Source organism: Pseudomonas sp. NFX98 (genome assembly GCF_047784845.1).
Taxonomy (GTDB): domain Bacteria; phylum Pseudomonadota; class Gammaproteobacteria; order Pseudomonadales; family Pseudomonadaceae; genus Aquipseudomonas.
Map to the genome: position 1 here is coordinate 115,343 of NZ_JBLNNF010000001.1, position 57,671 is coordinate 173,013.

Here is a 57,671-nt window from a genome sequence, read left to right on the forward strand (position 1 = left end):
CCCTGCAGACATCGGCAGGCATGGTCGTCCCGTTCTTTGTCGGGCAGCTTATTGGGTGGAACGGAAACAGCATTTCGCTGGGCTTTGAGTGGGCGATTTCCGGATTCGGTCTCGCGACGCTGGTGTGTGCAATGGTCGGTTTGTGGGTTGTGAAACCGGAAGCGACGCGTATCGAGCTCAAAGCCTTGTCGATACCAGATCATCTGGATGGCGAGCCAAGCCAATTGATCAACGTTTAGCCTTGCCAGGAAAAACTCGCGCTACCAAAGGGTAGCGCTTATCCGTTCGGATTCAGGCCGAAGCAGCCTCATGCGTCGCCGTCAAACGATCTGCCTCGTACGCGGTCTCCTTCTCAGCTATCGCGACTTCATCACGCCCAACTCCATTGAGCAGGAAATGCGACAAGGCGGGTATCAGAATCAGCGCACCCACCGAGAACGGGTGCTGAATTGCGCAAGTCGTGGTCTTAAGAGAATAGTTTTGGCAACAGACCCAACCTTGAACGGGAAAATGTTACACTTTACTAACTGCTCAATGACATAAAACTTCGCGGCCCCAGCTTCAAAAGTATAATCATTACCCCAAAAGAACCTTGAAATTATCAATGATCTCATGGAGCGCTTTTTGAGGGATCGCCACCGCACGCTGTTAAAACAGAGTCACTGTAATCCCTCAGGTAGTTGGCCGCTCGCCGCAATTTAACTTGTCCAAAGTCAGCCTCTTTCTTAACGGCCTCAGTACGGCACCGTACTCAATATTACCATCATTATACAATCCGGAAAGAAATTCAGAATACTCCTGAAAACGCTTAAATATTTTTCTCCGAATCAGGCTCTTCGAGTTAACCATTTCCCGCGCCTTCATAAGTCTCATCCCTGATGTACTCAAGAATTCCGAGAACGGTGAGAACTTCATTCGGCAAGCTTTGCTGAACGCGCAGACAAAGTTCAGCACCCAAAAAGTCCGCGATGGATTTAGTTTTTTAAGATCTGGATCATTGATCTTGTACTAAAAGACTCTTTTTAAGGGTACGGTTCTGGCTACGGGACGCAATAAATGGTGACGAAATGGCTCGGCCGACTTGGAATACATTAATTAAACTCGAGATTGGCGCCGGACAGCATCACCAGAACGCTTAACAACTGCTAATCTCTCTACTTGGGTTCTTCTTCGGCCATTGCCAAATCTCATCTTCGGGCCTATGAAAACAACATTCAGCACACTGCCGCGATTTAGTCGTCTACTCATATAGCCGCTCTATAAAGCATTATCAAACAAACAAAACATTGAATGTGCCAAAATAGCTCATAGAGATACCTCCATTTAGGTTTCAGGCCAAACCTGCCCTGGAATTCCGGAAGATCTTGACTTTCTATAACGCGCGCCCTAAAGCCAAAGCTGTGAGCAACATGGTTGTATTTGAAAGCACATAAGGCTCCAGTATCGGAAATAGTAACGCTCTTTGGCCCTCTACGCATATTGCTCGCCAGGCTAGCTGCCAATTGCGAGGAAGACGCCGCACGAGCAGCGTTCGCGGAACTGCTTAATGAGCAGCCAACCAATGCAGATGAAGAACCGACCTTCCGCGACTTCCTAATACGCGAGTTTCGATTCTATGAACGGCTTGGCAAGATGAGCGAAAACAGACTCTGCAGCTATTCTTGAGTATCTTGATGGACCTCGCCGCTCGTACAAGTCGAACCAACGACATCTAACGGCACCATCCAGAACGCATGGTCAGTATGCGCGCCGAGCTTGTTCGAATGGGCAAGGCCATCCTGGATCACGATGAGGAGCTGGCTTTGTTGTACGCTACCCGCCACGCCAGTATGGGTGCTGAGGGGCTGAAGGAGGACCAGAATATTCGATTGCTTCAACCCGCGAAAATAATCAAGAATGATAGTCCACCACGGCGAAAAAGCCGCACGCTCAGCCAATTTCACCGAAGTGACAAGGCCCCCTATGCCATTTGGGTCGTAGGTGGACGACTGGAGCGTCAGCCCCAGATGCTCATAAGACTGGGCCAGTACCAGGTCTCGGATCTACTTGCTCATCGCCAACGATCAGGCCATTGAGTCGTCTAATTTTCATTGAGTATTTTGCCGATGCGATGCAGGCGGCGCTCCTCAATGCTTGGTCTAAGACGACGTAGGCTCTGCGGAATTTCCAGACTGCACGCTCTGCCAACGTAGCATTAGTGGCTCGCGAGCAGCACCGCTACTGCAAAAGGGGCGTCAGTTAGCGAAAGACCTCGCCCAGCGACACGTTTGGCGCACTGCAGCTCAAGTGCATATTTTGAGCACAAGGGTCGATTCGGACGACTGGATTGGCTGCGTTATAGGAGTGATTAAGGTCTGAGCACCCGGCAAGCAGTTGCACAATTAGAGAGATACCAAAGAAGTGCGCGCGCATGATATTGCCCCTTATTATTCTTGTAGCTCTATACCTAAGGAATATGGACTGACGCCTAAAACACCTACTTATTTGTCGACATTAAGTAATCCTTTTAGCGACTGCAAGTGCATTTTGTCGCATGTTCGAACACTGATGCCGAGCTGCCTGCTGTAAGGCTGTAACGCTGTACCAGGTTTTTTTGGCAGACATAGAGTGAGCGAGAGGGCCAGTTGAAAGACGCCACTACCACCGACGCAAGGCACCGTTGAGTCAACGTACCTCGGCGATAGCCTTATCTTTGATGTAGGTCACCGTATGCACGCGCCTTGTCGATGGAATCGCATTCGGCAATGATTCGGAACAGCTGCGTCGCCTAGTCTGCGTGGCGACCGAGTCCGCGGTAATTCCGGCAGATGACTTAAGCTGCAATCGGCCAACCGTGCGCGGTGCGGAACAGGCCGAACAATTGCATTTCACCTCGCTTGCCATCGCGGCACAATCGAAACTCAGCTCAATTGAACTGGCTCTATCAACGCGAGCAAGGGCATCGGCATAGGCGACCGCCAAGTGTTCTTCGATTGCCTCGTCCGACAGAATCGAAGACGCGAACTCGAAAAAAAACACTGCTTCAACAACGGCGTGTGCACCGTGAACCGGTTTGAACATGCCTGTACTCATGGACAGGAAGCTCCGAATTCCAAGCGATATAGAGTGCAGGCCAAATGAAATCGATAAGGATGTAGACAAGGTTCGAATCCTTGCTATGCACCGAATTCCATTTGGCTGACTTCCTCATCTAAAGTTTGGCAGATCTGATGAAATTCAAGGGATGAATTGCGACATCGTACGTACTCGGATTCAGATTAGGGTTTCATCACATGTGAAAGGAAATTTCATGCGTAGGCTCGTGCTTGAGCGTAGGACCAGCCTTTTCACGATTGACGGAAAGCTCTAAAGGTCCCCTTTCAGGTCCCGCGAGCATTCTTTCGAGCCACAATCCATCCGGCAAGTTAAGATCGACGAGATCCTGCACCTAGGCGAAATGCATGCCGCCTTGAGCATCCCTCACTAGTAGCAGCCCCCCGGCCCCGACAGGTTTTTCTTTACCCAGGGTCAATCGCACCAGGTCCAAATAGGCCCTTGCATGTTCACGCGACAATGGATCAATTTCCGATACCGCTTGCCGAGCTGTCTGGTCAACCATATCCTCGATGCCGCCGGGCCTTCACGGTGGGGTTTCTCGGGACGTTTCTGACTCGCGATCTTTGGCTGTTCTACAGCTGCCTGGTACTGATCAACCTGGCTTATGCGGTCATCGATATCGCGGTCAAATCAGGATTTGGCAGCCTGCTTCCCGTCACTGATCGCAGCGAAGTTTTCTCGATCAAATACACGCTGAGCAATATCGGGTATGCCGTCGGCCCGTTTCTTGGCGCTGGCATGGCCAAGCTGGATATCAGCTTGCCATTCCTGTTATCTGCCGGGCTTGGAGCAGGATTTTTCTTCATCTATTTCGTTTGGGGCAATAGAAACCTAAACGCTACCGATGAAGCTCAGAAACCAGTACCGTTTCTGGCCGTTGGAAAACTGTTACTCCAGGATTATCGGTTGGTGTGTTTTACCCTTGGTGGGCTGCTCAGTGCGGTGGTCTTTGGCCAGTTCACCGCTTATCTCTCGCAGTATCTGGTGGTCACTACGACACCAGAATCCACCTACCAGATCATCAGTACCGTGGTGGCGACCAATGCGTTGATGGTGATCAGCTTGCAATACTCCATAGGCAGGAAGATCTCTCACAGACATCTGAATCTGTGGCTGGCCGCGGGACTGAGTATGTTCATGATGGGGTTGGCGGGTTTTGCCCTGTCGACCTCTATTCTGCTCTGGGTCATTTCCATAGCCATTTTCACAGTCGGCGAGATCATCGTATTCCCCGCCGAGTACATGTTCATCGACAAAATCGCTCCCGACAACCTGCGCGGCATGTATTACGGAGCACAAAACCTGTCTAACCTCGGCGCGGCACTGGGACCGGTGCTTTGCGGAGTCGTATTGGCGACTCAGCCTCCCCACTACATCTTCTACATGCTTGCGCTCTTCATTGTTGCAGGTGGAATGTGTTACTTCCTGGGAGCTTCCAATTTGGGCGCTACAACGGATATGGATCCTGATTGAAGGACAGCAATGAGAAAGACGGTGAGGAATTGAAAAATCACCTTATAAATGTCCTATATTGAGTCGCTTGCCGCCCTTCGCGACAGGCGACAATCGGCCAATAGCGGACATTTGAAATGGGCCTAAACGCGCTAGCGACCGAATGACGGCCGCCAGCGAGCCACATCATTTAACTTTCTTGATGACCGGTGGCTTCCAGCTACCATCGAGGATGGCTTGCTCACCCCAATACGCACGGATGTACAAAGAGATGTTCTCTTTCGGTGAAGGCAGCCAGTTGGTTTCCTTATCTTTCCCCGGGGATGCCGGACTGATGTAAAGCGTGAGAGAACCATCGGCATTGCGCTTCAGATCCTGGTTCTTGGTGCCTAAGGAGTAACGCTTGAGCGGGTTATCGCTGAACAGGTGATGCTGGTTATAGAGTGTCAGTGACCAAAACCCCTGTACCGGTGGCTCTTGTCCTTTTGCGAAGGTGACTTCGTAACTATGGCTACCATCGAGCTGAGCGCCGGTGCCATCAAGATCGCTGTAAAAGTACTGAGTTTCGGTTGGTCGATTGTCGAACATGTTCGACTTTGCCGTGCCGGTGCGATTGTAATAGTCCACGCCCCACTGGGCATTGTTGGCGGAGCGGTTCCAGCCATTTCCTGCCGGACGACCGTTATGCTTCCACTGGAAGAACGGCTTGATCACCTCCTGCTCGGTTTGCTTAGCCACCTCCACTATTGCTTGCTTGATCGCAGGGTCTTTAGCGGCAGCATCCATCAATTGCCGGAACTGAGCGTAAAGCGCTTCTTCGCCGGGTAGCGGAGGGACCGTTTTCAGTATTTGCGGGAACTCATCAAAGAACTTTTCGGGGACTACCCATTTGGTTTCTCCGGCACTGGCAGAGGAAGCGTTCGGGTTAGGGATGGTGGGTGACTTCTTCCAGTCAACGGTTTTCATTTTCCCGTCGAAATCGCTGAGTGGGTAAAAGACAACCTGGTTGAGCTTCTCTTGGATGGCTACACGATCTTCGGGTGTGTCGTCCATGAACACCCGTGGTATGACGTTCGCCAACGCTGTGGGACTGCGAACAATAGCTTCGACGCCTTCGGGTTTCTCACCTTTCCAATTGGGTCCGACCAATAGATAGAACCCTGGTTTGGTTTTGTACGGTTTACCCACTTCGCCGAACTGATCGGTACGCTGGTCGTACAGGGCATAGACCCAGAAGCGTTCACCGAAATCCGGCACTTGGGCAATGACGGGTTGCTCATCCAATGAGAAAAAACCCAAGCCATAAGCCACATCCTGGTTCGGGCAAGTGACGAATGTCTCCGACGGTACAATGTAATCATGCAACATCGAGACGTAACCGAAGGGTGCCACCGGCAATATGCCGCCCAAAAGACCAGGTTTAAGCGCCTTGGTAATAGTCTGGCTGCGGTTGAGCATGTTCACCATCGGCCAACCCCAGACGTAAGCCATACGCGCAATGGTCTTGGCGTACTCGGGGTGCATAGTCACATCACTGGTGGGCTGTGTGAGGCTCGCGGGACTGTTTTGAGCTTGCTCCGCAGCGTGGATCATGGGCGCACAGAAGACCAGAGCGGCCATGGCTGACGTAAGCGTTTTTAGGGCATGAGTCATCGTCGACTTCCTCGCATGGTTTGACATCGTTGCGGGGAAGAGTCGGATTTATGAGCTGGTGTGAAAGTTTTGTGTAACGTACAGCCAGCATCCGTGCTCCCCCGACCAACGCGTAGGAGTCTAGATATAGGTTTTCATATCGCAAGAAAGAGGTCTGGTGATGCCTTACCTAGTGTCCGCTATGGGTCGAACTCTGCCGGTCACGACAGGCAGAAAATGGCCGATTCTGTTGAAAAAGTAGATATCCTGCCTGGCCTCTTGCGCTATAAAATAAAGTCTGTCGGGAAGAAATGGAGTCTGTCGCAGGCCGCTGATTGCTTTGATCAGCGCCTGTTACAGACTTGAGGTATTCCATTGATGGCCACGGGGGTGAATGACCGCACGCTTTGGGCCTTTTCAAGGCTGAAGAGCTTGAAAGGTTGGGCCGCCTAACAGCTAGTGGAGATGGCGGGGCTGAGATTGCCATGGCGGTCGCTAGACTATTAATCGTCGGGCTCTGCGTAAGCTTCTGCCAGAAGGGCTTGGGCGTGACCTTCTAGGAAGTCGAAAACCTCCTCTTGGATATACCCGTTGTATTGCTTCCGCCGGCCCTTTGACACGACCCCATTCTGGTCTAAGCATTGCATTATCAGCTTGCTCAAGAGGCTGCCGCGCACGTCGTAGTTGTCATTAACCACCTTGAGCAACGTGTCGTATCGTTGCAGATACTCGGTTTCTTCCCTCAGTTCAATTTCTAATGCCCGCTTGGCCATTTCCAGCGTGAAGGCCACACATTCAGTCGCATTCCAATAGCGATAGAGGCTTGGGTCGCCGATGAAGTTAAGCGACATGTTGTCGGCATCGATCCAGCGAACGTCCCAGAATTGTCGGGCAGGTTTCGAAAAGCTCTGCAGAGCTTCAAGGTAGCGTTGCTCCTCTCGCTTCATGGCAACGGAGACAGGGAGTAACAAACCGTTCTCCAGCGCACCGCTGCAGCACAATGCCTGGTGTATCAAGAAGCGCGACAGTCGCCCATTCCCATCCATGAAGGGATGCAAGAACACGAACCCGAATGAGGCAATGCCGGCGGCCACCAGCGGGTCAAGCTCCAACGGTGCACGGTTCGCGAAGGCCATGAGTTCGAACATCAGATCCCGGCAAAGGTCTGGAGGTGGGGGAATATAGGTGACCCCTGCCGCTCCTCGAAAGGAGCTGGTCAGGTGGTTTTGTTCATGCCGGAAGGCCACCGCCCATTCAAGCGGTTGGGAAATTGCGTTGTTTTGCAGAGAGACCAAGTAGTCTTCGGTAAGCGGCTGGCGGTCATGTGCCTGGCGCAGCAACTGAACGAAACGCTCTGACTTCTGCTGGCTTGGTGCTTCCTTTTCAATCGCAAATGAGGAATCTGTCTCGCTCAGGTACGCCCAGTTGATGGCGCGATCCATCATTTCCTTAGGCAAGGAAGCAATGAACTCTTTCGAACGCCCTAGAATGTCGTATTCAAGCAGGGCTTGGATCTCAGGCGTGCGCTCTACCGTCGCGCAATATTGGAGTGTCCCCAGCCCATTGAAGTCCACGCGCCAGCGGTTGTTTCGCACCGATGGGCCAGTGATGTACCGCTCTGGATCAAAAAGGAGGACGCCGGGGCCCCGAGGCTTGTCCGTGTAGTCCAGTAAAGCGCCGGAGTAAACTTCCCAGAGGAAGCAGACTTTGCGCAGATAGCCACTGCTGGGAGATTGGGTTATGGCCTCGACAAGGAGTTGACCTTCAATGCGAGGCAGAGCCTGCGCCAAAATAGAGAGATCGACGCCCTCATGTTTGAGCGCAAAGATGATGTGGGCGAGAAAATCCCCAGCCTCCGGTGCAACCGCTTGCGGCACTGCAAGCGCGCCGCTGATCCGCTCAATGCGGGTGACGGGTTGAACGAGTGCGGGCTTCTTTACCCCGATAGCCTTCAGCCCCATCGCATTGATCAAATGGGCGTAACCCACTAGATTTCCCATTTTTTTCCCAGTCGTTGGCTAGATTTTTTTAACCGAGCCAAGATTTTCTTAAAATACGCGCCGAACACTTAGAAAATATTAACCGAAAATGGCCGCGTAACTACTATTTTTGGGCTTTCTGATTTTCGGCGCGCCGGGAATCTGTGTAGTGGTCATCGTGTGTTGTTCTGTTGGCTGAATTACGGCCCCGGACTCTCAGCGTGGCAGCCTGAAGGTCGGCTCATCAGCGAAACCATAGCCGGGGACGTGTCTTGTTTTGCGTCCTCCCAGGCCCAAGTCTCGGCTGCTCGGCTGAGCAACTTGCACAGGGTGGATGTGCACAACCTGAGTGTCGGAGCATTGGAGAAGTATTTTTAACCAATAGCTTGGCATGTCCCGTCAGACTTTATTTCTGATTAGCCCGCTGACTAGTCCCTGAAATCGCTGAGCACAATCCGACAGACTTTATTCCGCATGATCACCCGACCAGTTGTGGTATTCGCTCTTAACATTGATTGCATCTGACTTTGAGCGGCACGCGTTACAACGATGATCGGCGGAAAACGGCCAGAAGCGGTCATTCCGCCTGCCTACAAAACCAAGGTGATCGGGGTGCGGTATTTGGCCCCTTCTAGAGCTGCTGCGTACAGCCTTCGGTTCGTTCTTTCATTGCTGCATTTTAGGGTTTAGAAACGTCCAGAACAAACACATCAATTAGTCCCGCTAGCTCTGGCGGCATCGTTTTCTCGATACTGCTTTTCAGCTCCTGAGCTGTGTTGATATTTCGGTTTTTAATTCCTGCGACGTTCACATCTCGGCCAAACCAGATCACAAGATAAATGCCTTGGTGTTCAGCGTCGGGGTGAATGGAGTAGCGCGCATATAGTTGCGCCGCCGCGGCAGTGTATAAATCTCTATGCCACTGACCTTTTACCTCAGTCACAAGCAGCCGTCTTGTACCGCCAATCAATTTTGTCGCCGTGAAATCGCTGCGGTTTGCACTCTTCAGCTGGTGCTCCGGTGTAATTGCGATGCTTTGCGGCTTGAGTATTAGGCTGAGACGTTCAGCAATGATCTCGGTAGCTCGTACTTCATTCAAGTGCGTACCATCGTCGTAAAAGCGATACGCGGAGTTAAATTCACCACCATTTATTGCTTTCTGAAAATCTTGAAGTTCTTGGAGGACGAGTTGGCGCAAGCCCTCAACATTCACCACCATGTCGCGATCCAGGCGATCGACGATTTCCTGTGGCGTCGGTGGTTCGAAATTCCTCCGTGCTTTCTGACTGATTTTACCAGCACGTATGCTCTTAAAATCGTTGTGCATGTCTGTGAACTTTGGATCGGCTAGAAGTCGATCAATGACACGGACGGCGTCATCGGAGGCATCTAAATCGATTAACCATACGATTTCTGTCAAAAAGCGGTATGCATTTTCTTCGCTGGGGCTATCCGTACCCCAATGGCTTGGCAGGTCGACCTTCGGCCACTTGTCAATAAAGGCCTCTAGGACAGCCACGACTTTACTTAATATGAGCTTGGGCCAATGGGAGTGCTCGCCATAGTTAAATCGCCCAGAGCGCTCATTAAGCGAAAATATGGTGTTTTTGTCGGCTTTTAGCCAATCCCAATATGCTTCAGGAGGGTCCTCTAAGAAGTAAAAAGCGCGCACGAACCAAAACACACGCCTTTTTTCGAGGTCCTCATCGCCAGTCGGGCTGGGCCCCGCTGACATGAAAGTTGAGCAACGCTCTGCGATTATTTTTTGAAGGGCATTGCGATCACCGAACTCGGCCGCAATTTCAAAGAGCGTATCAAGCGATCCGACCACCAAATCAGGAAAACGGTTAAGCCATTCTATTGAGATTGCTGCCCGTAGGTGGCTGAAAGCCTCATCACCGCGTAACAACCAAATATCGGGATGCTGGCATCCCTTTTGTTCCAGTTGGGGCTCGACGTACTGCCGGAGAAAGGTTTCAGCACTTCCCTCGGTTGCAAAAATCAATCGGTTGATTTCATCTTTCAGCGCTTGGCGTTCTTCCTCGGACACCGCACTGTAGCCCATGTCGATATTAGTTCGCAGTGCGTTCAGTAACGGCAGATCGACATTTTCCAGGTTCCCGACGCTGCGCATGATTTCCAAGCAAGCTGCAAAAAGAACAGGTTCAGTGTATGCGGCCTGCGATGCACACTGTAATTCCGCAAGCCTGTGCAATTTAGGCACATCGGGAGCAATGAAACCCAGGCAGTTTCTGAGAGCTTTACGAACGAGCGCTTCATCACCGAACTCATGCTCAATTTTATCAGGAGAGTTAAGTGCCAAATCAGCAAAGCGCGCAAGACAACGCCAATGCCGACCACTTTCAACAAGTTCTCGGTTATCGCGCAAATACTGGATGTTTAACTTATGGATTTCATTTTGTTCTCGGTGGCGCCGTTTCATCCTCCGCCGGTGGGCAAACATGCTTTTTTGTTGGGTTTTCGAAAGTTGTGCGGCACATCTGTTGAACTTTATCCACTCGCGCATCAAAGAAGATTTCTCCAATGCCTGTTCGCGCATGTGTCGTCGCAATTTATTTGGACCTCGCGTTTCTTCACTTTGATAAAAGTGATGCATAGCGATGTGACTCGCCCACAAGGTTGGATTATCAATTTCAAATGCCAGATCGACTATAAAGTAGTAATCATTGGATTGAAAACGAAGGCCGGAGTGAGAGTGAAAATCAAATTTCTGTATTTTAGTTTCGAAAATATCGTCGCTATTGGCAAGGTTTCCAAGTGCTAGTCCCATGATCCCTTGGCGCAAACCATCGTCATCTTGGAGCACTTGAACTGCCTTGCTCTGACCTGCTGATTTCTGCTCATGAAAGATCAGATTTTCGATCCAATGCCAAACCCTTTTCGGGGCAAAAGGAGGCATTGCCAGGTCAAAATATCGATCCAGCATTAGGCCTACAATCTTGCTGATTCCAATTCGACAATCACATTCATAATGTTTTTTTTTGCATGTGCAAACAAGGTTTTTGGTTAAGTCATCAAGTAGCCACTCGATTGATATTAAATCAAGTTCGGCAACAAAGCGTCTTATGAAATAACGCGTACCGATAGTGGATTTGTAAGGTTCTTGATGACTAGGGTAAAGGTTTGAGCAGACTCGAAAGAAGCTGGAGAGGTAGGCTAAACCTAATGCTTCTGCGCCTATAGCCGTTAGGATGGTTACCGCAATTTTCAGAGAGGTATGACTGGCTTCAGAGACTAAGACTCCTAGATCGGCGCGATGGTCGTGGCCCGACAGGTCGAGTAGACATCTGCTAGCCAACAAGCGAGTGTGTTCGCTTTCGCTTGAGTTCAACACGAGTTGACGCAGTTCTTGTATCAGATGCGCAATCGCTGGTGACCCCGTCAACAGCTCAAGAATTAGATCACGCAAATGCCCATCACTGCCGCTCGCTAGCAGGGGTTTAATCTCTGTCATAACCTCTTGGGTGAAGAAGCCTGAAGCACTGAACCGGCGCCATGCATCCCCTCGGCGGAAATAGGGGTCCTTCGTTTCGACGTCTTTCAAGCCCTGTATAAGTAGACGTTTTGAGGAGTGTTCAAGTTGAGAGGGATCACCGTTCGCAAGCACCGCGTAGGGATCAAGCTCAATAGCAGCCTCTTGAATGGATCTGTCGCCTAGCGCTGCAAGCCAACCCAGTAATCCCCGGAGTTCATCTCGAACTAGGTTGTTCGGAGCGATGATAGGTAGGCATTTATGTAATGTCAGAGGATCAACTGGATCTGCAATTCGCTTTGCAAGGTAGTCTGCCGCACAGTATTCAGCAACGATCTTGTGAACAGGCCGATGCTGATCCGCACTGTCTCCAGGTTTGAAAAGCCGAGTTGCCAAGATGCCTTCAGCTGCTGTGTGTTTGTCAAAAAGTGATGCCAGCAATGGGTAGATACGATCTGCGGTTAACTCGCTCGTCCCTATTCCTTCTGCTCCGGACAGCAAAAGCTTGGCGAACACTTCGGACGACAGAGCAACCCTTTGTGTACTGGATAGCGTCTGCGCTACATTGACGTTAGCTTCCTTCGCCAACCGCTCGACCGCTTGTGAAAATATATTTCGTTTATCTGTGAAGTGCCTGCCACTTTCGATGTAGGCATCTGCGAACATCTTGAGAAATTGAGGATTAGGGAGTAACGCTCCTAAGTCGAATCGAGACACTTCCGCTTGGAACTTTGAAAATTCCTCGCCTCGAACATGATGATGAAAAATTTCCTGCTGTTCTCCCTCTTCAAACTCGCAAAGCCTAACCACTAGCGGTAAGCATCCTAAATAGTCTTCGAATGCGTTTGTGGCAGCTGTGCCCCACTCGCTGGATCGGCTCGAAATGATGACGCGTGTTGGCTTTGCTTTTCTGGCGTTAGCAAGAAGGCTGTGAATTCCCGTTTGATCGAGTTTGGCCAACTCATCAAACGCATCGATCACGAGCGGGTAATTCTCGGCATCAGCCCCCAAGTGTTTGAACTTGTTTGCGGTAACGGTAGAAGTTCCCAGCTGTCGGGCTAGGCTTCCCATAAGTTCAGTTTTTCCGCCTCCGGGCTCTGCTAAGACAACAACGTAATTTGAAGCCGCCAACAACGCTTCTTCAGTGTAAATGCTGTCTTTATTGGAGAGGCTGCGCGGAAGGTAGAAAGTTGAATTCATAGGATAAATTCTGCGTTTTGTATTGCACCTTGTTTTCGGTGCTATGTCGTTTCAGCCAGGTCAGTTTCACTGACTGTTCCTGCTGATGATAGTACGCCATTTCAATCTCAAATTGGGCTTTGCAAAAGTTCTGGCGCTCGGGTTTTTCGGTACGGTGCCAATTTCAACAAAAGCAATGCCTGATAATAGGTTCGTGGTGCTGATTGCGTTTACACTCTAAATTACCTCCAATTTAGTAGACACGTCTCAATGACCGCTTTTGGCCGACGGCGGTCGCTTGTGAAAGGCAGCCAATGGCCGATTTCTGTCAGTCGAACAGGCAGAGATGGGCCAGAAGAGGCCATCAGTCAGCACCGCGCTTCATCTAGCGAAGACATTTCGCGCATAATGAATCGCTCCCGCCACGACCAAAGTGTGATTAGCATCATGACCGAAGCCCAACGCTGGACAGTGAAATGCCAAGATCCTGCGGATGGAAGTGGCGACGTCATCATTGACTTGCCACCTGACTTACTCGCTAGCTTAGGACTGAGCATCGGCGACGTACTGACCATTGAAGTGATCGACGGTGCGATAGTTCTGACGCCGAAGTCGAGCGACTCAACTACACCCTGAATCGCGTCGGCGCGCTGGATCTGATCTTCAAACGGGCATAAGCGAACGGCACGTCTCATCAGAGGTGACAATCCGCTATATGGGGTCGTTTTCTGCCCTCATGACAGGCAAGAATCGGCCAATAGCGGTCGTTTTGACTTGTCAACATGAATCTGCCTCCATTTTTCTTTGAATATGCGGATAAAGCTTGCTCTAAGCGCATAATGGTCCCTAGACATCACTGCCACCCTCATAAAATCTACGAAAATATAAATGACATACGTAAAAGAAACGGATCGCTTTAAAGCCAAGTGTGCAGCGGGCAATACGTACACCATTATTGAAAACACCAAAGAAATAAAAGAATCAAGAGCTCTCAAATAACCATGCTTATGAAACCTCACGAAAATCTTATTTTTTATCAACAGGCGAAAAAGTCAACAAACTCGCAGAAGGCACTTACTTAATAACAAAAGCAAAAAGAATAATCACCCAAGAGAAACCAAGCTTCAAGAAGTCTTATATCGGCGACCTAAAAACCGTCTTTGACTACCTAAAAAATCAGGCATTACTCATTGCTATAGTACTTGCCATTCCAGAGATAGTACCGATTATAGCTAACGCCCACCTTGGTTCAGGGTAACACTGCTGGGCTTTTCGATTGCAACGAGCCTGGCAACGGTATTTAGTATTTATAACTTAATATGGTTTCATTACACCCTAGAGGAGAAACCTAAACAAAAAACAGTTCGCGTTCTCATCTTGGGATGTACGTTTACATTAGCCGCTGCAGCAATGGCAGTGGCAGTGGCAGCACTGAAGACAGTCAATGCGTTAATACTTCATCTGAATTGGCTTACCATTTATTGATCGTTCGTAAACGCCCATACAATCTATTGCACAAAAATACCCAGACGCTGTAATCGGACTTTGTAGTAGATAAAAAACGGTGACAGATTTATTTCTGGAGGCACGAGCTCGGAACGCACCATAACCCCCCTGAGCTTCACTTTAGGGATTCGATTCCATTGGTTCAGAGCTGGTTCAGGAGATTTGTTCCAGAAAACTCGCCCCCTATAAACACCGATCATGCTGATAGAATCAGGGCGTTTGCACCTAAAACCCTGCTGAGAACCTTCATGAACGACAAACTGACAGAAGAAGAGATGCGCCAAGCGCTGTTGGGCGGTGACGAGCCCCTTGCGCCGGCTAACGCCTGACCAGAGCAGGCTCCCCTCTCGGCAACCGTGACCATACCTCCGGCAAAGATTGCGGAGAAAAAGAAGATAGCGAAAGCATTCACGCCCCGGTTGAAAGTCACGCTGCGGGTCGGCAATGAATTTGAGCGCACGAGGTACGAAATGATCCACGAGGCGGATACGCTCAGCACGCTTCTCGCAGAACAGGAAGCAACCAAGCTGGCCATGAAGAAATTCCGCTTTGTAGAAGTGGTTTCTGTAAACCCGATGTAGCTTGGCTTTTTTAACACTCCATGTTGCGTCAGCACTCCCACCGCTACCTTGAAGTGCGTTCTTACAAGGCTAACCCTTCCGCAACCTGAATCAGTAGCTCCTCGACCATACGAGTACCCTGGGTAGTTGAGAGCAGTGCGATGGGCGGTTGCCACGCGAATCGCTGTTTAGGTTTGCTCAGCCAGCGCCGGGCTTTTTCAATGTCTCCGAACAGCGCCTCGGCCATTGCTGTCACATGTGCAAGACGGAACAAGCGATCACTCTCGCCCAAGCTTAAGCGCTGACCACGAGCCAATCGGGTGTAGAGGGTGCCAAGCGGAATAATCTGATCAAGGGCTACGGCGTCGTAGAGGTCCAAGTCGCTGAACATTTTGACTCGCTCGGCGGCGAATCCCGCGACGATAAGCGCATGGATCTCCTGCTCTGAAGCGTCGAGGGTGATCTGCAGTGACGCTTCCAGACGGCATCGATAGTTACGGTAAGCCGGTGGGGGCAGCAATTCAGCCAACATTGGTCGCCTCCGGATTGGCCATGGCCTGCTCAGCCCCCAGTGATGTTCGTGGGTTGAAAAGATGGGCGGAGCGAAAGACCCTGTCAACGGCCGAACCTGACACGATCAACTCCACCGTGAAGGAAAAGCCGCTTTGCAGGATTGCACTGGGCCACAAGCTTATCCGCCCTCGGCAGAACTTCGATGATGGACTACCGGCGATTACATCACCAATCGCCGCCTTTGTGCTTGTTGGAATGTACACCCTCAGTCTCCAAGGCCACCCGTGAACCGGAGGCGCATCGACGCTTTTTGCCTTCCATGCGTATCATTTGCAGCGGGCTGGAGCGTACCTCTTTGAGCAACGAACTCAAGCACTCCAATTCGCCAAGCACGCGGAATACGGCGATCAGGTTGATCAACGTGCCTTTGCCTTGATGGAGCAACAAATGCAGCGTCTATCGACTGATTGCCGCATTCGCGGCGACGGCCTCGAGGCGGATGTTCTTTTTCAATCACAACGTTTGCAGGTGCGCTCCGATGCTGGCTGCCAGGACCTGATCCGATTGTGCGCGAAGTCGCATAGTGCCTGCTTTCCTGGACATTAACTGACAACAATGCAATTTACGTCAGTAATTCTAGACAGTACCGACGCGTATTCGGTCCGTTCATCGGCGCTGCACGACCTCATGCGCATGCGCATGGCGAGGCTCACCGATTCCCCTCAAAGAGCGCTGGCGTTAAGCAACATCAGCAGCACTGGGCCCTGGCGTACCGCCAACCGGGCTGATGCGCGCCAAAAGCTCCCAAAGGTTTGAGAAACTTGCATTCTCAAACCCGTTAAAGCACCTGTTCCTACGGGCAATTTTCCATTTGTACAGTGGTAAAAACATAGGCCGTAGCGCAGTATGAAATCGTCGCTACGCAGTCATTTTGACTCATTCGGCTGCCGTCGCCAGTCGCCGAACGGCGCGTCGGCGTCTACGTAGCGCATGGCGCTGTGCACATCGCGCCAGCCGACATACTCCATCAAAGCTTTCGGGCTCCATTGATTGCTGGTGGCCCAGGTGGCAAAACCACGGCGCAACGAGTGGCCGCTGTAACGCTCGCCGGCGACCCCTCCCCGCGTCAGCGCCCGGCGTAGTACTCTCGCCACGCTGTACGGGTGCAGCGCCTCGCTGGACAGATGGCCCCAGCGATCGATGCTGCAAAATACTGGGCCTGCCTGTAATTGACTGAGCGTCAACCACTCCTCGTACGCCTGCACCGGACACAGCTGTTTCAGGGCTGGCACGCTGACGGTGCGGCCCTGATGATCGCGGTCGGTTTTGCTGCTGGAGAGAAACAGGCGCAAACCTTCACCCGGCTCTAGCTGGTTGGTTTCAATGCGCAGGCGGCACAAATCGTCGCTGCGAAACGCTCGCCAAAAGCCCAGCAACAGCAAGGCCCGATCGCGGCCGGCACGCAAACACACCGTCAAATCCGCCGAGGTTTGCTCCAGCTGCAGTGCCGCCACACACTGCTCCAGCTCGCGCAACTGCAGGGGTTCGGCCTGGCGCACTGGCCGTGGGTGCAAGGCTTGGATACCACGCAACACGTCGCGCACTTGTGGGGCTTTAGTCGGGTCGACAAACCCATGGTTCTGATGCCAGCGGGCCAAGGCCGCCAGGTTGCTGCGCAAGGTATTGATGGACAGCTCGGCATGCTCAGCCAAGTAACGCACGATGCTGTCACTGGAGGCGGGAAGAAAACCGCCCCAGCCCACCTCAAAATGCGCCAGGGCCTGCTGGTAACGTCGGGTCGTGCTTTCCCGCCTAGCCGCTTGCAGATAACGCTCTGCGGCGGTGGTCATTCCTATCCTCCTCGCCCTGCTGGCTTGTACCGGTGAGAACCAAAAAGGTTGTCTTCCTGATCGGAAACCAGGCAAGTCAAATGGTATGCGTCATACTGCAAAAGATCCGGGAATCCTAGAGGAGCTCCTGACATGGCCCGCGGTGGTGTCAACAAAGCTTTGGTGCACGCTGCGCGTGACGCCTTGATAGGTCGCGGATTGCATCCGAGCATCGACCTTGTGCGCGTTGAGCTGGGCAATACCGGCTCAAAAAGTACGATCCAGCGCTATCTGAAAGAACTCAACAGCAGTCTGGCCGTCACCCGCGCGCCGCCTTCAACTCTTAGTGAAACACTAACTACCTTGGTGAACAGTTTAGCCGAGCAGTTAAAACTGGAGGCCCAGGAGTCCGTAGCTGACGAGCAAGAGCAACTCGAGCGGCAGCAAGTCAGCTATACGCAGGAGCGCGCGCAGCTACGCGAACGGTTAGAGCAATCACTGACCACCATCACCCACCTAACCGACGAGCAGGAACAGCAGCGGCAGTGCGAACGTGAGTTGCGCGAGCAGTTACAAGACAGTGAGGGCGAACGCCAACAATTACGACAGCTAGTGGCAGGCCAGCAACAGATCCTCGAAGAGCGCGCCCAGCAGCTGCAATCACTAGAGGAAAAACATCAGCATGCTCGGGAGGGGCTCGAGCACTATCGACAGGAACAATTAAACCAGCGTGGGCAAGAGCTGCGCCGTCACGACGAGTTGACTAATCAGCTACGCCAGGACTTGCGCTCCTTGCAGGACATGCAACTGGCCAAACAGGAAGAGCTGGTCCAAGTGTACCGCGAGCACGAGCGCTTGCTTAATGAGCATCGGGCACTGCTGGCAGAGATGCGTAAACAAACCCAGACCTTGCGTGAAACTCAGCAGACCCACAACGCGTTGGCGACCAAGCTGCAACAATTGCAGACCGAGCACGCCATAATACGGGAACGGGTCAAACCTTACTTGCTGCAGCATCGCGAAGATCGTCGGCAGTTGCGCGAGCAAGCGCGACAGATTGAAACGCTGCAAACACTCTTGCGCCAATTAACGCCCGCCGCATAGGCCTACGTGTCACTTACAACGTGAACATGGCCTGACATTGCCAGGCACTGAGGTGGAGATAGCAGCTGGGGCCCCAACCACAGAAGACGGTGCAGGCGCATCGATGCCCAGTAAAGTGTGCCCATGACGATCAATTGCCTCGGTGATCCTCTCCTGAAAGCGACGGGGAATATCCGGCCTCAGTGTGTCGTGCAGCGACCGATTGATCGCCTGTAAGAGGGGCAGGTTCCGTCGTTCCACCAGCTGCCATATCCAGATGAGGCATTCTGCTCCCCACTCGCTCACGTACTCCTTGGCAATCAGGTTATCTCCCAACTCGTCAAAGGCGGCCAGGTAATCCGAGAACTCCGCGCTGTTCCGCGGCCACATCCTCGGGTTCACCGCCATGCAATTGTCCTCGATCAATTCATCCAACAGTTCGTACAGTTCGACCGCAATGCAACGACACGGCGGCCGCAGGCACGCCAGAGCAAAGAATGGGAAAAAGTTCTTGGCAGCCCAGGCCCGCTGAATTGGGAAGCGTGCTGCTCGGCACCTGAGATAACAAATTAGGTAACCCAGCTGGCTCCAATCTGGACATTCAAAAAGGCTCGACATCTCTAGCGCATGATGAGCGCTCAATGGCTCACCGTTCAATCGAAAAAGAGTAATGCCGGTGTCAAACGCCGTGTGAGTTGTTCGAAAGTTCAAGGTGAACCACAGCAGATTGTCGTAGACCTCGCGGAGATCATTAAACTCCTCGAACCATGCCTCCCGAGTTTGGGTACGCACAATTGCCCGTTCGAATCGGCGTCGCCACACTTTCTGTAAGCCCCAAGGCACAGGTTCTTTTTCAGACGCGCAGGGATTCTTTCGGTCCTGCCAAGTGGCCAACGCATACGGGCTGTGAGCGCACTTGGCGTCCATTGCCAACGCGGCGATCAGCACCTGCTCCCGCACACTCTCTAAATGTGTCGACACTTCACCGAATGGGTGCATGAGCCACCTCCTCACACTGAGTCTGCAAAGAGTGTAGTTCTACAACATGTTGCTGGTGCGTCCAGCAAGGTCGGGGAGACATTGCGGCAGGCTTGCACCAATGCTGAATTTTTTTACGCGACAACCTACATATGTGACTGATTACTAAAGGATTAATTGGATCAAAAATATTGATGCTGCATTTTAGGTAGGTTTTTCTAAGTGGCGAGTTTGGTAATAATCAATTTCAAGCTGCCTGAAGGTAGAACATCCGGCATAGGTGAGACACACCCAATGCCAAGCCTCCCTTGAGGTCAGCGCATTGCTAAACCAGCGATGAAGCCCACCGGCTTTCGGAGGTTTCCATGGAACTCAACCTGGAACGTCTGCTCCCGCCCACCGTCGTGTTGTCGCCACGCAGTCAATTGACCACGGGCAGGCGATATACGCGCGTCACCCACTTCCCGTCGCGTAAAAACCAAGCGCCAATCGGCTGCACGGCTTTGCAACACTCTGACTTCTGCGTCCACTTAGAATTCGATCCAAGAATTACGCATTACGTCAGTCGACCCTGTCGACTCACACTCAAGGAATCCGGGCAGTGCTACCGTCCGGACTTTTGCTCGATATTTACCGATGCTCGGCTCGTCTTCTACGAGTTCAGCAAACCGAGCGACGTCATCCTCCCGAGTGAAAAGCGCAGGGTGGCGGAGCAGCGTCGACAGTTTGGTGAGGCAGGAATCATGCTCGAAATCATCGCACTGTCGGCCATCTGCCAGGCACAGAAAACCCAAAACCTGAGATACCTCTACCACCATGCACTCAGAGGATCGCCAAGCGGCGCGGCGGCCGTCAGGAAAGCCGTCCTCAACGGTAAGAGCCCGCGGACTTCGGTGTGCCTTCTGCTCGCCGCGGGGCATTCTCCCGAAGACATCGCCTATGCCCTGTTTTATCAACAGATCAGCGCAGACCTGGATCGCCGCTTCAACCTTGAGACAGAGGTCGAGGTCGAGGTCGAATGATATGCACCATATCAACCTTACTCCCACCGGAGAACGGCACAGAGTCAGTGGCACGGCTCTGGGGCCGTGCAGATTACAGACAAGTGCGTTCAACTGCGTTTGGTCGAAGGTCAGCGTTAGTGCCTACCAGCATGTAGCCGCACCGCGTCGAGTATCCGCACAAGGAGCATTTTTTGATGACTCAGAAATCGGCGACCACGAGTGGTGCGAAGATGTCATCGCACGGCTAAGTAAAGAACAGGCACGTCATCTAGAAATGCGCATCTCTTATGTCAGCGCGATGCTGGTGTGGGGCAAGGGCCCGGTGACACGCAACACCCATCTTGACCTCGTCACGGACTGGATCACGCAGTTCGCACCGTATCAGGCCGCAAGCCGCGCCAAGCATAAACGTGAAGACAGGCCGATCACTGCGCGGTTGAGCAACACCTTGCATTTCAACCCCGGCACTGCGGTGGAGGATAAATCACATGCGCAGAATTGATCCTATTCGAACCGGTGAGCGATATCTCTTCTGCGGTAAGGATTACCAGGTATTGGAGGTCGACGACCAGAAAGTTCAGTTGCGCTCCGTGTATGGCCCTCCACAAGTGGTCTACCAGTATCAAACCGCGCTGTACCGCGCAGCCGCACAGGGAAAATTTCTAAAGGTCCAAGAAGCGCCGATTGAGACTGACGCGAACAAAATCATCTGCCGTCTGCCGAAAAAGGAGGCACGGCAACTGGAAGTGCGTGTCGCTTACGTCTGCGCAGTGCTGAGCGCACGCAATGGTTCAGTGACCCGCAAAACTCTCCCCGACCTCGTCGATAAAATGGTCGGACAGTTGGGCCCGCACAAAGCCCCGGCCTACACCACCCTTTGGGAATGGAAGCGTGCGTATCTATGTGCGGGGAATAATTGTGTTGCGTTGTTGCCCAACACCTTTCGGCCACTCAATAAACACATTTCGCACCAGCCGCGCGAAGTCCAAGAATTGATTAAGTTCAACATCGCCACCTTTTACTGGACGCAGACTCCATTCAGCAAGACTGGGCTGATCGGCAGCATTCGACTGATGCTCGAAGATCTGAATCGCGGCCGTGCGGCGAATGCACAATTTCGTATTCCATCCATCAGTACGGTGTATCGGATCATCTGCGAGATTGATTCGCATGCGACCACGCTCCACCAAGACGGCCCAAAGGCAGCCAAAAAACTTCACTATTGGGGAGCACCAATGCCGGAGCCTGACAGATTGTTCGAGCTGGTAGAAGCCGATAGCCGCCCAATGGACATTTTTCTCGCCGACAAGGACGGTAAATCGATCGGCAAACCGATCCTGACCGTCATCATCGAAGTCAAAACCCGCTACATCATTGCGTGGCACATGTCATTCAACCCAGCGTCGCTGGATACCACGGAAATCGCACTTAAGAACTCCATGAGCCTCGACAACCCCCACGGCGGTGTTGCCGAACTCTACGTCTTCGACAACGGCGCCGAGTGGATAGCCAACGTCCTGAGAAAGATACTGTGGCTGCTGGGTGCCGAGGTCTCGTACTGCGAACCTGGGGAACCCAATCAGAAGCCTCACGCGGAGGCTGTCTTCAAAACCTGGGCCACAGAGATCGAACACCGCATGCGGGGTACGACGTTTCAAAATCCCGGAATAAGAGCCCGCTACGACGCCGAGGGCAACGCGATCTACACGCTGGAAGAGGTACGCAAAATTTTCTCCGATTTTTTGGACATCTATCACGCAGAAGAACACTCCACGTTAGGCATGTCCCCTAACGAGGCCTGGTCTGCTGCTGTGAGTCAACAATTCCGACCGCACCGCTATTCTGAGGAAGAGCTGCGCCGCTTCTTCTGGCGGTCGGCCGAAGTCACGCCGCATCGTAGCGGTCGCGTGCGTCACGACAATCTTCATTGGTGGGGCCCAGCCGTCAGCTACTTCGCAGAACTTCGGCCCAAGGTAAAAAAACTCCTCCTTTATTTTGAGCCCGGTGACGTGGGGAATGCCTGGATATGCCACCCCCTACATCCACTGAATATCCAACCGCTACAGCCCCTGCACCCGGCCTATCAAAACGGGCTGACCCTGGACTTTCATCATAAAATCTGGAAACAACGCAACGCCGCACGCAAAGCCAGATCGCGCTACACGACCGCCGAGGCAAAAACGCACTTGCTCTGGAAAATCGCTCATACCAATGCCAAACGGCAGCCCCTCAAACAAGCGCGGGTGCTCGAACACGACGACACGAGCCTGGAACAGCTGACGGCTACTCACCCCCTGCGGTCCCCCGCAACAACGCCGCGTATGACACAGCATGAATATAACCCCAACACACCAGGGGATTTCACCATTTCCAAGGGTCATCATTGATATGGACGAGTCTACGCGGAGTCGCATTCTCGGGGAACTTGAGGACATCAGAATTAACTTCCCCGCTTACAACCAAGCGCACTCAAAATTGTTGAATGCCATCGAGGACACCTATGTTACCCACAAACCCTATGGTGCACTTTTATGCGGGTGGACCGGGGCGGGCAAGACTTCCTTATGTATGCTCATAAAGGCGAGGTACATGGCGACGTACGAAGAGGTTACTGACTCTGAAGCTCGGCGCTGTCGACCTGTTATGTATTTTGTAATTCCATCCGAGGTCACAGTCAAAGGCTTGGCCAGGGCACTGCTGCTGAAACTCGGCGTGGAGAAACCCGTTGGGAGTGGGGAGGAAATGACCGCGCAAGCGATTCGTATGCTCAAAGAGCAACGCGTCGAATTGGTTTTCCTAGATGAAATTCAGTGGCTTTGTATTGGTGCCGCTGAAAAGATCCGTGTCCATACACTTGGCTGGATAGCGTCCTTTGTCAACAACCTTGAGAAGCCGGTCATCATATCTGGAACTCAGGAATGCGTGGACATCACGTCCTACCTCGACGCATTCGCCTCGCGTTTTCCGTATCAGGCCAACCTCGAGTATTTCACGTTCACCGGAGATATGCGGTCGGACTATTCCATCATGCTACAAAATCTTGATCAAGCGATCCAAGAATTGACTAAACTTCCGAACGAAGCTCATCTGCATGACCCTTCAATTACTGCCGCATTGTTTGTTGCCACATCGGGAAGTCTCGGTTGGCTGAAGAAGATACTTAATGTTGCATTGAGAAGGTGCCTGATACGTGACGATGCAAAAGGACTAACCAGGGTAGATTTCGCCTACGCCTGCGACGAGCTAACTCTCAAGCAGTCGCTAACAAAGGCCAATCCGTTTGCCTTCAACTTGGCGGACAGCTTGCGAATTATCGAGTCACCCGAGTCTAAGGAAAAACTGGAAAGCTATCGGCTCATGCCATGAAAGAATTCATTTACATTCCTTTCCCACGAGTTGAGGAAAGTCCGACCAGCCTGATGAAACGATTGGTTGTGCACCATGGCTGCGTAAATCGAAGTCAGTTCAAAAGCCTGGGTGTACCAGATTATTTTAATAATACCTGCATGAGCGCGCAAACCGAATTACCGCAATGGGTAGCAGCCAGAGCTGGCCAACACGCCCAAATATTCCTAACTGGATTTTATCAACCGACAGGTCTGATTTGCAAGAGGATGCCCCATCAGGTCGAACAGTTAACAGTAAGATTTAAATTAGTTCGATGGAAACACACCGCTTTTTGCTCGGAATGTTGGGCGGAGGAATATGAACACTTCATCAAAGACCTTAAATTCTCAGTAAATTGCCCTTACCACAACTGTAGATATCTTACCCATTGTCCACAATGCGGTGTAGTTCTTCGATGGGATAATCCACTGATCGCTGAATGCGTTAAATGCAACGCTAAGCTGAAAAGCCCGGCCTGTTCCCTAGAAGACGCAGCTCCCGAAAGATATGTTTTATCGCTATTCAGAGATCACAAACAAGTACAACTTGATAAGTTATGCAAAATCTTACGTGCATTACAATTTGACCAAGATCAACCTGGGACACCGGAAAGCCGTTTAATATTTGAAACTGCTATCAGCTTAGTCAACGAAGATGTCGCGGGGACCAAACGTTTTCTCGAAACGATAAGACAAAAATATCCACACATACCCAATGAAGCTATTTGTGCGAAACTAGCTCTTATGCGTGGTCCTACTACAAAAAAAGCGTGCGAAGCTTTTTGTCTTGGAGAGGAAAGAGCAGTATCCTTCTTTCCCACTAACTCTGAAAAAGCGCTTAACACGAAAACTGATCTCGAAAATCCCTTCTCTTTAACTCGCTCCCAAGTGGGTGCAGGCGCTCACATGAAATCTGAGACCTTGGTTAAAATGAGAGCCCTGACACCGCATATTTGGAAAACCATTGGAAGAATTGGAATTTTGAATGAAGCGCAGGTACTGGATTTTTTTTCAAAAATTAAGGAAATTAGAGATCCCGAACGACTTTCATGGACTGAAGATCACAGCATGGCTTTGCCAACTGTGGCTTCCGTCCTCGGGATCAGCCTCAACTGCGTAAAAACTCTAATTACTGCTGGTTTTCTGAGGGTTTTCCAGCCGAAAAATAGGGAGCGTCGAATTCTCAACGCTGATCTGGACGAATTTTCCAGAAAGTATGTCACTGTAAACTCGATAATTGCAAGATCGGGTCGCCCCCGGAAAAACTTGGCATATCTCATGAGAAAGCTGGGCATATGCCCCGTCGTCGTACCAGGGGCTATTTACCCCATATTGTTTCAAAAAAGCGACGGAGAACTATTCTTCACCGCTTCACAAAACAACACACCTGTTACTAAATCGAATGTGATAGGCAAACTCGCAACTGACTCAAAAATGCCTTTCAACAAACATCGGTACGTGACCCTTAAAAAGGCTAGTGAACTTTATGAAATTGAACCGCCTGTGCTGAGAAGCTTGATCAAAGCTGGAGTCCTGCACGCCAGGAAGTATCCAGACATCAACAACGCCATCGGCCTGTTGAAAGATGATCTGGAGAACATCAAAAAGGACTATATAACTACATCTACAGCCGGTCAAATTATCGGAGTTTCAACCAAAGTAACGAGGACCATATTAAACGACTTAGGCGTACATCCAGTGGTCGGCGGACCGCTAGATTCGGCTTGCCATACACCATTATACTCACGACAAGCCGTAAACCACCTTGTCAATACACAAACAGTCAAAAATGAACAATATATAACCATTGAACAAGTTTCGAAAAAGCTGCATATCAATAATTCCATCGTGTATGAATTAATTAAAAGCGGTGATTTGGCAGCGCAATGTGATAGTCGTCCTAGCCTACTATTCGCTGATAGGGAAAAAGTGGATGAATTCTCTAACACACACGCTGACACTGTTACAGTAGCAAAGTGGTGTGGGGTACAGTGCGGAAAGGTGAAAAAACTCTTGAATGGAATGGGGGTTTATCCAGTCGGTGATGTGAAGCATATTGGGCTCACCACGTTTTACCGCGTCATTGAACTGGAAAGGGCGGGCATCATTTACCGTGAAGAAGCTAATTACTCTGAACTTTCAGCAACGGATAAGCCCCGGAAAATCTGTAAAACTTACAAACACACACACCTAGAACTTCTGAAAAGTTTGACCCCGGTAGGCGATTTTTGTAAAAAATTCAAAATTTCCCGACTCTGTTTTCTCAACACCTTCGAAAAGACCAAATTCATAACAATAATTACTGTTGGTAAAAAGAAGTTTATTACCTCAGAGAATGTTGAAAAACTGGCAAATTTTTTGAGCGAATATATTACGCCATCTATGGCGGATAAGATCATTGGAACGAGTGGAATGATATCTCGATTACAAAAAATTGAAGACATAGCTCAAGCTACCCACCTTCCAAGGGAGCTGAAAGGTCATATTTTTTTTCTTAGGTCCAGCTTTAATAAAGTCGTAAATCAGCTCTAAAGATTATAATGTTTTAGCACAGTCTTGCCAGATATCTGTGATGGGTTGATCAGGCGCACAGGGTAATTTTTAATTTTGCTCGACGGGACGAAAATACAAGCTCTAAGTTCTCCTGTAAGTCACAAGTTTTATCGTAACTTTCTACGCCGCTCATCGGCCATGCATTGCCTCACCCTACTCCACTCTACGCGACCTCACAGGTACTGCAACTGCGGGATGCTGCACTTTATCTCATCAATAATCGAAGTGCGATGTGATATTTGCCGAGGTCATGTGCAAGGATCTTCCCTTCAAACCGATAAGATTGGATGGGCTATTAGGTGTTTTTAGGCAAGTATTTTGATTAATAAATGCGTCAGTTTATTGAGGGAAGTTTTCAGACCGGGAGAGTCACATCACACAGCGCCCTATACCCAATTTCATAAAACTCAGCCTGAAAAATCCATTACACCTCCCATTTTGTATTTTGATGACAATACTGAAACACTGACTATATCTGACTCTACTCTCTATTTTTTCCTGAAAAATTCCAATCTCCAGGAATTCAGGACGCGCCTAAAAGCGCTATATGGAATTAATACATAAAGCAATTCTGGCGTGAGATTTAAGCCCCATTGGCGTGGGGCTCATTGAAACATGATTCGTTCCTCTTAATAATTATGATCCTTTCCTGCAGGTACTGCCCGTTTCTACACTAGGTCTGCGGCAAAAGAGCCTAAATTACAGTGACGCCCTGATCGATTACTTTTGGCAGTTAGTAGCCCTTCGCGAAGGGCGGCTATGGGTCGCTCTCTGTCGGTCATTTCACATGGCGGGATGGCCAAGCCGTTCCAAATGATTGGTCAGGTCGAATGCAAATGGGTGGTCAAGTCAGTGCAATTACCCATCAGTTGCGCCACTATGCCCATCGCGTAAACTGCAACAGTTTAACTCCGACCGGTTAGCCTTGTCCGCACTTGTTGGTGCTAAAAAATCCGCCCAAAATAAGCACAATGGAGTGCCAGGTATTAACCCGATCACGACCGTACGCCCCGGGAATGGGTGTTCGTTGCCATTCATTTGTACTATCGCCCAGAGAAGATGTATGGGCGCAGAATCAGGACGTTCAAATGCCCGCGGAAACATGTTCACTGGTTCAAGTCGTTTTCGAGTGTTTTCAACTCAATAGCAGCGCCCCAAAATTTTTTGGCTTTTCAGAGTTCATCGCTGGTCTGGCATTGATGGTACTGGCTTGGACCATTGCCGATACGCGATATAGGTTCCGCATTGCAACTGCGACCTTGCCCGTGAGAGGTCTAACCCTGCTCGTCACATTCAGCGTGGGTGCCCTAACTCTGCTAACCGACCTCTGGCGCGCCAAGCAAGGTTGGGTTCCCGCTGGCCCTCTGCTTACTCCCGAATCATGGCAGTTCTGCCTAGGTGCGATGCTGCTTTTCACCTTATTCACTTGGTTATGGTTCGCGTTCATCCGGCCGTCCACATTTAATCGCTGGAACGCGAAACACTTCGTCTCCGCCGTGGACTCCTGCATTTTGCGTGGTGCATCGACCGAGCTGGGGGTCGTAGCTGATGAGCTAGCCAGGTCCGCCGATAGAATCGTCCGCTATGCAACGGAGCTTCCCGGCAAGGGTGAAACTCTCGGCCGAAGTCACCTTGGAAAGACGGAAGTTTTGGCCAATCGGCTGTTAACTGCCATTGGCAGCCCGAAATTTTGCCGGGCAACGGTGGAACATGCCCCGGGATTTATCTACGACCTTTTTGGTGCAATCAGTAAGCAAAGCAAGCATCGCGTATGCATCGAAATCTTCGCCAAAAACATCGTGACCGCCGCGATCGATAACCGAAGCTCATTCCTCTACAACGAAACGGATTACTACGAGTCGGGCCTGGAGGGTCTCACCAAACCAATCACTTCCGCGCTGTGCGAGGATCCCCGGCTAATTGAGCACATCAGCACACTGCTCTCCCCCTCATATTCGCGACAAGAGCCATGGGATATTGATCAATGGCGAGCTTATTTCCGCCTTGTAATGAAGGCGTTTTCCAGCCATGTCGGAAGCAATGCCTCTTCGCGGCCTATGTCGCTGCACTGGGCCATGCGCAATGTCAGATCAATCTTCGATGATCTGAACGAAGACCTGCAAGTGAGCAGATTGAAGATTCACGATGACCTCTATATTCGCTTGAAAGCAATTGGAGAACTCATCAAAGAGATGGTTGCAACCCTTGACGCGCATGAATCAAATGGGCTGTCCCTACCTCCCCACAGCATTGAAGACGTCACAAAGCTGATCTGCTCACTCATCAAGGCCGCCTCTAGCGTGCGAAGGCCACGGACAGTCGCCAGGCGCATCCAACATGAGCTCATCTGGAAGGGGATCCTAAACTCCCACCAGCTTAGGACTGCCATCGGCCAGCAAATCCAGCAGCAAGTTCACGAATGGCTGGAGCGCAAAGTACACGAGTGCCCCAACCTGGATAGCGCGATGCTGCTGGGCTACTGCTTGAACGTCCTTGGCTTCCGACTAGTAGAAAAAGGTCAGGTGTACGGCGCTTCTTGGCGTGAGCTACACGTACGCCTGCTCGATTGGACAAAGGTTAATATCGCCACGCTGCTGACCCGCTATCCGACAATGGCGCACTATTGCTTCGTAGAAGATATGCATTTCGAGTCCGAAAAATGTCGATTGGTATTGACCTATCCGCCTGATGAGTTGGGCAACACATCGTTTACATATTTCGCCGTTAATCCCTGCCAGGAAAGCGCCCCGACCCCATGCTAACAAAGGGGTCTCCAATGATCCGAAAATTGCCTCCCGCTGAAGATGATCTGACTTCCACTCCGCAGCACCATAAGCTCATCATTCACGATATCAGGTGCTGCTTGACGTAGGCCGTGCGCTAAAAAATCCGGCCTTCATCCTTGGGCGATCCCTCGCAGATTTCTCGCGAAATGCCCCCTTCAAAATCCATTGCGCATTGAGAGGCGAAGCCCATAGATGGATACGAATGCGCATGGGTATGCACGATCCAAACATGAAATATCAGACGACTATAAAGCCTATTCAAAAGCAACCGATAGCATAAGGACCGACATCGTTTTTACCGGCCAATTTAGTCCTACACCTAGGCCAAGTCACTGGACATGATCGGAACAAAACACTGCCTAAATTATCCGGTTTTCCCATTCATACCGGACTCAAAACTTGGTGAAAAAAAGTGATAAAAGTGCTGATGAAAAATCTGAGGACTCTACATGTGAGCATGCTGAGCCAACTCAATGTTCATGGTGAACCTACTGAACTGCAACGCTTCAGGTGTTTGCAGGGAAGCGTTGCATTTGAGTGTATTTTCTCCACAGGGGAGAAGCCTTTTAAACTGTCACTGACGTCCCGTGGCACAGCCACGCACACTACGTCAGAATTCTTTTTGTTTGACGTCTCGTCTGAGTACACAATTTCGAACTATTTTCATGGTGACACCTATCCCAGATTGCTTGCGGTCCTAAAAACAAACGGTGGAATTTCCGGTAACAAGCTTTTGCCCGCCGATTTTCTGGCTCAGCTTGATGCCCAAGTACCCACGAGCGCATCGATCTCGAACATTCCAACTACCAAAGATGTCCTCGAGAACCGACCAGATTTGACAGAAGATCGCGACAAACCTTACTGGAGCCATTGGTCCAAACCTCGCAGTAAGGCAGATGGTTCTCCAGGTCGTGTTTCAGCTGAAAATCGCCAGAAGACGGCAGCTCTTTTGGGATCGGCCGCCCTTGCTCATAGCGACTCAATCCGCATGTCCTCCTGCTGGAGTCCCGAACCAACTCAAGCTGACTGGCATCCTTAGTCAACGTTAGAAACAGTCCTGCCGTTTTGGATGTGGAAATACGGCGCGCCCCGCCATCGACCGCTTTCTAGTGGTGATGGAGGGGCACAAATCAGCAGCCAACACGCCTTTTATTACTTTAAAAGGGTGAACATCTAAACCCTGAGATAAAATCTGGTCTTGAGAGCACATTGCAATGACCTTGCACTCTTGGAAGCATTGTGAGCCTTACTTCTACCCGATAGAGTCGTCGGATCATAGGACACCAAAAGGGTGGTGCCTACCTCCTGTAAGTAGGCTCCATCACCCACAAACGAAAGGCGGCAGTTTAGGTGACTTCGCCGGACGCTTACCGCTCAAGCCATTACCGGAGTTGAGGTTTGCCTGGTTGAGGGTTACCAAGCAACGGGCGTAGCAATTGAAAAGATGCTCGAATCTTCTTGGGCAATTACCCATACAGCTTCTTCCTCCAAGCCAATCAGTAGCTCGGATTTCTCTCAACGGAAAACTCAAAGAGAAGGCTGGGACGTGGATTGTGTGGTGGTACGGCGCACTCGCAAAAAACGGCGAGGAAGGTACAATTCCTCTCAACTCCGTCCTTTTCCGAGAACTTCTACCGAATGGTAATTTGGGGCAGGTTCTCCGCATCCCCGCTGTCATGCCCCATTTAGGCAGCTTACGATTTGGCAGTGCATGGTCTGCGGGCATCCTCGTCGGGCATATGAACTGGCCTATTTGACCGAGGAAAAAGTGTCATTCGATGAAGGCGATTGGCGAATAGTTTCCGCTCAGGATGTAGGCTTGGTGAGCCCCTGAAACTTCAACGCTCCGACAGTCGGACCATGCTAATGGAACTCATGAATGAGGACGATGTGAGGATTTTCGTGCCTTGTGCGGAGTTTTTCATTAGCGCATACGGCAGGAGCACCGAAACGGTTCGCACGCTCCTACGCTACCCTTGGAAAGAAGCAAAAGAGCGCTTCTATTTCGATGAGGAATGCGACGAAGCCAAAAGTGTAAAGCTACATCATCGGGTTAAATCTAGCGAAGCCGTGTTCCTGCACCATGCCTTGTACGATGAATACACCAGAGGCATTTGCGAGCAGCTTTATCCCACCCTGCAGTCAGGATTCGTTAACCAAAAGAAAAAAATCGGGTCGCTACCGTGCCTTGCCACTGGACCTTGGTTTATAGGCTCGGCACTGATCGAAGGGAAAGGCCGCTGGCTGGAAGAAAAGGTCTTCCTCTTCTTGAAATCAGAGGCATGAGCGAGCCGGCTTGAACCTAATCGTTATCAAACGGCAATGGACAGCCGCCGCAGGTGGTGAATCCGGTATATCTTCCAACACGCTCTGGAGGGGCCGTCCGTCCGCCCCTGAACGCCTATCGCTTCGGTACGGTTTTCGTGAAACTTTCGTCTATTTTCCATTGAAAAACTCATTATAAATCAGAGTCCGTTATTCGCTTGAGGCTGAGATGTAAGGATACACCCGCTATACATGCAGACAACAAAAAGCCCTGATTAAGTCAGGGCTTTTTTGCAAAGCTTTAATCTTTAATCTTTAATCTTTAATCTTTAATCTTTAATCTTTAATCTTTAATCAATTTCGCCTTATCGACCTTCCCCATCAAATAAGATGTAAGACTCAATATATTAAGACAATCAACATCCGAAAATATGGAAGGTACAACGGAATCGATTGGCGCATGATTCATAGGGTTTCTGAACCCGCTTACGAGCCCCCTAGACATAGCCTGCTGCCCCTCTTGCAAATTTTTTCCTGTCGCAGTAGTTATATCACTAACGTGCAAACACGGATTATTGGTAAATGCCCTACCAACTAAATCATTAGCATCTTCGGTTCGCCCCGTAAGCGTGCGAATATGTTCAAGGTAAATTTTTACGGCTTGATCAGCCGCCTGCCCATACTGCCTGTTTTGATAATAGGCTCGAACGCGCTCCCGAAGATTATCATTCAAATAACGCCAATGCAGCTGGGGATACTCAGGCACTATTTTATGCAAAGCTTTTATAATCGGGGTAAATTTCTCAAGCGCGTCTTCAGCACCAAGCATATTTAATATATCCGACGTATGCTCTTTTACGTCCGCTGGCATAGTAGACATCCAAAAATCGGTATCTATACCAGTCGCCTCCTCAAAATCTTTATCCTTTTTCTTTTTCCGCTGTTCACGCCAGCTAGCATTAACTTTCGAGATCATTTCCGACAGAAAAAATCGAAACTCTCTCATCTCATCGTTATCCCAGTTAATAGACTGTCTATTAGTTGAAATAACATCTTCAGAAAGAAGATCAATAAAATCAGCCTGAATCCAACCCGTAAGATATTGAAAGAAATGACTAGACGTACTATTAGAAAAAAACTCAGGCATATTTACTAGTTTCCCTCGAGAAAAAAGAGAAACCCCCCTCAGCCCTGAATTCGGCTTTATCGGTGTTGACGCCGTATAGAAAAGCCCTTTGACCTTCCCAAAAAACTTACTTTCCTTTGGAACTAACTTTTCTAATTCCCACTCAAACTCTTTTGTAAAATTTGAGTATCTGCGCGCATTATCAACGACAACACTTACTCCATCGCTCCCGGTCAAAACTATTTCAAAGCCACCATCAACAATAAAGATTTTTGAAAGACTATCCGCAAGCCCAGCTATATCAAAAGGGCTTTGCCTCTTCAACTCTGAAAGTTTAATTATCGTCCCATTGGGTTTGTCGATAGGCTCATCAACAAGCTCTGCACGAGGGTTATAGCTACCCTCCGCATTCATTAACTCGTCCCAATTAAGAACAAATCTATTTCTCAATCCGTTGCAAATTGTATCAACCGTAATAACTTTAGAAAGCCCAAAAAGAGCCAATTTACCTAAACCTTTTTTACCTGTCGGCAGTCGCTCAAACTTGGTAGTGCGCTTATCTCCATCCTCCTTTCGTCGATTTCGTCCAATAACCAAGAATTTATTCTGGATATCGTCAGCACTCATGCCATGACCGCTATCCATCACCTGAATCGAAATAGGCTTGCCATTATGCTCATGAAATTTTAGCTCTACTCGAGACGCATCCGCGTCATAAGCATTAGAAATAAGTTCCGCTAGGGCAGGCGGTAGTGTTGAGTACATTCTAACGCCAAGATGCTCAATAGTTCGAGGATCGAATTTCATCTCATACTGGCTAGCCATATCAATCTCATCCATTAGACAAATGAAGACAAATGCTTTTTAAACTGTAAAGCGTGTCTTTTTATAAATTCAGGAGGAAGAGCATTCCCGATCATTAAAGCGACAGAGTCTTTACCTTTTTCTAAAGAAAATTTATATTTCTTGGGAAAAGTCTGCAGCAATGCAGCCTCTCTGAGAGTAATTGCACGATTCTGTTGCGGATGCAGAAAACGCCCTTTCGACGGACTAATGCAACCACCCGTGATTGTCGGGGACACATCCCCCCAAGACATCCGACCATAAACATCCAGATAACCATTAGGCTTACGAATATGACAAGGCAGCCAATAACTTAATGGCAACTGAGATCTAGATCCGCCATTTTTTGGAATCAGACTAATAAGCTCATCGACTTTCTTAGTGCGAATGGTTGGCAAATCATGCAAATAGTCGCCAGAATCACCTGGAACAGCCAAGTCACCTATGGCGTCCCAAACTGAGACAGTTTTTTTACTCTCGGGTGCATCCTCAATAAACCCAAGCAATGATGCTTTAAGTATCATTCTTTTACGACGCTGCGGAACACCAAAACTTGACGCATCTTTTACTTGCACAGTACTATCATCAATACAGTAGCCGAGCAATTGCAACTGTAATTTCACCTCTTCTATCCTAGCGTCTTTCGCTAGACCCGGCACATTCTCCATCATAACTGTCTTAGGCTTCATAAGCCTTACAAACTTCATATACTCAAATACAAGATCATTTCGCTCATCCACGACTGAACTCGCTTTATTTCGGGTTCGGTGCGATGAAAAACCTTGGCATGGCGGGCAACCCGCCAAGAGATCAAGCTCACCAGGTTTGATACCCAAATCTGACATAACATCTAGGGGACTTAGACCTATTATGTCGCACTCATACAACTTCACACGCGCATGATTCATTCTGTAAGAACTCGCCGCGACAGGATTAAACTCAACTCCCGCGACAACTTTAAATCCTGCTTTCTTCAAACCTACAGTGAGGCCGCCGGCCCCGCAAAATAAATCTATAGCAATCATTTTATTTGACGGCATACGGCCTCAAAAAATTCTCAACTTCCTTTAAATCATGCAAAGCAAGTCAACTGCTCCGCACTCCTTTTTTTCTTTTACGGTATCTGCCTCGGAAGCCAAACAAAACGAACTGATTTTCCTCGGCCAATGCTGGCACATTGTCTAGCACTCAAAATTTTATGTAAATAAAATTATCTTAAAATCGACACCAGCGCATGGTGATATCTGAGCAAGAGCTTGACGGGTAGAAGACAGCTCCTTACCCTCCTTATGCGCCTAAGAAACGCACCACACAGCGGATCGACCGCACCCGACAGTAGCGGCTTTTTTGTGCCTACGGTTTCCCCGTGCGCATCAAAAAACTCTGTTATGCCGGGAGTGGGCGAATACAAGACCCGAAAGGGGAATATGTCCGGCCCTCTGTGTGGGGTTTCTTAGCTCCCGGCACCCAGCCCTAAGAAAGCTGACATCACACAGAGGTAAAGGATATGCCTAAGAATGTCTCCTTCCGTACGAAGGTACTCGGCTTTAACCGCTCTACTCTCTATGCGACGCTTCCATCCCTGGAGGCCTGCTATGTATGAGCCCTACGCTCCCACAGTCTTCATCCGCCACAACCTCCCTCTCCACGCCCTCCTCCTTGAAAACCAACCATGGCTCTGCGCCCGTGATATCGGTCGCTTGATGGGTTTCCATCTAAGTGAGCGCATGGTCAACAAACTGGACAAAGACCAGCACCGCACATTGTCGATTGAGTATTACCGGCAACCAGAAAAGCAGTTGATGCTCACTGAGTCCGGTGTTTATGCGCTGTTGGTGTACCACTACGCTCCGGGAAATCGGTTGCTGCGTGAGTGGATCACTCATCAGGTGGTGCCGGCCTTACGTGATGCTGAGCAGTCAGGCAATTCGGATCGGCCGATGTTGAGTTTGTTGGATTGGCCGGAAATGTCGCTGAGCATGCTGCATTGGCAGGATGAGGGTTGGATTCGGCTGCGGGACATGCCCTACCTGCTGCACGATCAGCCACAGCGACGGGAGACGGTGGGTAAACCTTGGTGGCGGAGAGTTGCGCAGGTATTTCAGTCTTCGAAGCAATCGATGAGTTAGCTGACGCGCTTGTAGGATCGATAGCGAGATCCGTCGCTATTTTTTGTAGGAAATTTCGTAGACATTCGTAATCGCCACTCAGTATCGTCCGAGGGTTTTCAACCCTCGGCGAACTTATGGACATTGAGACAAACAACACCGATTGGAGTGTCACTGAGCTTGAAGCTGCGGTTGATGCTTATCTGAAAATGTTGGAGTTGGAAAAGATCGGGCAAAAATTCAACAAGGCCCATGAGAATCGCGTTCTGCGGAAGGGTGCTTTGGCTGGTCGAACCGAAGGCTCAGTTGAATTCCGGATGCTGAACATTTCAACCGTACTCGAAAGGATGGGTAAAAAACGCATCCACGGATACAAACCGGCGCCGCATGTCGGCTCAAATGTTGAGAACGCCATTCGCGACGTGTTGGCGGATCGAGGAATACTCGCCGGAGACGAATCCTCCCCAACAGCTGATGAAGAAACACTCGAACGACGTGCAGCGGTGCTTCAAAAACAAACATTTAAACGTGTGCCGAAAGGCATTCTGAAACCGAAGAAGGCGCCAAGCTCCAGCACATCCTATGTACGCGATCCCGAGGTGAGGGCCTGGGTTCGCAATGAAGCAGCAGGTCATTGCGAAGGCTGTAGTCAGCCCGCTCCATTCCAGAAGCGTGGTTTGCCTTTTCTAGAAGTGCATCATGTTAAGCCTCTCGCTGAAAAAGGATCGGATCGCACCACCAATGCCGTAGCGTTGTGCCCGAACTGCCATCAGCGTTGCCACCACTCGAATGATAGGGCTGAGTACGCAGAATCGCTGTATTCGAGAATCGAGCGACTGGTTCGCGAATAAACGCTTGAACGGCTCTCCCAGTCCCTCCTTGACCTGACTACCACAACGTTTGCATGCTCTCTTCAGATGCAAAGTGTCGGGAGGGCGATCTGAATGTGTGCTGACAGGGTCACACCAGAGCAACGCTCTAAAATCATGGCGCAGGTAAAAGGCAAAAACACAAAGCCTGAGATGATCGTTCGATCCTTGTGCCATGCAATGGGCCTACGGTTTCGATTGCATCGGCGTGACTTGCCTGGAACACCCGACTTGGTCTTCCCCAAACATCGATTGTGCCTGTTTGTTCACGGCTGTTTTTGGCATCGACATGGCTGCAAATATGCCTCTACCCCAAAAACCCGCCCCGAATACTGGACACAGAAACTCGACACCAACGCCATGCGGGACGAGCGATGCATTAACAAGCTAAAACTGATGGATTGGCGGGTTGATGTGATTTGGGAATGCGAACTTAAAGATCTGGATCGCATCAAAGAGCGCATCCAACTGCTCACCAGTACTAATTGTCGTTCGGCTAAGTCTGGCGAGCTTGCATCAGTGGCCAATCGGACAATCTCTGCGCTGCCGTCCTAAGAAACAAAGACATTTCCTAACGTCATTCAAGAACCATCCTACTGCCACACACTGTCCCGTTCGCTAACGTCGCGCAGCCCTTCTACAGGGTTGCCGATGGACGAACGCACAAGGACAGTCAGTGGCTGGCTACAAAAACATTCCCAAGGTTAAAAACCCACCTTCCGGTGACGGCCATCACGTCACCTATCGCTTTATGACGCCGAGCGAACTGGCTGAGCGCGAAGCTCGCCAAAATGCCTACGAGGCCATGCTCGCCAGGCAAGACGAATACATGCGCAAGCGCCAGGTTGCCGAGGTTGAACAGAAACCGGTTCAAGTCGGATGCGTCTTCGCCAAATCCTGCAAGCTGCCGGATGCGGTCATCAATTACTCCAATCCCTCGGGAATGGTGCCGACCGATAGCCTGAAGGACTACGGCGAGATCGCCTGGCTCGGGGCTCGCGAGGTCGACGACGGCGGTTTGCTGAACCTGCAAACGATCAGTGGGAGCACCGTTGCGCTTGGCATCGGCCAACTGGCGCTACGCGTTCCCTCTCTTGTCGTCCCGGCAATAGGTGCCGCCGGGCCCGCTGTCTCTGCTGCTTTTGGCGGTCTGGTCGCGATTTTCTGGACACCCAGCCTCGGCGACAGCGCCCTCTACACCGAAGACCAACTCCGCGCCCTCAAACAGGCCCGCACCCGCGTTCGCCTCAGCGTTGAACAACAAGCCGACGGCAGCCTCAAGGGTTACGGCTTCTACACCGGCAAGAATCGCGATTGGGAAATGGTCGATGTCGTGCAGATCGCTTTGCGAGACAGCCAATACGTCGCCGACCTCGGCGACGGCATCGAACTGATCTGGACTCCAGCCGAAGATGGCTCCGACATCCGAGGCATCCCCGCGCTGGAAGCGGCGCCACAAGCCCCACATATCTGGGTTTATCCGCCGACGAAACAGGCGGACGGCATCATCGTCAACCCGATTTATCCGCCTGAGTACAAGGATTTCATTCTTGTGTTTCCGGTGGGGTCGGGGGTTAGGCCGGTTTATATTGTGGTGAGTGTTTCTCATAAATACCACTCAAAACCGAGCGTACTACCCGCATTCCCAAGTGCAAAATGGGCACCACCCAAAACACGTATGAAGGGTGGCGGTTTACGCCCTCGCTGAAAGGATGGCTCCGGTACGATATATGAATGGGACTTCCAGCATGGAGCATTGGAGAAATACAACAAGCGAGGTAAACACTTGGGTGAGTTTGACCATAACTCAGGGGCTCAGACCAAACCAGCAGATCCGACACGGAGAATAGAACCTTGAAGCACACAGTAATGGGCGTACGCGATGGGGATGATTTCGCGTCATATGAAAAAATACTCCCAATTCTCAGTGGTGAGCTAGCTGCATTAATGGACTGGAAAACTGAAGAGGATTACGTGTACGACTACAAGCTGACAAAAAAACAAATCAACGAAATCGAGAGAATTTGCGCAATATCTCTCCCTCACAACCTGACTCTGTTTTTGACCTGTAGTGATAATTGAAACTCAACTTTAAATTACAAGGCGAACTCTCCAAGCCGCGCCCTCAAACAGGCCCGCACTCGCGTGCGCCTGCATATCGAACAGCAGGCCGATGGCAGCCTAAAGGGTTACGGTTTCTACACCGGCAAGAACCGCGATTGGGAAATGGTCGATGTCGTGCAGATCGGTTTGCGCGACAGCCAATACGTCGCAGACCTGGGAGAAGGCATCGAACTGATTTGGACCCCGGCTGAAGACGGCTCCGACATTCTCGGCATACCCAAACTGGAATCCGCCCCGCAAGCGCCGCACATCTGGGTTTACCCGCCGACGAAACAGGCTGACAGCATCATCGTGAATCCGGTTTATCCGCCTGAGTACAAGGATTTCATTCTTGTGTTTCCGGTGGGGTCGGGGGTGAGGTCGGTTTATATCGTTGTCAGTCAAATGGGGGATCATTCGTATTATGACCACCCGAAAACACTACCCGCTTTCCCCGATGCAGTCCGAGCAAAGTCAAAGTCATCTGTTCAAGGAGGAGGAAGAAAACGCGCCCGCTGGGTTGACCATAAGGGACGAATTTATGAATGGGACTGTAAAAGCAATGCCGTGGAAAAATACGACAAACTGGGGATTCACCTTGGTGAATACAACCACATTACCGGCGAGCAAACAAAACCAGCGAAACCGGGTAGGAAAACCTCAAGAAATTAAGGAATAAAGCATGCGCTACCTATTAATCACCGGGTTTTATCCGGACGATAAGAAGGACGATTCTTTACAATTTGAGCTCGACATTGATGGCAGTGAACTCAATGAAAAAGTCGCTCAACTCATTGAATCAAAGCCACTCGCTGAAATGGAACCAGGAGAGTTACTTTTGAACGAGTCTCAAGTGATGGCACTGTCCGAAATTTTAGGCGTCAGATTTCCTGAGGGCTTGGAGTACTTCATAGGAACTTGTGCCAAGCAATGAAACGGGGTGAGCTATGGGATTGAAAATAAGCCTTGAATGGTACGACAAGGAAACCGAGTTAGGCGAAGGAGAGGAGCTGTCGCAAGATTTTGGCGATGACGCATCTGTGATCGAGGCGCTTGGTATGCCAATCGAAAACAATATAAACAACGGTGGATTTGACGTTGGTCCGCACTGGGTCAATACGCTTCAACCCCATTTCCTCCATGTCATTCGCTTGTCTAACTATGACTACCAAGTGGCGTTTATCTATCGGGACAAATGGTAATTCAGGATGATTGCCGGGCCGCACATCCGATGGTTTTTTGGGGCTGCTGCGCAGCCCAGCGGGAGCAAGCTCCCTCGCCACAGTGTTGGTACTCGACATGGATACTGTGTCGTTTGATGGGAATCGCGAGCAGGCTCGCTCCTACAGGTTTGGTGGGTTACCGGAAATTTGCGGTGTGTTGAAGACAGTGAGTGCAACTCGACTCGCCTCCCGCTATTAATACCCTTCCCCTCACGGACCCGAGCCCGTCATGAAATTCGATTTCGCCTACTGCCTCAGCCTCGACGACAAGTTGTCGATCTATGACGTGCGCGATCTCAATTTCGACGAAACCATGGCGTTCGATTCCGCGAAAGAGCATTTCCAGTGCCCCAACGATGCCTGTCGTTTGGCGTTCGACGCAGTGAATGAGTTGGGCACGTTCAACGCCAAGAATGTGAATTACGTACGCACGCCGCACTTCAAGAACCTGCCGAGTACGCGGCATGTCGAGGGTTGTCCTTATGTCAGCCTGAAGACGCCGGCATCAGGTGTGGAGGCAGAAGGTGCGGAAACGGATGACAGCCGTGAGGAGCATTTCCCGTCAGAGCTGTTCCTGATTCGGCGTGAGTATGTGCGTAAGCCGTCCAGCCCGGCGGTGGGCGCAGACGTTCAGCGGGATGAGCCATTAATGCCTTCGGTGATCAGCAGTGTCGAGCAGCCAAGTCGCGATTCGGCACCCGACAAAACCAGCATCTTCGCCCATCCCGTGGAGTGCTTCGTGTCGAATTTCGACGACAAGGATTTGCTCAAGCGTATGCCGTTGAAGATCGGCGAGCACACTGCGCCTTATGGATCCTTCTTCAAAAAAATCGAGTACCTGCAGGACAACAAGGGGCTGATTTACTGGGGCAAGATCAAAGAGATCAAGGATTACACCCAGAGCTTTCGCATCGATTTCGAGAAGAAGGTCTGGTTCGAAAAGAAGCCGTATTCGGTCAATGTTTACCTGAGCAAGAAGCTGATCGACACCTACCGCAAGCGCAAGGCGTTCCTGGAGGAGATCAAGCATGCCATCGACAGTGGACGTGAGTTGTATTGCTTCTTTTATGGCGTGACGCCGGAGTTCAAGCAGGTGCCGAGCAAGAAAAATCCCGAGCACACGTTCGGGGTGTTCAGCGCCAACATCGAGAATCTGGATCACTTTATCGTGCGGGAGGCGCCGGGCTTGGTGGATAAATAAGCTCGATGCCGTTCGTCTGGCCAAAAACACAAATCAAAAATTGCATTTGATCCCGGCTCAAAACAACTGTACAAAAACACAGTATATTTTGAATCAACACTCTCGAGCCGGAGAACACCATGGCCTCTCAAGCGATGAAAATCACCCTGGAACGTATCGCCCTTTTCCAATTCACCCCGGCCCACTGCGCCCAGGCCCGAGCGATGCTGGGGTGGAGTGTGGAAGAGTTGTCGCGTGAGGCTTCGGTTTCTGTTGACGCCATTGAGCGGTTCGAAGCGCAGCAGGATGTGCTGGATGTCACTCGGTTGGCGTTGGCGTATCGGTTTGAATCGGAAGGGTTGGTGTTTTTCCCGGGGTTTGCGCCGGGTAGAGGGATGAACTTGAGAGGGTCTACGCCGAATCCGGTTGGGCGGGCGGATTTTGCGATGGTTGAGTGAGAGCTTTGCTCGGGCCGCTTAACAGTAAGCAGCCCGTTTAAAGTGCGTCACGCGCTCTGCACAGTCACTCGCTCACTCTCCCCTTCCACCGCCAACCACCACGCTTCCCCACGCTGTGGATGCATCAGGTTGAACGCTTCACCCATCTGCGGCGTGGTAATCGAAACGCTGCGTTCCCAGGCCAACGCCAGGATGCGGTCGAAGGGTTCGTACCAGGCGTGGGTCGACAGGTCGAAGGTGCCGTTGTGAATGGGTAGTAGCCAGCGGCCCTTGAGGTCGATGTGGGCTTGCAGGGTTTCTTCGGGTTGCATGTGCACGTGCGGCCAGTCGACGTTGTATGCGCCGGTTTCCATCAGGGTCAGGTCGAACGGGCCGTACTGTTCGCCGATACGTTTGAAGCCGTCGAAGTAGCCGCTGTCACCGCTGAAGAAGATGCGGGTGGCGTCGTCGATCATCACCCACGATGCCCACAAAGTGCTGTTGCCGTCGAACAGGCCGCGGCCGGAGAAGTGTTGCGACGGGGTGGCGATGAACTGGATGCCATCGACTTCAGTGCCTTGCCACCAGTCCAGTTGACGGACTTTGCTGGCGTCGATGCCCCACTTGATCAAGGTGTCGCCGACACCCAGCGGAGTCAGGAAAACATTGGTCTTGTCGGCCAGTTTGAGCACGGCCTCGTAATCGAGGTGGTCGTAGTGGTTGTGGGAAAGGATGACCGCTTCAATCGGTGGCAACTCGTCGATGCTGATCGGCGGTTGGTGGAATCGCTTCGGGCCGGCCCATTGCACGGGTGAGGCGCGTTCGGCGAAGACCGGGTCGGTGATCCAGAATTTGTCCCGCAGTTTGAGCAACAGCGTGGAATGGCCAAGACGATAAACGCTGTGGTTCGGCGCGGCCATCAACGCCGCTTGGGTCAGCGACTGTACCGGGACGGGTGCTGTCGGGCGGGTGTCGCGCGGTTTGTGGAACATCGCGTTCCACAAGATGCGCAGGGTTTTGCCAACGCTTAAACGCTGTATCGGCGTGTGGTTTTGGAACTGCCCTTGTGACTGCAGCGAGGCTTCAGGCGTGGACGCGCTACTCGCAGGGGAAACTGAATTGGCCATATCTGAATGACTCCAGAAAAACCGCACGTTGACGATTTTCCGCTTGGGACGATAAATGGCCAAGGCACGCACGCATCAGCCGAACACTCTATTTTTGACTGGACAGGATTAACAAAACATTACACTGCACAGTGTAGTTTCAAGGTTGCATCAAAGCCGATCACAAGTAAACTGCTGAGTGTAATTTCCTTTTTTTCCTGCCAAAGCGTATTTATGACAGCTCCACAGCGCCTCACCGACCGTAAACGCGAAGCCATCATTCAGGCGGCGATTGCCGAGTTCCGTGCCAACGGTTTCGAGATCACCAGCATGGACAAGATCGCCGCCACCGCTGGTGTGTCGAAACGCACGGTGTACAACCACTTTCCTAGCAAGGAAGAGCTATTCGCCGAGATCCTCAATCAGTTGTGGGACCGGGTTACGGCAAAACAGGAGACGCCCTACAGCCCTGACCTGCCGCTGCGTGAACAGATGAAGCGAATTCTGTCAGCCAAGCTGGACATGATGGGCGATGACAATTTTCTCGATCTGGCGCGGGTGGCCATCGCCGCCGCCATCCATTCTCCCGAACGTGCGCAGAGCATGGTTGCCCGTATGGGCGAGCGTGAAGAAGGCCTGACCGTGTGGATTCGCGCCGCCCAGGCCGATGGTCGTTTGAAAGCGGTTGCTCCTGAATTTGCCGCACAACAGATTCAGGGTTTGCTCAAATCCTTCGCCTTTTGGCCGCAGATTTCCATGGGCCAGCCAGGCTTGACGGCCGAAATGCAGGACACCGTGGTGGAGTCGGCGCTGGATATGTTTTTGGCCAGTTATCAGTTGCAATAAATGACAAGGTCGACGGCGGCGACCAACGACTGATAACGCTGACTTCAACGATGCAATGTGTTTCAGAATGAAACTTGCGCTGAGGCTATAGTGATCCTCAGTCCAGCGCCTTGCAGAGAGCATCATGACTACCACGAGCAACGAAACCGCCGCCCCTGTCGATCACTTGCGCTTCCATCGCCATCACGCCCATCTGGCGCCGACATTTGGCAATGACAAGTTTGCTCTGCGCGCCGAAGCGTTTGCGCGATTCTTCGGTACACCTACCTTTCTCGGCGCACAAACGCTGATCGTGGTCGCCTGGGTATGCCTCAACCTGACCGGTTTCGCCCACTTCGATGCGTACCCGTTCATCCTGCTCAACCTGGCTTTCAGCCTGCAATCGGCGTATGCCGCGCCGTTGATTTTGTTGGCCCAGACCCGACAAGCCGCTCGGGACAAAGCCCAGTCCGACGCCGATGCACAGCATCGCGAAGCGTTGGCCGTAGCCAACAGCGAACGTCAGGCGCAAGCGGCGCAAAACTCCGCGCAACTGCTGGCCTTGCTCGAGCAAAACACCCACCTCACGGAAATGACCAAGGCCCTCACCGAACGCATCGAAAACCTGACCACGGAAATGCATCAGCACTTCTTGCGCAAGGATGAGCCAAAGGCCTGAACGGTTTCACGGTAGTTTCAGCGATGACAAGAATTCAACAAGCGTAGAGATCACTCATGGAAAATCGCGTTATTCGCATCGCCCTGATCGGTGATTACGACCCGCAGGTCACCGCCCACCAAGCGATCCCCGTTGCCCTACGCCTGGCTGCCGAACATTGCGACCTCGATGTAAAGGGGCAATGGCTTGCCACCGATAGCATCGAAACTGAAACGTCTCTGAATGAGTTCGACGGTTTCTGGTGCGTGCCCGCCAGCCCTTATCGCAGCATGGACGGCGCGTTGCGGGCGATTCGTTTTGCCCGCGAACAACAGCGACCTTTCCTCGGCACCTGCGGCGGTTTTCAACACGCGGTGCTGGAATATGCGCGCAACGTACTCGGTTGGTCGGACGCCGAACATGGTGAGACCTCACCGGATGCAACCCGGGCACTGCTCACACCGCTGACGTGTTCACTGGTGGAGGCGGTCGACAGCATTCATTTGCTTGAGGGTTCGTTGATCGCCCAGGCGTATGAAACGTCTGAGATTCGTGAAGGCTATCGCTGTCGCTACGGTGTGAATCCCGAGTTTGAACAAGCGTTGCTGAAGCACGCACTTCACGCCGTCGGTCATGATGCTGAGCAAGGCTTGCGTGCGGTTGAACTCAGCGGTCATCCGTTCTTCGTGGCCACGTTGTTCCAACCGGAACGCGCGGCGCTCAAGGGCACCCTGCCGCCGCTGGTGCGGGCGCTGATCGAGGCTTGCGTGGAGCAGCGGATTTATCGGTTTAGTTGGTAGTTGATGTTGTGGTCTTCAGGCCGTCATCGCGAGCAAGCTCGCTCCCACAGGGGACCGATGATGAACACAAATACTGTGTATGACGCAGGTCAACTGTGGGAGCGAGCTTGCTCGCGATGAGGTCGAACTTGTCAACACAAAACCATCACCCCCGCACCAAACTCCGCACCGCCGAAATCTCCGGCACCTCTCGCCGATCCATGTACACCCGTAGCGGTTCGGTGATGTTGATCCGGTCATCGATGTTCTGATCCACCAGCAACTGAATCAACTCACGCTTGAGCGTCATGGATCCCGAGGGGCCAGGCGCCCAGACAAATTCGCTGGTGGGGATGATGCCGTCGTCGGCCACGTCCATGCCGAAGGCGTCTTCGCTGAAGCGCACGATGTAGTGGCCGGTCTTGCGGTTGAGGCCGACAAAGCCTTTGAGTTGATCGGCAGCCTGGCAGATGAGCTCGGAAGTGATGCGCATGGTAAACCTCACAGTGGTGATCGTTGGTTTGCACGCAGGCTAGCGATTGGCGTTCCCTCTTCCGGGGATTACCGAGGGCAAGCGTACTGCAAACAAGTGCACAAAAGCGCTGACGAAAATCAGCTTTACGCACGTTTATGTCGGTCTCGCGATAGCGCTGGCAACGCTCAGTTGTTAAAAGGGACGTCTGTGAAAATCATCGCGAAAGGATTTCGAACATGCCTGCAACCTTCACCAAAAGCACCCTGCTGCTGAGTCTGCTGCTCGGCCTCGGCCAGGCAAACGCCGCCAGCGAGCCCAGCCCCACGGCATTGTCCACGCGCCAGGGCATTCCGCACCCGGCAGTGATCGCCCACCGTGGCGCGTCTTTCGATGCGCCGGAATCGACAACCGCCGCGTACAAACTGGCCCGCGACCTGGGTGCCGATTACCTGGAGCTGGACCTGCAACGCAGCAAGGATGGCGTGCTGTTCGCCCTGCACGACAACAACCTGCAACGCACCACCGACGTCGCCAGCAAATTCCCCGAGCGCAAGGACAGCCCGGCCAACGCGTTCACCATGGCCGAGCTGAAAACCCTGGATGCCGGCAGTTGGTTCAACACCGCGTACCCGGATCGCGCGCGCCCCTCCTACGCGGGCCTCAAAATTCTGACCCTCGATGAAATCATCGATATCGCCCAAGGCAATCCGCTGCACAAGCCCGGCCTGTACATCGAAACCAAGGAGCCGAAGCAGTTTCCCGGCATCGAACGCGATCTCAAGGACAAACTTCAGGACCGTGGCTGGCTGAGCCCCGCAGGTTCGAAACTGGCGAAAAGCGAGCTGGCAGTCGGTCAGGGCAAAGGCAAGGTGATCCTGCAAACCTTCGACAAAAGCAGCCTCGAACTGCTGGAAAAGGAAATGCCACAGGTGCCGAAGATCCTTCTGCTATGGGTGGGCGAAGGCAACATCGAGCCGAAATCCAAAGTGACGTTTGCCGAATCCGGCGAGAAGGATAAAGCCGCTTACTACGCCAAGCAGCAGCCGAAAGACAAAGCTGAATTCCAGCGTTGGGTCGACTACGCCAAGGCTCAGGGCGCGATCGGCACCGGCCCTTCCGCTGCGCTGACCAAGGGCGGCGATCAGAGTTACTCGGACCTGGTGCAACCGTGGATGAACCAGTACACCCACGATCAGGGTTTGCTGGTGCACGTCTATACCATCGACGATGCGGTGGATTATCAGAAGGTCATGGATGCGGGCGTCGACGGCGTCTTCACTAACCGCGCCAGCGAACTGCTGAAGTTCTATAAACGTCCGGCGGCGGCGAGTGTTGATCAGGTGTTGAAGAATAATGGGTATTGATTGGGGACCGAGGCGCGTCCATCGCGGGCAAGCCTTGCTCCTACAAAATTGCGTCGCTCCTGTAGGAGCCGAGCTTGCTCGCGATGACGCCGGATCAGGCAAAGGGAATTTTAAGGGTGGATTAAGTTACAGAAGCTAACCTGATCTCACTTAAACAGCTCACACAAGGAATGAACTCATGAAGACTCTGACTGCCCTGTTCACCGCTGCTGCCCTGACCCTCACCGCTGGTTTGGCCCAGGCTGATGTTCCTGTCGACCAGATCCCGCAATTGGTCAAGGATGGCAAGATCAAGCCGCTGGAAGAGCTGAACCAAATCGTGATGAAGCTGCATCCGGGCGCCACGATTACCGACAGCGACCTGGACAACCACTTCAACGGTTACGAGTACGAAGTCGAGTTGCGAGACGCACAGAATGTTGAATGGGACGTGGACTTGAACGCCGCCACCGGCGAAGTCCTGAAGAACAAAAAAGACGACTAAGCACACAGCAAAAAGCCGCACGATTGACCAATCGTGCGGCTTTTTTGCGTCTGGTTGATTCATCAGGCCGAGGTGCTGACCTGCGCCCTCTGGCGAGCGATTGATTGCGCCACATAAGCGTCACAAAAACGTAATCCTACCTTGCGATCATGCGGCTCACGTGAACCTGTAAAACCCGCGACAGGCGCCTCTCTTTGCGAGCTCTCATGAATCACAGCATCGATCAAAGCCATCGCGATCCGGATCTGTTCGGCCTGCTTTACGGTTTCAGTTTTCGCCCCGGCGAGCGCGGTCAGGAAATCGATTCGGCCAGGGCTTTGCGCTGCTTGCAGCAACCGGAAGATGACGAGCAGTTTCTCTGGCTGCACCTGAACCTCGCCCACGCTGCGTGCGAGCGCTGGATGAAAAGTCATCTGGAATTGCCCGACGAATTTTTTGAAGCCCTGCACGAAGGCTCGCGGTCGACGCGCATCGAGCATGTCGATTCGGCGTTGCTGGCGGTGGTCAACGATGTGGTGTTCAACCTCAGCAGCATGGTTTCGTCGGATGTCTCGACGCTGTGGGTGTGCGCGCGCAGTCGGTTGATCATCAGCGCGCGCCTGCAACCGCTGCACTCGGTGGACAAGTTGCGTTCGTCGGTGAAGGCCGGCGAATGCTTTCGTTCGCCGCTGGAATTGCTGGTGCATTTGCTGCGCGATCAGGGCGAAGTGCTGACGCAGATTGTGCGCAAGACCAGCCTCAGCGTGGATCAGATCGAAGATGAATTGCTCTCTTCGCGCCTGTCGACCAACCGCGCCGAGTTGGGCGCCAATCGTCGAGTTCTGGTGCGCCTGCAACGCTTGCTCGCGCTGGAGCCGGGTTCGTTGCTACGACTGCTCAATCGCCCGCCGCCGTGGTTGCAAAAGGAAGACGTCAAGGAGCTGCGCAAATCCACCGAGGAGTTCGCGCTGATCATCAATGACCTGACCGCGCTCGGTGAACGGATCAAGCTGTTGCAGGAAGAAATCGCCGCCAACCTCAACGAACAGAGCAACCGCACGTTGTTCACCCTGACCGTGGTGACGGTGCTGGCATTGCCGATCAACATCATTGCCGGTTTCTTCGGCATGAACGTGGGCGGCGTGCCGCTTTCCCAGGACCCGGAAGGGTTCTGGATTCTGGTGGCGCTGGTCGCGACGTTTACGGTGATTGCCGGGCGCTGGGCGTTTCGTAAGCGGCAGGATTATTAAGATCAAAAGATCGCAGCCTTCGGCAGCTCCTACATTTGAAATGCGAGTTCCTGCAGGAGCACCGAAGGCTGCGATCTTTTGATGTTGCATTTACGGATCAATGGCTCAACAAAAACCCAAACCCCTGACCTAGGGCAGTCTCTCTGTAACATTTAGCAATGATCATGAACGACACTCCTTCCCTCCTCAGGAATGTCTGGTATGGCTACCCCCACTTTCACCGCTGCTCCGGCGCCCGCCGGTAGTAGCGCCAAGCCGCAATTCGATAAAAAACCCGGCCTGATTACCGTCGTGGTGTTCGTTGCCGTGCTGGCCATCGGGTTGCTGTTTACCGCGTACAGCCTGATGCACGACATGAACGAACTCGGCACGGTAGTGACGACGTGGACGCCGTTTCTGCTGCTGGGTGTGGCGCTGTTGATCGCCCTGGGCTTTGAGTTCGTCAACGGTTTCCACGACACCGCCAACGCCGTGGCCACGGTGATTTACACCCACTCGCTGCCGCCGAATTTCGCGGTGGTCTGGTCCGGGTTCTTCAACTTCCTTGGCGTGCTGCTGTCCAGCGGCGCGGTGGCGTTCGGCATCATCGCGCTGCTGCCGGTGGAGCTGATCCTGCAAGTCGGTTCATCCGCCGGTTTCGCGATGATCTTCGCCCTGCTGATCGCCGCGATCCTGTGGAACCTTGGCACTTGGTGGCTGGGGCTGCCGGCATCTTCGTCGCACACATTGATCGGTTCGATCATCGGTGTTGGCGTAGCCAACGCATTGATGCACGGGCGCGACGGCACCAGCGGTGTGGACTGGGCGCAGGCCACCAAGATTGGTTACGCACTGCTGCTTTCGCCGCTGGTGGGTTTCGGCTGTGCCGCGCTGTTGCTGCTTGCCCTGCGCGCGTTCGTGAAGAACCGTGCGCTGTACAAGGAACCGAAAGGCAACACTCCGCCGCCGTGGTGGATTCGCGGTCTGTTGATCCTTACCTGCACCGGCGTGTCGTTTGCCCACGGTTCCAACGACGGGCAAAAAGGCATGGGCCTGATCATGTTGATCCTGGTCGGCACGTTGCCGATGGCGTATGCGCTGAACCGCACCATGCCAGCGGATCAGGCGTTGCAGTTCGCCGCCGTGGCCGAAGTCACCCAGCAAGCGCTGGTCAAAGCCGCACCGCAACCGGCCCCGGCCGATCCACGTCCGATCCTGTCCGAGTACGTACGCAGCAAGGAAGCGACGCCGCAATTGGTGCCGGCACTGGCCGCGCTGACCGGCAGTATCGGTGCCGAGGTAAAAGGTTATGGATCGCTGTCGAAAGTCCCGGCCGAAGCTGTGGGCAACGTGCGTAACGACATGTACCTGACCAGCGAAACCATTCGCCTGATGGACAAGAACAAAGTCGGCAATTTCGACGCCGACACCAGCAGCAAGCTGCAACTGTTCAAGCAGCAGATCGACAACTCCACGCGATTCATTCCGCTGTGGGTGAAGATCGCGGTGGCGATTGCGTTGGGGCTGGGCACCATGGTCGGCTGGAAGCGCATCGTGGTGACGGTCGGCGAGAAGATCGGCAAGACTCATCTGACTTACGCCCAAGGCGCCTCGGCGGAAACCGTGGCCATGCTGACGATTGGTGCTGCGGATATGTTCGGGTTGCCGGTGTCGACCACGCATGTGCTGTCATCTGGCGTGGCCGGGACCATGGTCGCCAATGGCGGCGGCTTGCAGATGAAGACTATCCGCAATCTGCTGATGGCCTGGGTGCTGACCTTGCCGGCGGCGATTTTGTTGTCGGGGAGTTTGTATTGGTTGTTTACCCAACTCTTCTGACGCTACACGGACTCTGTAGGAGCAAGGCTTGCCCGCGATTGAGGCGGCGCGGTTTAACAGAAGCACCGCGTCATCGTTCATCGCGGGCAAGCCTTGCTCCTACAGGTTGTTAGCCGATCGAATGACTTCCCCCAACCAATCCATGAACGCCCTCACCCGCAACGGCAAATGCCGTTGCCGGGCATAAAGCAGCGACACTTCCATGGACGGCGCGTTGAACTGCGGCAACACCTCCAGCAGTTCGCCGCTGATCAAATGTCTGTGCATACCCATCCGCGGCGCCTGGATCAGGCCGAAACCACCCAGGCACGCCGACTCATAGGCGTCGGTGCTGTTGACCGTGATGCTGCCGGCCATCGGCAGCCGCTGCACCTTGCCGTCGACCTCATACACAAACCCTTCCGAGCGCGCGCCCAATACGCCGACGTAATGCACCAACCGATGCTGCGCCAGATCCGCCAACTGCTGCGGCACGCCATATCGCTGCACATAGCCGGCGCTGACACAGTTGACCATGGCGAAATCGCACAGATACCGCGCGACCACCGATTGATCCGGCTGCGCACCCACCCGCACCACGCAATCAAAGCCTTCACTGAGCAAGTCCACGCGGCGATCAGTGCTGCTGATTTCCAGCTCCAACAGCGGATGACGCAGCATGAATTCCGGCAGGCGCGGCATCACCACGCGGCGGGCCAGGATGTTCGGCATGTCGACGCGAATTCGCCCCACCAACATGGCTTCGTCCTGACGAAACAGGCCTTCGATTTCGTCCATGTGCGACAGCAAATCCTTGCTGCGTTCGTACACCACCAGGCCGTCCTGAGTCGCTTGAACCTTGCGCGTGGTGCGCTGCAACAGACGCGTGCCGAGCAACGCCTCCAGCGCCTGCACATGCTCGGACACCGTGGATCGTGGCAGACCCAGGCTCTCCCCCGCCAAGGTAAAGCTCGACATCTCGCTGACGCGGACGAAGGTGCGCAGCAATTCCAGTTTGTTCATGGGTCTGACCTTTATTGTTCGGATTCACCGACCAGTGATTCCGATTTCTGCATGTTTATCACCCTGTAGCGGATAAATAAACTTCCTCCCATCCACTGCCCACTGCACTTGAGGAAGCCCCATGAACCGTAAAATCGCACTGATCACCGGCGCCAGCCGCGGCCTCGGCAAGAACACTGCGCTGCACTTGGCCGCCCAAGGCGTCGACATCATCGGCACCTACAACAGCCGCGCCGATGAAGCGCAGGCACTGGTCGCCGAAATTGAAAGCCTCGGCGGTCGCGCCACCCTGCTGCAACTCGATGTTGGGCAGAGTGAGCAGTTCGCCGCGTTTGCCATCAAGGTCGACCAAGTGCTGCGCACAAATTTCGACCAAGAGCGCTTCGATTTTCTGGTGAACAACGCGGGGATCGGCCTGCACGCGAACTTCGTCGATACCACGGTCGAGCAGTTCGACTTGATGGTGAACATCCACTTCAAAGGTCCGTTTTTCCTCACCCAAACACTGCTGCCACTGCTCAATGACGGCGGACGCATCATCAACATTTCCAGTGGTCTGGCTCGGTTCAGCCTGCCGGGCTACGGCACCTACGCCGCGATGAAAGGCGCAATGGAAGTGCTGACGCGCTATCAGGCCAGGGAACTGGGCGCGCGGCAGATTTCGGTCAACACCCTGGCACCGGGTGCGATCGAGACCGACTTCAGTGGCGGCGCGGTGCGTGACAACGCTGAGGTGAACAAGATGGTGGCGGGCAATACCGCGCTGGGCCGCGCCGGTGTGCCGGATGACATCGGCGCCGCGATTGCGCTGCTGCTGGCGCCGGGCAGCCAGTGGATCAACGGGCAGCGGATCGAGGCGTCGGGTGGGATGTTTTTGTAGGACCTAAAGATCAAAAGATCGCAGCCTGCGGCAGCTCCTACAAAAAACGGGTACACCCGGTCCAATGTAGGAGCTGCCGCAGGCTGCGATCCTTTGTTGTTTTACTGCGCACAGGTCTGGCGCATCAGCACTCGCTCGCGCACCACGTCATACACCCAGTGATAAATGTAGGTGTACGGCAGGAAAAACAGCAGCACACCGATATCCAGCAGGAATGCCTGCCACAGGCTGACGTTCAGCCACCAGGCAATCAACGGCACGCCGAGGGCGACCAGTCCACCTTCGAACAACAGCGCGTGCACCACGCGGACCCAGGCGTTGTGTGCAATGGCCAAGCGTTTGAGCACCCGGTCGAACAACCCGTTGAAGACTACGTTCCAGGCCAGCGCCAGTACGGCAATGACCATGGTGACGACGCCCATTTCCAGCATCGGTTTGTCCATGATCCAGGCCAGCAACGGCGTACAGATCAGAATGGCCAGCAATTCGAAACCAATGGCCTGGAAAATACGTTCAGTGATGGATTTGTTGGCGCTCATGGCCTGACTCCCTGAGTGACTGTGGTTGCCATGATCTGTCATCACGTCGATACTTCATAACCAATAACCATCGATCAAGGCGATAGTTCATGGCCTCTCAAGAAGTGCTGCTGGCGTTTGTCGAAGCCGCCACCCAAGGCTCGTTTTCCGCTGCGGCGCGCAAGTTGGGCCGCAGCCAGTCGACCATCAGCGCGGCAGTGGCCAGTCTGGAAATCGACCTGAACCTGACGCTGTTCGACCGCAGCAGCCGCAAACCCGGCCTGACCCCAGCCGGGCATGTGGTATTGCAAAGAGCCGAAGAAATTCTGGCGGCCACCAGCCGTCTGGAAATGACCGCCAGCCAACTCTCGCAAGGGGTGGAGGCGAAGCTCACCGTGGCACTTTCGGACACCTATCAATCCGACCGTTTCGAAGCGTCACTCAGTGCGTTCGAACAGCGTTACCCGGACCTGGAACTCGAATGCCTGATCGCCGAATGCGACGATCTGGTGGCTTTGGTGCAAAGCGGTCGGGCGCAGATCGCCTTTGCTGAAATGCAGGACAGCAATCCGCCGGACCTGGTCAATTCGACGGTGGACGAACGCACGGAAATCGCGCTGTTCGTGTCGCCCGAACATCCCTTGGCCACGTTGAAACACATCGATCAGGACGTGCTGCAACAACACCGTGAATTGCGCCTGGCAACCATCGTCAATCCGTATGAGAGCCGGGCGAAGGGTCGCGTCTGGTCGGCGCCGAGTTATTTGATGCTGCTGGAAATGGCCCAGGGTGGTTTTGGCTGGGCGCCGTTGCCGCGCTGGCTGGTGGCGCGTTTTGGTCCGGGCACCTTGCAGGAGCTGCAAGTGCGCGGCTGGCCGAAAACGGTGTCGGTGGATGCGCTGTGGTCGAGGCGGAATCCGCCGGGGCCGGCGGGGAGTTGGTTGTTGGGGAAGATGCTGGAATAGTGGTGAAGCTACTGGCCTCATCGCGGGCAAGCCCGCTCCCACAGTGGTCGGTGGTGCACCCAATGTTTGTGACCTACACAATTCCCTGTGGGAGCGGGCTTGCCCGCGATGAGGCCAGTAAAGTTCACATCACTCCAACTCTTTTAGTCGCCCCTCAATAAACCGCCGCTCCGGCTCTTGCTGCGTCAACTCCAGCGCCCGCTCATACGCCGCCCGCGCCTGCTCCACCCGCCCCAACTGCCGACAAAACTCCGCCCGCGCCGAATGCGCCAAGTGGTAATCCAACAGATCACCGCGCTGCAAAATTGCCTCGACCAAGATCAACCCCGCCAACGGTCCGTCCCGTTTGGAAATCGCCGCCGCGCGGTTCAACTCGATCACCGGCGAAGGCACTGCCCGCAGCAGCACGTCATACAACCCGACGATCTGTTCCCAATCAGTTTCCTCCACCGACGGCGCTTCAGCATGCACCGCGGCAATCGCCGCTTGCAGGCAATACGGGCCGAAGCGACGGCTGCTCAGCGCCCGCTCCACCAGCATGCAACCTTCGGCAATCATCTCGCGGTCCCACAGCGTTCGGTCCTGCTCATCGAGCAAAATCAACTCACCGTTGGCGGAGGTTCGGGCCACGCGTCGCGACTCGTGCAACAGCATCATTGCCAGCAAGCCCATGACTTCCGGTTCCGGCAACAACTCCATCAATAATCGACCGAGGCGAATTGCTTCGCGGGTCAGATCCTCGCGGGTCACTTGCGCACCGATGGACGCCGAATAACCCTCGTTGAACACCAGGTAAATCACTCGCAAAACGCTGTCGAGGCGTTCGGGCAATTCCGCCAACGACGGCACTTGATAGGGGATTTTTGCGTCGCGGATTTTCGCCTTGGCACGCACGATGCGCTGGGCGATGGTGGCCGGTGCAGAGAGAAAAGCCCGGGCGATTTCTTCCGTGGTCAGGTCGCAGACTTCGCGCAACGTCAGCGGCACTTGAGCGTCCGCCGCCAATGCCGGGTGACAACAGGTGAAGATCAGGCGCAAGCGGTCGTCTTCCACGTCTTCGTCACTCCAGTCGGCTTGCTCCAGCGCCTCCAGTTGCGCGATCAACAGCGGTCGCGAAGCGGCGAAACGGGCGCGTCGGCGCAACACGTCGATGGCTTTAAAACGCCCGGTGGACACCAGCCAGGTACGCGGATTATCCGGCACGCCGTCCTGTTGCCAACGCTCGACCGCGACGAAGAACGCCTCGTGCAAGGCTTCTTCGGCGAGGTCAAAATCGCCGAGCAGGCGGATCAAGGTCGCGAGGATTCGCCGCGAATCCTCGCGATAAACCTGCTCGACCCGCGCCTTGACCGCAGCTGCCACCATCACTCAGGGATTCAACTGGCGCACGGGGCGCACTTCAACGCTGCCCACCCGGGCCGCCGGAATGTTTCCGGCGACTTGAATGGCTTCGTTGAGGTCCTTGGCATCAATCAGGTAAAACCCGGCCAACTGCTCCTTGGTTTCGGCGAACGGGCCGTCGGTGATCGACATTTTGCCGTTGCGCATGCGCACGGTGGTCGCAGTCTGCACCGACTCCAGCGCCTCGGCGGCGACCATGCGGCCACTGTCCTGGATCGACTCCGCATAAGCCATGCACTCAGAGTCGTGAGGGCTCTCCGGCAGCGAATGCAGCAGGTGCTCATCGCTGTAGACCAGGCATAAGTACTTCATCACGCTCTCCTTAACGAACGGTTCAACTATGGCCGCGAATCGGCACTTTGGCGCTGCTTTCGCTAAAAAATCTCAGGGCTTGAGATCGAACAGCGTCGCGCCGGTCTGCATGTCGAACGGTGCCGACCAGTGTTCGTGGACGATCTGCCACAACCCCGCTTCCTGCCGATAGCACTGCGAGACACGCATCCAGCAGGCCTGGGTTTCGCCCTTGTCGTTGGTGCCGCCGCAATGCGCCAGCCAATGCGCGAAAGCGATTTCCTGGGACGGTTCAATGGTGATTTCGTTGAATTCGAAAATGTGCGGGCCGGGGCACATTTGCATGCATTCCTGCCAATGGGCGCGGTAGGCAGGCTTGCCTTTGAATTGCAAAGCCTTGACCGCGTCGAAGGAGACGATGTCATCGGCATACAGCGCCATGACTTTCTCAATGTCCTTGGCCATGACGGCCTGGCGATAGTTCTCGATCAGGTTCTGGATCTGGGTTTGCGAGTTCATGATGGTTCTCCGTGGTTTTTATTGGAAGACACCCTTAGTCGTCTGGCGATCCGGCGAATCGACAGGTGAAATAAAAATAATCCAAACGGCCAGAATCGCTAGAATCGATGGCTCTATTGATGATGGAAAAAGGACACTCCAGTGACAGCCCGACTCGTGCCTTACGAAAGCCTGAATGCGCTGCAACGCCAGCAGGTCGAGGCCATTGAAGTACATCCGGACCAGATCAAGTTCTCTGGCGACATTCACGGTGCCTTGCACAGCTTGTTGTCCAAGCCAGGCCCGGGGGTCAAAGGATTTGCCCTGTTGGTCGAGGACATTCCCGTGGCCTTCCTGCTGCTCAAACGCCCGCCGGCACTGCCTGCATGGGCCGATGAACACAGCGCGACGCTGCATGCACTGCAGGTCGATCAACGGTCTCAGGGTAGAGGTTATGGCAAGGCTTGCCTGCAAGCGCTGCCCGAGGCTGCGCGTTTGGCGTGGCCGGAGATTCGCGGGCTGGAGTTGTCGGTGGATGCGGACAATGAATCGGCGATTGGTCTTTATGCCAAGTATGGGTTTGTCGACAGTGGCGAGGCGTACAGGGGGCGGATCGGGTATGAGCGGCGGATGGGGTTGCGGTTCTGATCCCTGCCACAACGCCCGATCCCTTGTAGGAGCTGCCGCAGGCTGCGATCTTTTGATTTTGCTTTTTAAAAAACAGGATCAAAAGATCGCAGCCTGCGGCAGCTCCTACAGAGAATATCTTTTACAGCTTCAGCACCATCTCATGCCACGCCATCCCGCCATGGTCGGACGCCGATGGCTTGACGTAGGCGAAGCCCAACCCGGCATACAACGGCACATGCCGTTCTTTGCACATTAAATTGATGCTGGCCTTGTCCATGGCGCGCATGCGCTCGATGAACTCGCCCATCAAGCGCTTCGCCAGCCCTTGCCCCTGATAGTCCGGATGCACCACCACCGACATGATCACCACGTGCGGCCCATCCGGGTCGTGGCCGATCAGTTCCTTGAACGCTTCGTCCGACATCTCCACCTGAAACGCCGCACCGGAATTGATGAAGCCGGCTACGACGCCGTCCACGTCGGCGACAATGAAACCCTCGGGCCAGGTGGCGATGCGGGTGGCGATTTTCTCGCGGGTCGCGGCTTCGTCGCCTTCGTAGGCAACGGTTTCGATGGCGTAGCAGCGGTCCAGGTCAGCAGGCGTGACATTGCGGATGACGGTGTTCATGGCAGCTCGGAATCAGCGGGGGAAAGGCTGGGGATCATAAATCAGTGGCTGCGCGACATCGAGAGACGAATCGGCAGATCCGCCTCTCGATGCTTTGATCACGCCTTGATCGGCAGCCAGATTTCCAGTTTGCCGGTGTTGAGCTTCGGGTTGAAGTCTTCGCTGTAGCGTTCGAATTCCGGGGCGTCAGCCGTTTGATGACCGGACTGCGGCAGCCACGTGCCATGAATGTACTGGAAGGTTTGCGGCAGCGATTCCAGCGGCCCTTTGTGTTCAAACACCACGTATTGCTGGGGCTGAACTTCTACCCAGCGGTACGTTTCCGGCAAATCGTCGAGCTTGCTGATCTCGACCCCGGCGATGTAATCGAAGCCGCCCTTGCCGTCGAAATTGCAGCAGACGCCGTAGGTCACTTCGCCTTTTTGCCCTGGCACTTTGCCGATGTGGGGAATGAATTTTTCCCAGAGTTCGGGAATGCCTTTTACGGTTTGCTGGGTAAATGTTCCGCCAAGCCCTGCAATCAGCAGGAAGTGTCCGTGCTCGATGCGTGGCTCGGACACTTCGACGCGTGTTTGCTCATCCATGACTCGACTCCTGCGCTTAAAAGTGGGTTCGGCTGGGAGTATAGAGGCCAAACCCGATTCGCCCAGTTACAGGGCGTGCAACTGCTCGACGGCGCCTGCGCCGACAAACTCGTTATAACCCGATAGGATCACGTAGACCGCGAAATAGCAGAAGATCGCTGTCGATGCCATGTAGGAGTAGCGCAGCAGTTTGTCACCGAGCAACTTGCCACCGTGGCTCGCCGCGAAGCAGAGTCCCGCGGACCACAACAGCCCGGCACAGAGGAAACCACCGAGGAACAGCGCCGAACTCAGTGCACCGCCGCCACCGGAGCGGGCGATCAGCGTGCCGCCCACTGCGGCGAACCAAAGAA

49 protein-coding genes and 3 pseudogenes (2 of these 52 running past the window's edge) are annotated in these 57,671 nt (G+C 53.0%); 32 read left to right on the forward strand and 20 right to left on the reverse strand.

From position 1 onward, the window contains the following. Window positions 1–239, forward strand: partial view of an MFS transporter gene (locus ACM110_RS00490; RefSeq protein WP_416126128.1) — the 3' end only. Its footprint begins 1,066 nt before the window's first position; 239 of the gene's 1,305 nt are visible here — the last part of the coding sequence; the start codon falls outside the window, past its left edge; it ends in the stop codon at window positions 237–239. Between the two features lie 1,416 nt (window positions 240–1,655). Here ACM110_RS00490 and ACM110_RS00495 read toward each other — a convergent pair. Continuing rightward, window positions 1,656–1,943: a hypothetical protein gene (locus ACM110_RS00495; protein ID WP_416126129.1), complete on the reverse strand. Its 288-nt coding sequence runs from the start codon at window positions 1,941–1,943 to the stop codon at window positions 1,656–1,658. 721 nt (window positions 1,944–2,664) lie between these two features. Continuing rightward, on the reverse strand, window positions 2,665–3,060 hold the full coding sequence (locus tag ACM110_RS00500) for a hypothetical protein (RefSeq protein WP_416126130.1): 396 nt from the start codon (window positions 3,058–3,060) through the stop codon (window positions 2,665–2,667). Between the two features lie 492 nt (window positions 3,061–3,552). On the opposite strand from ACM110_RS00500, the gene ACM110_RS00505 reads away from it, so the two are divergent. Then, a complete protein-coding gene (locus tag ACM110_RS00505) occupies window positions 3,553–4,569 on the forward strand; it encodes an MFS transporter (RefSeq protein WP_416126131.1) in 1,017 nt (338 codons plus the stop codon). Window positions 4,570–4,734: 165 nt separating this feature from the next. On the opposite strand, the gene ACM110_RS00510 is transcribed toward ACM110_RS00505, so the two are convergent. The 3 genes from ACM110_RS00510 to ACM110_RS00520 form a co-directional block, all read right to left on the reverse strand. After that, the gene (locus ACM110_RS00510; RefSeq protein WP_416126132.1) at window positions 4,735–6,201 is read right to left on the reverse strand and encodes a DUF1254 domain-containing protein; all 1,467 of its coding nucleotides are present in this window, start codon (window positions 6,199–6,201) and stop codon (window positions 4,735–4,737) included. A gap of 482 nt (window positions 6,202–6,683) precedes the next feature. Further along, window positions 6,684–8,180: a Fic family protein gene (locus ACM110_RS00515; RefSeq protein WP_416126133.1), complete on the reverse strand. Its 1,497-nt coding sequence runs from the start codon at window positions 8,178–8,180 to the stop codon at window positions 6,684–6,686. Window positions 8,181–8,838: 658 nt separating this feature from the next. Then, window positions 8,839–12,852 (reverse strand): NACHT domain-containing protein, encoded by a 4,014-nt coding sequence (locus ACM110_RS00520; RefSeq protein WP_416126134.1) that lies wholly within the window; start codon window positions 12,850–12,852, stop codon window positions 8,839–8,841. 426 nt (window positions 12,853–13,278) lie between these two features. Here ACM110_RS00520 and ACM110_RS00525 point away from each other — a divergent pair, with 426 nt between their 5' ends. Continuing rightward, entirely contained in the window at window positions 13,279–13,467 is a 189-nt protein-coding gene (locus tag ACM110_RS00525) for an AbrB/MazE/SpoVT family DNA-binding domain-containing protein (protein WP_416126135.1), read from the forward strand. Between the two features lie 1,118 nt (window positions 13,468–14,585). Further along, a pseudogene (locus ACM110_RS00530) lies at window positions 14,586–14,918 on the forward strand (hypothetical protein). Between the two features lie 61 nt (window positions 14,919–14,979). On the opposite strand, the gene ACM110_RS00535 reads toward ACM110_RS00530, so the two are convergent. Together ACM110_RS00535 and ACM110_RS00540 are read right to left on the reverse strand one after the other, a co-directional pair. After that, the gene (locus ACM110_RS00535) at window positions 14,980–15,429 is read right to left on the reverse strand and encodes an antitoxin Xre/MbcA/ParS toxin-binding domain-containing protein (RefSeq protein ID WP_416126136.1); all 450 of its coding nucleotides are present in this window, start codon (window positions 15,427–15,429) and stop codon (window positions 14,980–14,982) included. A 907-nt stretch (window positions 15,430–16,336) separates the two neighbouring features. After that, a complete protein-coding gene (locus ACM110_RS00540) occupies window positions 16,337–17,260 on the reverse strand; it encodes a site-specific integrase (RefSeq protein ID WP_416126137.1) in 924 nt (307 codons plus the stop codon). Window positions 17,261–17,392: 132 nt separating this feature from the next. Here ACM110_RS00540 and ACM110_RS00545 point away from each other — a divergent pair, with 132 nt between their 5' ends. Further along, window positions 17,393–18,343, forward strand: a complete 951-nt coding sequence (locus ACM110_RS00545) for a DNA-binding protein (RefSeq protein WP_416126138.1) — start codon at window positions 17,393–17,395, stop codon at window positions 18,341–18,343. Between the two features lie 9 nt (window positions 18,344–18,352). Here ACM110_RS00545 and ACM110_RS00550 read toward each other — a convergent pair whose 3' ends face one another. Then, window positions 18,353–19,321, reverse strand: a complete 969-nt coding sequence (locus tag ACM110_RS00550; protein WP_416126139.1) for a hypothetical protein — start codon at window positions 19,319–19,321, stop codon at window positions 18,353–18,355. A gap of 344 nt (window positions 19,322–19,665) precedes the next feature. Between ACM110_RS00550 and ACM110_RS00555 the strand changes: the two genes are divergently transcribed. The 8 genes from ACM110_RS00555 to ACM110_RS00590 all read left to right on the forward strand — a co-directional run bounded on the left by ACM110_RS00555 (window position 19,666) and on the right by ACM110_RS00590 (window position 31,315). Then, window positions 19,666–20,322, forward strand: coding sequence for a hypothetical protein (locus tag ACM110_RS00555; protein WP_416126140.1), 657 nt, complete (start codon window positions 19,666–19,668; stop codon window positions 20,320–20,322). A gap of 1 nt (window position 20,323) precedes the next feature. Next, window positions 20,324–20,806, forward strand: coding sequence for a hypothetical protein (locus ACM110_RS00560; protein WP_416126141.1), 483 nt, complete (start codon window positions 20,324–20,326; stop codon window positions 20,804–20,806). Next, window positions 20,793–22,691 (forward strand): hypothetical protein, encoded by a 1,899-nt coding sequence (locus ACM110_RS00565; protein ID WP_416126142.1) that lies wholly within the window; start codon window positions 20,793–20,795, stop codon window positions 22,689–22,691. Before ACM110_RS00560 ends, ACM110_RS00565 begins: the two co-directional genes overlap by 14 nt. Window position 22,692: 1 nt before the next feature. Beyond that, window positions 22,693–23,670 carry a TniB family NTP-binding protein gene (locus ACM110_RS00570; protein ID WP_416126399.1) on the forward strand — a complete coding sequence of 326 codons (978 nt, stop codon included), beginning with the start codon at window positions 22,693–22,695 and terminating at the stop codon, window positions 23,668–23,670. Continuing rightward, the gene (locus ACM110_RS00575; protein WP_416126143.1) at window positions 23,667–26,222 is read left to right on the forward strand and encodes a hypothetical protein; all 2,556 of its coding nucleotides are present in this window, start codon (window positions 23,667–23,669) and stop codon (window positions 26,220–26,222) included. Before ACM110_RS00570 ends, ACM110_RS00575 begins: the two co-directional genes overlap by 4 nt. 1,109 nt (window positions 26,223–27,331) lie before the next feature. Next, the gene (locus tag ACM110_RS00580) at window positions 27,332–29,005 is read left to right on the forward strand and encodes a hypothetical protein (protein WP_416126144.1); all 1,674 of its coding nucleotides are present in this window, start codon (window positions 27,332–27,334) and stop codon (window positions 29,003–29,005) included. Window positions 29,006–29,456: 451 nt separating this feature from the next. Beyond that, window positions 29,457–30,068 (forward strand): DUF6037 family protein, encoded by a 612-nt coding sequence (locus tag ACM110_RS00585; protein ID WP_416126400.1) that lies wholly within the window; start codon window positions 29,457–29,459, stop codon window positions 30,066–30,068. An 827-nt stretch (window positions 30,069–30,895) separates the two neighbouring features. Continuing rightward, the gene (locus ACM110_RS00590; RefSeq protein WP_416126145.1) at window positions 30,896–31,315 is read left to right on the forward strand and encodes a hypothetical protein; all 420 of its coding nucleotides are present in this window, start codon (window positions 30,896–30,898) and stop codon (window positions 31,313–31,315) included. Between the two features lie 322 nt (window positions 31,316–31,637). Here ACM110_RS00590 and ACM110_RS00595 read toward each other — a convergent pair whose 3' ends face one another. Next, the gene (locus ACM110_RS00595) at window positions 31,638–33,245 is read right to left on the reverse strand and encodes a TIGR02391 family protein (RefSeq protein ID WP_416126146.1); all 1,608 of its coding nucleotides are present in this window, start codon (window positions 33,243–33,245) and stop codon (window positions 31,638–31,640) included. Between the two features lie 14 nt (window positions 33,246–33,259). Then, window positions 33,260–34,303: a DNA cytosine methyltransferase gene (locus ACM110_RS00600; protein ID WP_416126147.1), complete on the reverse strand. Its 1,044-nt coding sequence runs from the start codon at window positions 34,301–34,303 to the stop codon at window positions 33,260–33,262. Window positions 34,304–34,858: 555 nt separating this feature from the next. Here ACM110_RS00600 and ACM110_RS00605 point away from each other — a divergent pair. The 9 genes and pseudogenes from ACM110_RS00605 (at window position 34,859) to ACM110_RS00645 (ending at window position 41,204) form a co-directional block, all read left to right on the forward strand. Next, window positions 34,859–35,392, forward strand: a complete 534-nt coding sequence (locus tag ACM110_RS00605) for a Bro-N domain-containing protein (protein WP_416126148.1) — start codon at window positions 34,859–34,861, stop codon at window positions 35,390–35,392. Between the two features lie 116 nt (window positions 35,393–35,508). Then, on the forward strand, window positions 35,509–36,222 hold the full coding sequence (locus ACM110_RS00610; RefSeq protein ID WP_416126149.1) for an HNH endonuclease: 714 nt from the start codon (window positions 35,509–35,511) through the stop codon (window positions 36,220–36,222). A gap of 93 nt (window positions 36,223–36,315) precedes the next feature. After that, complete coding sequence (locus ACM110_RS00615) at window positions 36,316–36,795, forward strand: very short patch repair endonuclease (RefSeq protein ID WP_416126150.1); 480 nt, start codon at window positions 36,316–36,318, stop codon at window positions 36,793–36,795. A gap of 121 nt (window positions 36,796–36,916) precedes the next feature. Continuing rightward, a pseudogene (locus ACM110_RS00620) lies at window positions 36,917–38,098 on the forward strand (colicin E3/pyocin S6 family cytotoxin). A 260-nt stretch (window positions 38,099–38,358) separates the two neighbouring features. Beyond that, window positions 38,359–39,015: pseudogene (locus ACM110_RS00625) on the forward strand (colicin E3/pyocin S6 family cytotoxin); the annotation flags it as partial. Between the two features lie 10 nt (window positions 39,016–39,025). After that, entirely contained in the window at window positions 39,026–39,277 is a 252-nt protein-coding gene (locus ACM110_RS00630) for a pyocin S6 family toxin immunity protein (RefSeq protein ID WP_416126151.1), read from the forward strand. A 13-nt stretch (window positions 39,278–39,290) separates the two neighbouring features. Continuing rightward, on the forward strand, window positions 39,291–39,545 hold the full coding sequence (locus tag ACM110_RS00635; RefSeq protein ID WP_416126152.1) for a colicin E3-like toxin immunity protein: 255 nt from the start codon (window positions 39,291–39,293) through the stop codon (window positions 39,543–39,545). A 250-nt stretch (window positions 39,546–39,795) separates the two neighbouring features. Further along, window positions 39,796–40,767: a hypothetical protein gene (locus ACM110_RS00640; protein WP_416126153.1), complete on the forward strand. Its 972-nt coding sequence runs from the start codon at window positions 39,796–39,798 to the stop codon at window positions 40,765–40,767. A gap of 119 nt (window positions 40,768–40,886) precedes the next feature. Then, the gene (locus ACM110_RS00645) at window positions 40,887–41,204 is read left to right on the forward strand and encodes an XRE family transcriptional regulator (RefSeq protein ID WP_416126154.1); all 318 of its coding nucleotides are present in this window, start codon (window positions 40,887–40,889) and stop codon (window positions 41,202–41,204) included. Between the two features lie 47 nt (window positions 41,205–41,251). Here ACM110_RS00645 and ACM110_RS00650 read toward each other — a convergent pair whose 3' ends face one another. After that, entirely contained in the window at window positions 41,252–42,310 is a 1,059-nt protein-coding gene (locus tag ACM110_RS00650; protein ID WP_416126155.1) for an MBL fold metallo-hydrolase, read from the reverse strand. 213 nt (window positions 42,311–42,523) lie between these two features. Between ACM110_RS00650 and ACM110_RS00655 the strand changes: the two genes are divergently transcribed. From ACM110_RS00655 to ACM110_RS00665, 3 genes are all read left to right on the forward strand, one after another. Next, complete coding sequence (locus ACM110_RS00655; protein ID WP_416126156.1) at window positions 42,524–43,135, forward strand: TetR/AcrR family transcriptional regulator; 612 nt, start codon at window positions 42,524–42,526, stop codon at window positions 43,133–43,135. Window positions 43,136–43,259: 124 nt separating this feature from the next. Then, window positions 43,260–43,793, forward strand: a complete 534-nt coding sequence (locus tag ACM110_RS00660; RefSeq protein ID WP_416126157.1) for a DUF1003 domain-containing protein — start codon at window positions 43,260–43,262, stop codon at window positions 43,791–43,793. Window positions 43,794–43,849: 56 nt separating this feature from the next. Next, window positions 43,850–44,572, forward strand: coding sequence for a CTP synthase (locus tag ACM110_RS00665; RefSeq protein ID WP_416126158.1), 723 nt, complete (start codon window positions 43,850–43,852; stop codon window positions 44,570–44,572). A 145-nt stretch (window positions 44,573–44,717) separates the two neighbouring features. Here the strand turns inward: ACM110_RS00665 and ACM110_RS00670 are convergent, their stop codons facing one another. Further along, the gene (locus ACM110_RS00670) at window positions 44,718–45,044 is read right to left on the reverse strand and encodes a DUF2025 family protein (RefSeq protein ID WP_416126159.1); all 327 of its coding nucleotides are present in this window, start codon (window positions 45,042–45,044) and stop codon (window positions 44,718–44,720) included. Window positions 45,045–45,262: 218 nt separating this feature from the next. On the opposite strand from ACM110_RS00670, the gene ACM110_RS00675 reads away from it, so the two are divergent. From ACM110_RS00675 to ACM110_RS00690, 4 genes are all read left to right on the forward strand, one after another. Beyond that, window positions 45,263–46,390 (forward strand): glycerophosphodiester phosphodiesterase, encoded by a 1,128-nt coding sequence (locus ACM110_RS00675; protein ID WP_416126160.1) that lies wholly within the window; start codon window positions 45,263–45,265, stop codon window positions 46,388–46,390. Between the two features lie 178 nt (window positions 46,391–46,568). Next, window positions 46,569–46,874, forward strand: coding sequence for a PepSY domain-containing protein (locus ACM110_RS00680; protein WP_416126161.1), 306 nt, complete (start codon window positions 46,569–46,571; stop codon window positions 46,872–46,874). Between the two features lie 206 nt (window positions 46,875–47,080). After that, window positions 47,081–48,103: a transporter gene (locus ACM110_RS00685; protein WP_416126162.1), complete on the forward strand. Its 1,023-nt coding sequence runs from the start codon at window positions 47,081–47,083 to the stop codon at window positions 48,101–48,103. A gap of 201 nt (window positions 48,104–48,304) precedes the next feature. After that, window positions 48,305–49,921 (forward strand): inorganic phosphate transporter, encoded by a 1,617-nt coding sequence (locus tag ACM110_RS00690; RefSeq protein WP_416126163.1) that lies wholly within the window; start codon window positions 48,305–48,307, stop codon window positions 49,919–49,921. A gap of 99 nt (window positions 49,922–50,020) precedes the next feature. Here the strand turns inward: ACM110_RS00690 and ACM110_RS00695 are convergent, their stop codons facing one another. Continuing rightward, a complete protein-coding gene (locus ACM110_RS00695; RefSeq protein ID WP_416126164.1) occupies window positions 50,021–50,923 on the reverse strand; it encodes a LysR family transcriptional regulator in 903 nt (300 codons plus the stop codon). A gap of 121 nt (window positions 50,924–51,044) precedes the next feature. Between ACM110_RS00695 and ACM110_RS00700 the strand changes: the two genes are divergently transcribed. Beyond that, entirely contained in the window at window positions 51,045–51,803 is a 759-nt protein-coding gene (locus ACM110_RS00700) for an SDR family NAD(P)-dependent oxidoreductase (protein ID WP_416126165.1), read from the forward strand. Window positions 51,804–51,904: 101 nt separating this feature from the next. On the opposite strand, the gene ACM110_RS00705 is transcribed toward ACM110_RS00700, so the two are convergent. Then, a complete protein-coding gene (locus ACM110_RS00705) occupies window positions 51,905–52,342 on the reverse strand; it encodes a multidrug/biocide efflux PACE transporter (RefSeq protein WP_416126166.1) in 438 nt (145 codons plus the stop codon). A gap of 89 nt (window positions 52,343–52,431) precedes the next feature. Here ACM110_RS00705 and ACM110_RS00710 point away from each other — a divergent pair, with 89 nt between their 5' ends. After that, entirely contained in the window at window positions 52,432–53,286 is an 855-nt protein-coding gene (locus ACM110_RS00710) for a LysR family transcriptional regulator (RefSeq protein WP_416126167.1), read from the forward strand. A gap of 129 nt (window positions 53,287–53,415) precedes the next feature. Here the strand turns inward: ACM110_RS00710 and ACM110_RS00715 are convergent, their stop codons facing one another. The 3 genes from ACM110_RS00715 to ACM110_RS00725 all read right to left on the reverse strand — a co-directional run bounded on the left by ACM110_RS00715 (window position 53,416) and on the right by ACM110_RS00725 (window position 55,497). Continuing rightward, window positions 53,416–54,651 carry an RNA polymerase sigma factor gene (locus ACM110_RS00715; protein ID WP_416126401.1) on the reverse strand — a complete coding sequence of 412 codons (1,236 nt, stop codon included), beginning with the start codon at window positions 54,649–54,651 and terminating at the stop codon, window positions 53,416–53,418. A 3-nt stretch (window positions 54,652–54,654) separates the two neighbouring features. Next, complete coding sequence (locus ACM110_RS00720; RefSeq protein ID WP_416126168.1) at window positions 54,655–54,999, reverse strand: YciI family protein; 345 nt, start codon at window positions 54,997–54,999, stop codon at window positions 54,655–54,657. 72 nt (window positions 55,000–55,071) lie between these two features. Further along, the gene (locus ACM110_RS00725; RefSeq protein ID WP_338582555.1) at window positions 55,072–55,497 is read right to left on the reverse strand and encodes a YybH family protein; all 426 of its coding nucleotides are present in this window, start codon (window positions 55,495–55,497) and stop codon (window positions 55,072–55,074) included. Window positions 55,498–55,638: 141 nt separating this feature from the next. On the opposite strand from ACM110_RS00725, the gene ACM110_RS00730 reads away from it, so the two are divergent. Further along, on the forward strand, window positions 55,639–56,124 hold the full coding sequence (locus tag ACM110_RS00730) for a GNAT family N-acetyltransferase (protein WP_416126169.1): 486 nt from the start codon (window positions 55,639–55,641) through the stop codon (window positions 56,122–56,124). 121 nt (window positions 56,125–56,245) lie between these two features. On the opposite strand, the gene ACM110_RS00735 is transcribed toward ACM110_RS00730, so the two are convergent. The 3 genes from ACM110_RS00735 to ACM110_RS00745 form a co-directional block, all read right to left on the reverse strand. Then, entirely contained in the window at window positions 56,246–56,734 is a 489-nt protein-coding gene (locus ACM110_RS00735) for a GNAT family N-acetyltransferase (RefSeq protein WP_416126170.1), read from the reverse strand. A 98-nt stretch (window positions 56,735–56,832) separates the two neighbouring features. Further along, window positions 56,833–57,318 carry a GyrI-like domain-containing protein gene (locus tag ACM110_RS00740; protein ID WP_416126171.1) on the reverse strand — a complete coding sequence of 162 codons (486 nt, stop codon included), beginning with the start codon at window positions 57,316–57,318 and terminating at the stop codon, window positions 56,833–56,835. Between the two features lie 66 nt (window positions 57,319–57,384). Next, a protein-coding gene (locus tag ACM110_RS00745; RefSeq protein ID WP_416126172.1) for a LysE family translocator crosses the window boundary here: on the reverse strand, window positions 57,385–57,671 show its 3' end. It continues 376 nt past the right edge of the window; the window shows 287 of its 663 coding nt (coding positions 377–663); its start codon lies off the right edge, out of view; it ends in the stop codon at window positions 57,385–57,387.

Bases quoted from the DNA above. Each gene is read 5' to 3' on its own strand.
- ACM110_RS00565 (WP_416126142.1), top strand. From the start codon at position 20,793: ATGCGCAGAATTGATCCTATTCGAACCGGTGAGCGATATCTCTTCTGC.
- ACM110_RS00605 (WP_416126148.1), top strand. From the start codon at position 34,859: ATGTATGAGCCCTACGCTCCCACAGTCTTCATCCGCCACAACCTCCCT.
- ACM110_RS00535 (WP_416126136.1), bottom strand. From the start codon at position 15,429: ATGTTGGCTGAATTGCTGCCCCCACCGGCTTACCGTAACTATCGATGC.
- ACM110_RS00580 (WP_416126144.1), top strand. From the start codon at position 27,332: ATGCCCGCGGAAACATGTTCACTGGTTCAAGTCGTTTTCGAGTGTTTT.
- ACM110_RS00510 (WP_416126132.1), bottom strand. From the start codon at position 6,201: ATGACTCATGCCCTAAAAACGCTTACGTCAGCCATGGCCGCTCTGGTC.
- ACM110_RS00585 (WP_416126400.1), top strand. From the start codon at position 29,457: ATGAAAAATCTGAGGACTCTACATGTGAGCATGCTGAGCCAACTCAAT.
- ACM110_RS00710 (WP_416126167.1), top strand. From the start codon at position 52,432: ATGGCCTCTCAAGAAGTGCTGCTGGCGTTTGTCGAAGCCGCCACCCAA.
- ACM110_RS00520 (WP_416126134.1), bottom strand. From the start codon at position 12,852: ATGAATTCAACTTTCTACCTTCCGCGCAGCCTCTCCAATAAAGACAGC.
- ACM110_RS00515 (WP_416126133.1), bottom strand. From the start codon at position 8,180: ATGGGAAATCTAGTGGGTTACGCCCATTTGATCAATGCGATGGGGCTG.
- ACM110_RS00670 (WP_416126159.1), bottom strand. From the start codon at position 45,044: ATGCGCATCACTTCCGAGCTCATCTGCCAGGCTGCCGATCAACTCAAA.
- ACM110_RS00655 (WP_416126156.1), top strand. From the start codon at position 42,524: ATGACAGCTCCACAGCGCCTCACCGACCGTAAACGCGAAGCCATCATT.
- ACM110_RS00695 (WP_416126164.1), bottom strand. From the start codon at position 50,923: ATGAACAAACTGGAATTGCTGCGCACCTTCGTCCGCGTCAGCGAGATG.
- ACM110_RS00645 (WP_416126154.1), top strand. From the start codon at position 40,887: ATGGCCTCTCAAGCGATGAAAATCACCCTGGAACGTATCGCCCTTTTC.
- ACM110_RS00590 (WP_416126145.1), top strand. From the start codon at position 30,896: ATGGAACTCATGAATGAGGACGATGTGAGGATTTTCGTGCCTTGTGCG.
- ACM110_RS00725 (WP_338582555.1), bottom strand. From the start codon at position 55,497: ATGAACTCGCAAACCCAGATCCAGAACCTGATCGAGAACTATCGCCAG.
- ACM110_RS00640 (WP_416126153.1), top strand. From the start codon at position 39,796: ATGAAATTCGATTTCGCCTACTGCCTCAGCCTCGACGACAAGTTGTCG.
- ACM110_RS00635 (WP_416126152.1), top strand. From the start codon at position 39,291: ATGGGATTGAAAATAAGCCTTGAATGGTACGACAAGGAAACCGAGTTA.
- ACM110_RS00595 (WP_416126146.1), bottom strand. From the start codon at position 33,245: ATGGCTAGCCAGTATGAGATGAAATTCGATCCTCGAACTATTGAGCAT.
- ACM110_RS00700 (WP_416126165.1), top strand. From the start codon at position 51,045: ATGAACCGTAAAATCGCACTGATCACCGGCGCCAGCCGCGGCCTCGGC.
- ACM110_RS00545 (WP_416126138.1), top strand. From the start codon at position 17,393: ATGGCCCGCGGTGGTGTCAACAAAGCTTTGGTGCACGCTGCGCGTGAC.
- ACM110_RS00705 (WP_416126166.1), bottom strand. From the start codon at position 52,342: ATGAGCGCCAACAAATCCATCACTGAACGTATTTTCCAGGCCATTGGT.
- ACM110_RS00680 (WP_416126161.1), top strand. From the start codon at position 46,569: ATGAAGACTCTGACTGCCCTGTTCACCGCTGCTGCCCTGACCCTCACC.
- ACM110_RS00610 (WP_416126149.1), top strand. From the start codon at position 35,509: ATGGACATTGAGACAAACAACACCGATTGGAGTGTCACTGAGCTTGAA.
- ACM110_RS00690 (WP_416126163.1), top strand. From the start codon at position 48,305: ATGGCTACCCCCACTTTCACCGCTGCTCCGGCGCCCGCCGGTAGTAGC.
- ACM110_RS00600 (WP_416126147.1), bottom strand. From the start codon at position 34,303: ATGCCGTCAAATAAAATGATTGCTATAGATTTATTTTGCGGGGCCGGC.
- ACM110_RS00735 (WP_416126170.1), bottom strand. From the start codon at position 56,734: ATGAACACCGTCATCCGCAATGTCACGCCTGCTGACCTGGACCGCTGC.
- ACM110_RS00550 (WP_416126139.1), bottom strand. From the start codon at position 19,321: ATGCACCCATTCGGTGAAGTGTCGACACATTTAGAGAGTGTGCGGGAG.
- ACM110_RS00685 (WP_416126162.1), top strand. From the start codon at position 47,081: ATGAATCACAGCATCGATCAAAGCCATCGCGATCCGGATCTGTTCGGC.
- ACM110_RS00650 (WP_416126155.1), bottom strand. From the start codon at position 42,310: ATGGCCAATTCAGTTTCCCCTGCGAGTAGCGCGTCCACGCCTGAAGCC.
- ACM110_RS00525 (WP_416126135.1), top strand. From the start codon at position 13,279: ATGACCGAAGCCCAACGCTGGACAGTGAAATGCCAAGATCCTGCGGAT.
- ACM110_RS00575 (WP_416126143.1), top strand. From the start codon at position 23,667: ATGAAAGAATTCATTTACATTCCTTTCCCACGAGTTGAGGAAAGTCCG.
- ACM110_RS00720 (WP_416126168.1), bottom strand. From the start codon at position 54,999: ATGAAGTACTTATGCCTGGTCTACAGCGATGAGCACCTGCTGCATTCG.
- ACM110_RS00540 (WP_416126137.1), bottom strand. From the start codon at position 17,260: ATGACCACCGCCGCAGAGCGTTATCTGCAAGCGGCTAGGCGGGAAAGC.
- ACM110_RS00740 (WP_416126171.1), bottom strand. From the start codon at position 57,318: ATGGATGAGCAAACACGCGTCGAAGTGTCCGAGCCACGCATCGAGCAC.
- ACM110_RS00570 (WP_416126399.1), top strand. From the start codon at position 22,693: ATGGACGAGTCTACGCGGAGTCGCATTCTCGGGGAACTTGAGGACATC.
- ACM110_RS00715 (WP_416126401.1), bottom strand. From the start codon at position 54,651: ATGGTGGCAGCTGCGGTCAAGGCGCGGGTCGAGCAGGTTTATCGCGAG.
- ACM110_RS00630 (WP_416126151.1), top strand. From the start codon at position 39,026: ATGCGCTACCTATTAATCACCGGGTTTTATCCGGACGATAAGAAGGAC.
- ACM110_RS00555 (WP_416126140.1), top strand. From the start codon at position 19,666: ATGGAACTCAACCTGGAACGTCTGCTCCCGCCCACCGTCGTGTTGTCG.
- ACM110_RS00665 (WP_416126158.1), top strand. From the start codon at position 43,850: ATGGAAAATCGCGTTATTCGCATCGCCCTGATCGGTGATTACGACCCG.
- ACM110_RS00660 (WP_416126157.1), top strand. From the start codon at position 43,260: ATGACTACCACGAGCAACGAAACCGCCGCCCCTGTCGATCACTTGCGC.
- ACM110_RS00560 (WP_416126141.1), top strand. From the start codon at position 20,324: ATGCACCATATCAACCTTACTCCCACCGGAGAACGGCACAGAGTCAGT.
- ACM110_RS00505 (WP_416126131.1), top strand. From the start codon at position 3,553: ATGGATCAATTTCCGATACCGCTTGCCGAGCTGTCTGGTCAACCATAT.
- ACM110_RS00615 (WP_416126150.1), top strand. From the start codon at position 36,316: ATGTGTGCTGACAGGGTCACACCAGAGCAACGCTCTAAAATCATGGCG.
- ACM110_RS00675 (WP_416126160.1), top strand. From the start codon at position 45,263: ATGCCTGCAACCTTCACCAAAAGCACCCTGCTGCTGAGTCTGCTGCTC.
- ACM110_RS00500 (WP_416126130.1), bottom strand. From the start codon at position 3,060: ATGTTCAAACCGGTTCACGGTGCACACGCCGTTGTTGAAGCAGTGTTT.